This is a genomic window from Acidisphaera sp. L21, from assembly GCF_009765685.1.
In the GTDB taxonomy this organism is placed as follows: Bacteria; Pseudomonadota; Alphaproteobacteria; order Acetobacterales; family Acetobacteraceae; genus LMUY01.
Genome location: NZ_LMUY01000070.1, coordinates 55,489 through 111,200 on the forward strand (window position 1 = coordinate 55,489; position 55,712 = coordinate 111,200).

Here is a 55,712-nt window from a genome sequence, read left to right on the forward strand (position 1 = left end):
GAGGGTTCGCCAGATCTGGATGGCCGCCCGGGGGAGCCGACCCGCTCCACCCTTCGACGCTGGCTGCAAATCTGCCCCGGCTGTGGCGTGTGCGCCCCGGATCTTGCCGCCCTGCCCGCGACCATGCGGGAGATTGTGCCGATCGACGGCGATGCAGCGTCCCCCTTTGAGCGTTGGGCGCAGATCGTCGCCGGCACTCCAGAGGAGCCGGAGGCGCTGCTGCAGGCCGCCTGGCTGGTAGAGGATGACGGCGGGGATGGCGCGACATTACGACGCCGTGCACTCGCGGTATGGCGCAAGCCCGCGGATGCCGAGGGCCTGATCCGCCTAGCGGATGTGCAACGTCGGGCCGGGTTGCTGCGGGAGGCAGCGGCGACGCTGTCAACGCTACCACCTGGCATCGACGACGGCGCCATCCGCATTGCCGCATTCGAGCGTGCCCGCATTTCACTCGGCGACACCGGTCGCCATTTGCTGAGCAGCGCGCTGCGGCCGCCAGCGCGCACACCCCATGTCTCGCATGGAAAGGCCCAGACCGGCGGGTTCTGGAGCCGTCTCTTCGGTGGATCGAAACCATGAACTGGGATGACGCGATCACTGCCTTCGGCACGTCGGAGGAATTGCCGGTCGAGGCGATGCAGTGGGTGCTGGACGAGTGGGCCACAACGGGCCCGCAATGCCGCAGCCTCGTTGCGGCCTATGTCGATGGCATCGATTTGTCGGAACGGACGGAGCAGTCGCTCTACGTCGTGACGCATCTGCTGGCGGAACAGCAGGATACCGCCAGCTTCGGCGCCCTATGCCGCTTGGCTGCGGACCGGGAGCGTTGCGACTCGACCCTAGGCGAAGATGGCGTCACGGCGACGATGCCAGCAATCCTGATCAGCACGTTCGATGGCGACCCGGCGCCCCTGCACCGCCTGGCCGAAACGGAAGAGGCCGATGCGGTCATGCGTGGGGAGGCGCTGTTCGTGCTGGCCTATCTCACCCGCACGCGCCAGATCCCCGAGGCCGCGACCTACGAATACCTGGCTGGCCTGCCTGCCAGGTTGCAGCCGCAGGCGCGGGATTTCGTCTGGTTCGCCTGGGCCAGCGCGATCGCCCTGTTGGGTTTTGCCGGGCAATCGGCGCGCGTGGAGCAGGTTTTCCACAACGGATGGATCGATCCGGACTTGCTGAACCCGGCGTTGTTCTGGGATGATTTACGAGGCGCCCAGGCTGACCCGCATGGCATGAATGCCGCTGGGTGGGACGGACTGGGACCGATCGGTAGCGCGATCGAGTGGCTGCAATCTGCCTCCGACGCAGCTGAAGAGATCGAACCTGCCCCTATGGAGCCGATCCGAAACCTTCTCCGCAGCGTTGGTCGAAACGATCCCTGCCCCTGCGGCAGTGGCAAGAAATACAAGAAGTGCTGCCTGGCCGCGTGATGCGACCAGGTCCGTCGTTACGAGATGAGGAAGGCGGCGCGAGCGACTTCCACCTCGCACATCGCCTCCCGCAGGAGCGCATCGGCCTTCGCATAACGGTCAGAGCAGGCGAAGGACACGGTGACCGATACCCGGCCCGTCTCCGCCAGGCTATGTTCCAGGTCCAACCCGGCAACTGCCAGCCGAATCCGCTCCGCCACCGCCGCAGCGCCGCGTAGATCCGTGGATGGCAGCACGACTCCCAGCATCGCGCCCTCCAGACGGCCAGCGGAGTCGCCGGGGCGGCATAACGCTCCCTCGACCGCCGTGGCAATCTCGCGCAGCGCCAGGTCGCCAGCGTCGCGACCATAGGTTTCATTGTAGCCACCAAGATCGTCGAAGCCGATCACGAGGACCGCCGACACAGTCTCCTCACGATGGCCCCGGCGCAGCTCCCGCTCGATCGCGGCGATGAAATGGCCACGATTGGGCAGGCTCGTCACCGGGTCCAGCGTCGCACGGCGGCGCAGCAGGTCGTTGGCCTCCACCAACACCGCCTCTTCCTCCTTGCGCATGCTGATGTCGCGCAAGGACAGCACGGCGCCGACACCATCCGGCAGCAGTCGGGCGCAGGCCTCGATCCACACCCACTCCGTATCGACGGTGTAGAAGCGGAAAGCGGTGGGGACGCCGGGCTCACCCACCGCCAACTGCGTCAGCAGATCATCGAGAAGGTATCGATCGGCGTCGAGTACGAACTCCCGCAGATCGACGCCAACCAGGGTCGTTGCGGCCCGGCCCAAGACCCGCAGGCTGGCGGCAGAGACCTGACCGCAGAGGCCATCAGGGCGAACGTGGACCATGACGTCGGGACCGAACTCGACCATTTGCCGAAACGCATCTTGCGGTGCGGATTGATGAACGTAAGACGCGAATGCTGTGGACAAAATGTTCGGCTCCATGCTGGCCCAACCGGGCTAGCGTAGGATCCTTTAAAGAATAGAATGAAAAGTTATCGCGGTCTCATTATTTAGCCGACGCGTGGATTTACCATTCTACCGGACAGTGCCTCACCACCGAAGAGGTGGACGTGGAAGTGCGGAACTTCCTGCCCACCATGCGCGCCGATGTTGGCGACGGCACGATACCCGGGCTCTTCCAGGCCCAACTCCCGTGCGACGACACCAACGGCACGGAAGAACCCAACGATCTCCTCATTGGACGCGCTGGCGGAGAAATCGGCCAGCGACACGTATCTCCCGCGCGGAATCACCAAAACGTGAACCGGTGCTTGTGGAGCGATGTCGTGGAAAGCGAATGCCCACCCGTCCTCATACACGAGGCGAGAAGGTATCTCCCCACGCAGGATCTTCGCAAAGATGTTGGCGTCGTCATAGGGACCAAGTCCACTCACCGGCATGATGTTTGGCTCCGAATCAGGGGATCTTACGTGTCGCGAGTCCAAGCGAACGCGGCAGCGCACGCGCGGCCTTTTCCGCGATGCCGGACACGCCCTCCCGCCGTTCCAACTCTGCCCACACCGCGCCAGGCTTCACCCCGGATGCGACCCACAGCACGAGCAGATGGTAGAGCACGTCGGCACTTTCGGACACGACGAGTGCCGGATTACCGGCGACGGCCTCTATAAGGCACTCCACTGCCTCCTCACCGAATTTTTGCGCGACCTTCGCCGTGCCACGCGACAGTAGCCGGGCAGAGTGGCTGAGCGCCGGGTCGGCGTTGCGACGATCCAGGATGACGGCCCACAGCCGGTCCAGCACGACCGCGGACGTGTCCGGCGGTTCGGCGGATGCAACGGCTATCGGTGCGAATTTGACCTTACTTTTGGGCAGCGGCTTGACGGCCATCTTCTTGACGACGGCCTGTGCCTTCGCGGGTTTCTTCGCCATTGCGTTCCTTAATTCGGTAAGCGCGCGGGGCGGACTGGCAACCCCGCTGCGCTCAACGTCTGTTTCACCTCTGAGATGCTGAACTTCCCAAAATGGAAAACCGACGCGGCCAGCAACCCCGTCGCCCCCGCCTTGGCGCCCTGGATGAAGTGGTCCAGTTCACCGACGCCGCCACTGGCGACCACGGGAATGCGCACGGCACCGCACACCGCCCGCAGCAGGTCGCCATCGAAGCCCTTGCCCGTGCCATCGCGGTCCATGCTGGTCAGCAGAATCTCTCCAGCGCCCAGGCTGGCTGCCTGCTGGCACCATTCCACCGCATCCAGCCCTGCCGGGTTGCGGCCGCCATGGGTGAACACCTCCCACTTGCCGGGCCCGCTGGCGCGCGCATCCACGGCCACCACGACGCACTGGCTGCCGAACTTTTCCGCGGCTTCCCCAATCAGCGCGGGGCGGACGATCGCGGCGGAGTTCATGCTGCACTTGTCCGCGCCGGCCAGCAGCAATTTGCGCATATCGCCCGTCGAGCGCACGCCACCGCCGACAGTGAGTGGCAGAAACACGCGCGCGGCAGTGCGGCTGACGACGTCGAAAATCGTGTCCCGATTCTCGTGGCTGGCGGTGATGTCCAGGAAGGTCAGTTCGTCTGCGCCGGCGGCATCGTAGACCGCGGCCTGCTCCACCGGGTCCCCGGCGTCGCGAAGCGAGACGAAGTTCACTCCCTTCACAACACGGCCATCTTTGACGTCCAGGCACGGAATGACGCGTAGCTTCAGCATGAAACCGTTCTGGTCACGTTGGACCGAGTCACGCAAGCATCCCCGCGCTATAGCAGGACATCGCCAGCCACAAGGGTGCGCCGGCCAGTGCCGGTTTCCAGTTGCAGGCTGCCATCCTCGCCCAGCCCGGCGAATGACCCGGTGACGATCCCGGTTTCCAGCCGCACCCGCAGCGTGGCACCCAGCACCGGGCCGCGCTCGCGCCACCGGGCCAGTACAGCCGCGAACCCGCTCGCCTGCCACACCGCCCAACCGGCGTGCAGCCGCGCCAGCAAGGCGGTGAGCACGTCCTCCGGCTCGGCCGGGCTGTCGAGCGCACGCAGGCTGGTCACCGGATAGGGCATGCCCTCGGGCTGCAGCGCCACATTCACGCCGATGCCGGCCAGCACCGCGCCATCTGGCAGGCGTTCCAGCAGAATCCCCGCCAGCTTTGCCCCGTTGCGCAGCACGTCGTTCGGCCATTTCAGCCTCGTGCCGGGGCCGGCCAGCCCATCCACCGCCTCGGCTAAAGCAAGGGCACAGACGAAACCGAGTTCCGGCGCGTGCCGGGCATCACCGCCAGGCCGCAATATGATCGTAACGTAGAGATTGCCTGCCGGACTGAGCCATTGCCTGCCGCTTCGGCCGCGACCGCCGGTTTGAATGCGGGCCGACACTGCCGTGCCGTGGAGCGCGCCGGCCTCGGCCAGGGTTCGCGCCGCGTCCATGGTGGAGCCGACTTCTGCCAGCCGGTGGATCAGCGCTTCAGCCATGGTCGGCACAGGCGCCGCAGACTCCCTCCGCCTCGACGGTGGAACCGTGGATCACGAAGCCACTGCCGGTGGCTGCCTGTTCCAGCGACTTGCCGATCTTGGCGTCGTTCAATTCCTCCACCCGCCCGCAACGGGTGCAAATCAGGAATTGAACCGTGTGGTGATGATGGTCGTGCTGCTCGATGCCGTGAACGCAGCCGACGAAGGCGGCCAGCCGCTCCACCTTGTGGATGAGCCCCTGCTCCAACAGGAAGTCCAATGCGCGATAGATAGTGGGCGGCGCCGCACCCTTATGATGCGGCCGAAGCTGGTCCAGCATATCATAGGCGCCGGCCGGTTTTGGCGCGTCCAGCACCAGGCCGAGCACATGACGACGCAGCCCGGTCAGCCGCGCCCCACGGTCCACGCAGATTGCCTCTGCTTGCGCGAGAAGGCCGCTCGTTCGGGGGCTGAAGGTGACGGAGTCCACGGACGCTCCTTAGCGCGACATCTTGGCGCGATAGTTATAGTATAACCCGGGTGCGGCCGCTTTCAAGTTCTCATTTCGTTCTTGACGTCTTCAGGTCTACGGGACAATGTTCATCCGAACAGACGGGGAACGTTGCCATGCTTGCGAAGACCCTGCCAACCAATCCAGACCTGAGCGGTGTCGAGCCAATTGTCATGCCGTCGCTTGCCCGGCATGGCCGAGGGGCGACCGTGAACCCGGGCGTCCGTTACGACCGGCTGCAGGGCGAGGCGTTCGATGACGGCTGGAACACGCTTGATGATACGTTCGCGGAACTGCCGCCTTTGCCGACCACGCTCATCAAGGACTCCAGCCGCTCCGTCATCAGTTGGAACACCAGCCCGGATGTCGGGTTTGACCGTGCCGTGAACCCCTATCGTGGCTGCGAGCATGGTTGCGTCTACTGCTACGCGCGGCCTAGCCATGCTTATCTCGGCTACTCGCCCGGCCTGGATTTCGAAACCAAGCTCATCTTCAAGCCCGACGTGGCCGAGCAGTTGGAACGGGAATTGCGGAAGCCCGGCTACGTGGCGCGCCCCCTCGCCCTCGGCTCCAACACCGACCCCTACCAGCCGGTGGAGCGCACGCTGAAGCTGACGCGTGCGGTGCTGGAAGTGCTGGAGCGGTTTGGCCATCCGCTGTCGATCGTCACCAAGTCGGCTGGCGTAGTACGCGACATCGACATCTTGCAACGCATGGCCAAGCGCGGGCTGGTTCGGGTGTGGCTGTCCGTCACCACGCTGGATGCCTCGCTGGCACGCAAGATGGAGCCGCGTGCCGCCACCCCTGCCCGGCGGCTGGCTGCGGTGACCGCGCTGGCGGAGGCTGGGATCCCTGCCGGGGTGCTGGCCGCACCGATGATCCCGGGACTGAACGACGCGGAGTTGGAGCGCATCGTGGCGGCCGCGAAACAGGCCGGCGCCAATGCCGCAAGCTACGTCCTGCTGCGCCTGCCGCTGGAATTGCGTCAGATGTTCGAGGCGTGGCTGACCCAGCATTTCCCCGATCGCGCCCGGCACGTGCTGAGCCTGATCCGCGAGACACGGGGCGGCGCGCTGAACGACGCGAAATTCCACAGCCGTTTCGGCGGCACCGGCGTATACGCGGAGCTACTGGCCCGGCGGTTCACCCGCGCTGCCCGCCAACACGGGTTGAACGAACGCCAACAACTCGACTGCTCCCAGTTCGCGCCACCGCCGGGCACCGGCAGCTTCGCGCAGTCGCAATTGTCGCTGTTCTGAGGCGATAGTGCAGGCTTCCAAACGACTCCGCCGGGCTGCTATTGCGGCGGTCATGCCGGACTACCTGATCGAGAGCGAACATAGCGGCCGGGTTGCCGGCGTTGACGAGGTCGGGCGCGGGCCGCTCGCCGGGCCCGTTGTCGCCGCGGCTGTCGTGTTCCCCAACGGCCTGCCGAACGGCCTTGCTGAGTTGCTGGATGATTCCAAGAAGCTGACGGTGGAGCAGCGCAACAGGGCCTATGTGGCCCTGCTCGCGTGCGGAAGCGCGGAAATCGGGGTCGGCGCGGCATCGGTGGCGGAGATTTCGCGGATCAACATCCTCCAGGCCTCGATGCTGGCGATGTGCCGGGCTGTAGGGCGGCTGCCGGTATTGCCCGACATGGTACTGGTGGATGGCAACAAGGCGCCGCTACTGCCCTGCCCGGTGCGCTGCGTCATTGGCGGGGACGCGCTGTGCTTGTCGATCGCCGCTGCCTCCATCGTGGCCAAGGTCGTGCGGGACCGGGCCATGGCACGGCTGTCGATCCGCCTGCCGCTATATGGTTGGCACGCCAATGCTGGGTACGGCACGGCTGCGCACCGGGCCGCTATCGCGCTGCACGGCATATCCCGCCATCACCGGCCCACATTTGGTGCCGTTCGGTTACACCTCGCAGCCGCGGAGCTTGCTGCCGGCGACGACTGAAGGTGCGGCGATTGACGCGGCTTCCGCGGCTTCGCCACATTGCCCGCGCAACTCCGAAAGGTGTCGAACGCGTGGAAGTCGTCCGCGAACTGCCGCTGGATCAGGTTCTGCTGGGTGACTGCGTGCGCATGATGGGCATGCTGCCACCGGCATCGGTGCACTGCATCTTCGCGGATCCCCCGTATAACCTGCAATTGCGGGGAGAGTTGCGTCGCCCGAATGACAGCCTCGTCGACGGCGTCGATGATGACTGGGATCAGTTCACCGACTTTGCCGCCTACGATGCATTCACCCGCGCTTGGTTGGAGGAATGCCGCCGGCTGCTGCGCAAGGATGGCACGATTTGGGTGATCGGCGCCTACCACAACATCTTCCGCGTCGGCGCCATTTTGCAGGATCTGGGATTCTGGATCCTAAATGACGTGGTATGGCGAAAATCCAACCCGATGCCCAATTTCCGCGGCCGGCGCTTCACCAACGCGCATGAAACCATGATCTGGGCGGCGCGTGGCCAGGATAGCCGATACAAATTCAACTACCACGCCATGAAATCGCTGAATGACGACCTACAAATGCGCAGCGATTGGCTGCTGCCGCTGTGCACCGGGCCGGAGCGACTGCGTAACCAGCACGGGCTGAAACTGCACCCGACCCAGAAGCCGGAGGCGCTGCTGCACCGGGTGCTGCTCGCCTCCACAGCGCCGGATGACATCGTGCTGGACCCGTTTCTCGGCACCGGCACCACCGCGGCCGTCGCTAAGCGATTGGGCCGCCACTTCATCGGGATCGAGCGGCATCCCGCTTATGCGGAGGCCGCGATCGGCCGGGTTCGCGCCGAAAAGCCGCTGCCGCTCGCTGGGCTCGCGACCAGCCCGTCCCGTCGGGATGCGCCACGTATTCCATTCGGCAGCTTCGTTGAGTCGGGCGAGTTGACCGCCGGGACCGAGTTACGGGACCGGACGCGCAAAGTGCGGGCGACTGTCTCGGCGGATGGTTCCATCATCAGCGGTGCGCATCAGGGCTCGATCCACAAGGTGGGCGCCGCCGTGCAGAACGCGCCGTCCTGCAACGGATGGACGTTCTGGTATTTCGAAAAAGACGGTGCCTGGCTGCCGCTGGACTCGCTTCGGCAGCCAGCCTAACCACCGCTAGATCATCATTCCGGCCAAGTCGCCGGGCTGCTTCACCTCGATCTCGACGAAGGCAATCGGGTGGGATGAGCCGTTCATCACATCGTGCTTGATACCGGCCGCTCGCATGTAGGATTGGCCCTTGTCCAACGGCACGTCCGTCACCTCGGCGCCGTTATGGATGCGCAGCGTGCCTGCCACCAGCATCACGACGAAATAGGGCCAGCCATGCTCGTGCCAGCCGGTCACGGCGCCGGGTTCGAAATCCCATTGGGTAATACGAACCGTGCCATCATCCTGCTGCACGGTGGGAACGGCCGGGATGGTGCATTCAAATGCCATAAGGCGTGTCCTTCGTTCGATAAAACCTACTGGTCCGGGTAGCTATGCGTTTCCGCCGCACCACCTGGGTTCGTCACCGCACCCAGATGCGCCGGGCCGACCAACTGCGCATATTTCCAGATGGCGCCGCTGTTATAATCCGTTTTCCGCGGCTTCCATGCAGCCCGGCGTGCCGCGAGTTCGGTGTCGCTCAGCAGAACATCCATGGTGCCGGCCACTGCGTCGAGGACGATCTTGTCGCCATTCTGTAGCAACGCGATCGGGCCGCCCAACGCTGCCTCCGGCCCTACATGGCCGACGCAGAAGCCGCGTGTGGCGCCGGAAAAGCGGCCATCGGTGATCAACGCCACGTCCTCGCCCATGCCCTGGCCGTAGATGGCGCTGGTGGTGGACAGCATTTCCCGCATGCCAGGTCCGCCGCGAGGGCCTTCGTAGCGAATGACGATGACATCGCCGGTTTTGTAGGCGCGGGCTTGCACGGCGGCGAATGCGTCCTCCTCGCAATCGAAGCACAGGGCGGTGCCTTCGAACCGCTGCTTCGCCATGCCTGCCACTTTCACGATGGCGCCGTCCGGCGCCAGATTGCCGCGCAGCCCCACCACGCCGCCGGTCGGCGATATCGGGCGGGACACCGGGTAGATCACGTCCTGGTTGGTCGGGAACACCACGTCCTTCAAATTCTCCGCCATGGTCTTGCCGGTGACGGTGATGCAGTCACCGTTCAGCAAGCCGCCATCCAGCAGTCCCTTCAAAATCACGGGGATGCCGCCAATCTTGTGCACGTCGAACGCCACGTATTTCCCGCCGGGTTTAAGGTCGGCGATATAGGGCGTGCGACGAAAGATGTTCACCACGTCGTCCATGGTGAACTCGATCCCTGCCTCGTGCGCCATGGCGGGCAAGTGCAGCCCGGCATTCGTGCTGCCACCGGTTGCCGCCACCACGACGGCCGCATTTACGAACGCCTCACGCGTGCAGATGTCGCGCGGGCGCAGGCCGGATTCCAACAGCGCCATCACCGCCCGGCCGCTCTCCACCGCCCAACGGTCGCGATCCTCATACGGCGCCGGTGCACCAGCCGAACCCGGCAACGCCAGGCCGATCGCCTCACTCACCGTGGCCATGGTGTTCGCGGTGAACTGGCCACCGCACGCCCCTGCGGAGGGGCAGGCCACGCATTCCAACTCGTGCAGATCCTCGTCGGACATGGTGCCGGCGGCGTGGCGACCCACGGCCTCGAACACATCCACCACCGTCACGTCCTGCCCGCGGAAATTGCCCGGCAGGATCGAGCCGCCATACATGAAGACCGAAGGCACGTTCAGCCGCAGCATCGACATCATCATGCCCGGCAACGATTTGTCGCACCCGGCCAGGCCCACCAGCGCGTCGTAACAATGGCCGCGCACCGTTAACTCAACCGAGTCCGCAATGCACTCACGCGACACGAGGGAGGATTTCATGCCCTGGTGGCCCATCGCGATGCCATCGGTCACCGTAATGGTGGTGAACTCGCGCGGGGTGCCGCCCGCCTCGATCACACCCTTCTTCACCGACTGCGCCTGGCGTGACAGGGCGATGTTGCAGGGCGCGGCCTCGTTCCAGCAGGTGGCGACGCCGACGAAGGGTGCATTGATCGCATCCTCGTCCAGGCCCATGGCGTAATAGTAGGACCGATGCGGCGCTCGGCCCGGCCCCACGGTGACGTGGCGGGACGGCAGGCGGGATTTATCCCATTGTTTCGTTGGCACGATGGCGCGCTTCCTTTGGCAATACCGCGACCCTACGGACGGGCCGCTGGGTTGGCAAAGAACGCTTAGCCGCGGCGGTGCCGGTTATCGTCTTCACGCTCGCTGCTGACGGCGACGGTGCGCATCAGGGCCGGGTGAAGCACGTAGCTGTCCAACCGCTCCGGCCGCCCAACCAAGCCATGCAGCCGGTGCAGCAGGCCCCGGGCAAAGCTTTCGGACGGCAGCGCGGCGCACTCCGCCTCGCTGATGCTGTAGGCCAGCACGCGCCAATCCACGTCGGCGGCGAACCCGTCCGCGGCCACCCAGTCCAGCAGCTTGCGCGCACCGGCGGCACTCAGGAGATAGGCATCGGTGCCGGGTGCGTTCTCGTTCACGGGAAAACTGGCGAATGCCTCGATGAGCGGGATGGCCTCGAACCCGGCGGCGGCGGACACGCGTGCGGCTGGCCACCGCGGCTGCATGCCGCGGTTGATGAAGCAGACGTCGAACGCCGCCGGCAGCGAGAAAGCGCCCAGATGGGCAGGCAATCGCACCTGCGGCACGACGTCGTCCTCAATCACCATGCAATAGGACACGCCCCGCGCCAGCATCGTCTCCCACGCCGATACATGGCTGAGGAAGCAGCCCAACGTCCCACGCAGCACTTCATCCGATCCGACCAAGCGCCGTACCGCCGGTTCGGGCAGCATGCGGCCCTCGACGGCTGGCACTCGCCGAAGCGTCACCGGGCTGTCGGCAAATTCGCGGACGACATCGGCCCGGCGGTCGGCACTGCGGTCCAGGTTGATGTAGGCAATTTCGTACGGCGGCCCTGTTCCATCGGCTGGCGCACTCAGCCGAAGGTATAGGCGAACCAGGGCCAACTTGGCGGCGCTCTCCTCCGTCTGCTCGGCCAGCGCCAGATGGTGCTCGGCGGCAGGCCATTGCCGATGCTGCATCAGCAGGTCGCCCAATAGGCGGTGCACGTCCCGATTGCCGGGGCGGCGGCCGAGGATCGCTTCGGCACGCGCGATCAGCGCTGGCAGATCGGGCGAGTGGAAGGTGAACAGCGACCCGTAATGTGCCAGCCATTCCGCATCCGGGAAGGACTGGGCGGCACGGCGGAATGCCGGGTCAGCCTCCGAGTATCGGTAGTCGCAGGTGAGGTCAGCCTTCAACTCCAGTGCAATCCGCCAATCGTCCGGTGATTCCTGCAGCACCTGGCGCCACAGGGCGACCGCCTGCGTCGGCTGGCCAGCCTCGCGGGCCGCCAGCGCACGCCACTTCAGATCCCGCACGGTGTCTATTCGATGCGCTTCATCGCCGCGTCCAGCCGGGTCATGTCGGCGGTGAAGGCGGCGAGCCGCTCGCGGTTCTCCTCCACGACCTCCGGCTTGGCGCGGGCGATGAAGTCGGCTTGGCTGAGCTTGGTTTGCACCTTCTTCAGTTCGGCCTCGGCCTTCGCACGCTCTCTCGTCAACCGCACTCGCTCGGCCGCCAGGTCGATCAGACCCTCCAGCGGCAGCACGATGGTCGCCTCGTCCAGGCCCATCTGGGCGCTGTTTCGTGGCGGCTCGCCCGATAGCGGGCTGACTTCGCTAGCACGGGCCATGCGGCCGATCACTTCGGACCAGCGTCCTGCGCGGGCCATCGTCTCAGCCGTGGCATCCTTCAATAGCAACGGCGCGAGGATGGAGGGCGGCACGTTCATCTCGGACCGCACGGTGCGAACCTCGCCGATCAGGCGCACCACCCATTCCAGTTCGGCTCGCGCCTCGGCCGCGCCGGTGACGGGGGCGGCGTCCGGCCAGGGGGCGCGGATCAGCCCCTCCGCTTCGCCAAAGCCGAAATCCTGCCACAGCGTGGCGGATACGAACGGCATCACCGGGTGCAGCAACCGCAGCAGCATGCCCAGCACGTGCGCCGTGGCCGCCCGCAACTCCGCATCGTCGGCGAAGGACGGCTTGGCGAACTCCAGGAACCAGTCGCAGAACGTCTTCCAGGTGAAGCGGTAGCAGGCGGCGGCATAGTCGTCGAAGCGATACGCTTCCAACGCCGCTGTCGCCTCCGCCAGGGCAGTGTTCGCCGCATCCAGCATCCAGCGGGCGAGTGGGCCTTGCGCGGCGGCCGGATCGAACGCCGGATCGGGACGAACGGCGTTCATCTCGCACAGCCGGGCAGCGTTCCACAGCTTGGTGACGAAGCGGCGGTATTCCTCCACCCGCGCCGCACCCAGCTTCACGTCGCGGCCCGGGCCAGTCAGCGCGCAGATGGTGAAGCGCAGCGCGTCGGCGCCGAACTGGTCCACCATCGCCAGCGGGTCGATGACGTTGCCCTTCGACTTGCTCATCTTCTGGCCACGCTCGTCGCGCACCAGCCCGTGAATGTAGACGGTGCGGAACGGCACGTCGCCCATGAAGTGCAGGCCCATCATCATCATCCTGGCCACCCAGAAGAAGATGATATCGAACCCGGTGACCAGCACGTCGCCGGGGTAATAACGGGCAAGATCCGCCGTCTTCTCCGGCCAGCCCAGGGTGGAGAACGGCCATAGCGCGGAGGAGAACCAGGTGTCGAGCACGTCCTCGTCCTGGGTCAACGGCTCGTCGTGCCCGTAATGCGCCAGGGCTGCCGCCTTCGCATCATCCTCGGTATGGCCGACGAACACCTCGCCGTCCGGGCCATACCAGGCTGGAATGCGGTGGCCCCACCAAAGCTGGCGGCTGATGCACCAGGGTTGAATGTCGCGCATCCAAGCGAAGAACGTGTTCTCCCACTGCTTCGGCATGAACACGGTCTTGCCGGTCTCCACCGCCTCAATCGCGGGGGCGGCCAGCGTCTTGGCGTCAGCATACCATTGCGTGGTGAGCAACGGCTCGATCGGCACTTCCGAGCGATCGCCGTGTGGCACCTGATGAGTGTGCGGCTCCACCTTCACCAGCAGTTCCAGTCTCTCCAACTCCGCAACAATGGCCTTTCGGGCGGCGAAGCGATCCTGCCCGCCGAGCGTCCGTGTCCAGTCCGGGTCGGCGATGCCGGGCACCGCGGCCAGATTGATCTCTGACAGCGTCACCTTCGCCTCGCGATCCAGCACGGACGGCATCGGCAGATCGTGGCGGCGGCCGACGTTGAAGTCGTTGAAATCATGCGCCGGGGTGATCTTGACCGCTCCCGTGCCCTTTTCCGGATCGGAATATTCATCGGCCAGGATGGGTACGCGGCGCCCGGTCAGCGGCACGATGGCAAATTTTCCCAGCAGGGCGGCGTACCGCGCATCCGCCGGGTGAACCGCAATGGCCGTGTCGCCAAGCATCGTCTCCGGCCTGGTCGTGGCAACGGTGATCCACTCCTCCGTGCCCTCCACCGGGTAGCGGATGTGCCACAGGCTGCCCTTAATCTCCCGGCTTTCGACTTCCAGGTCCGAGATGGCGCTTTGGAACTTCGGATCCCAGTTCACCAGGCGGCGGTCGCGATAGATCAGGCCCTGGCGATACAGGGTGACGAACACCTCCCGCACCGCGTCCGACAGCCCGGCATCCATGGTGAAGCGCTCGCGCTCCCAATCCAAGGACGAGCCGAGGCGGCGGAGCTGCTGTGTGATGGTGCCGCCGGATTGCGCCTTCCACTCCCACACCTTGTCCACGAAGGCTGGGCGGCCGATCTCCTTGCGGGACACGCCCTCGGCTGCAAGTTGGCGCTCGACCACCATCTGCGCGGCGATGCCGGCGTGGTCGGTACCAGGTTGCCACAGCGCGTCCCGCCCCTGCATGCGGCGCCAGCGGATCAATATATCTTGGATGGTGTTGGTCAGCGCATGGCCAACATGCAGGCTGCCGGTGACGTTCGGCGGCGGGATCATGATGGTGTAGGGCTGCGCGTTGCTGCCGGGCTGGGCTGCGAAGGCTCCGGATCGCTCCCAGGCCTCGTACAGCTTGGTCTCGACGTCGGCAGGCGAAAATGACTTTTCCAACATGGTGTTGGTTCTAGCCGGTGCGCTCTGCGTGACAAGCCATAGCGGGCGCAATACACCTGTTACGGCGTCGCCGGGTTAGGCTGCCCTACAGCGCTGCCCGTCCGGCCACCCGCTCGATCTCCTGGCGAACAAGGCGTTCGACCAGCGGCGGAAGGTGGTTGTCCAGCCATTCCTTCAGCAGCGGCCGGACCTCTTCGCGCACGAGATCCTCGATGGTTGGGCCGCCGCGATGCACCTGGGTGGTGCGTTCCTGCGACAGGCTGCGCAACAGCGACCCGACCGCCGCAGACGCGGCAGCGGAACTGGCAGCGCCCATCAGGCCATTCGGCGCAGGCTCATCCAGGGGCAGTGGCACGGCTTCTGCCACCGGCACGGCAACCGGCATGGGCGCGTCCACCGGCTCCGGCGGGATAACGCCAAGCTCCTTCTGCACCACGGCGAGCGAGGGAGGCGGCTCCGGCGCGGGCGGTTCACCCACCAGCATCGCCTCGTCCAGCACGAGCACGCCGTCATCCGGTTCGTCTTCGTGCGGCAATTCGACCGGCTTCGGAAACACTGGCGTTTCGTGCTGGTCCGGCGCGGCAACGGCGGCGGGGGTCTCGTCTTCGTTCAAGATCCGCCGGATGGAGGCAAGGATGTCCTCCATCGAGGGATCGGCGCCGGGTTCTCCTCCCTCCCCGCCCGGGAGCGCCGGTGTGCCGCTCACAACATCACCGGCCCGGCTGGCTGAGCGCGTAATCGCCTGTGCCGAACAGACGGTCATGCACAGCCTTGTAGTAGGCGGTGTCGTCATACAGCGGGACGTTCAGGTTCAGGTCCCGCGCGGTCAACCGGCCGAGCGCGGCGGCGACGTTGTAGGAAGACGTCACCAGGCTCGCCAGGTTTTGCACCAGCGTCACGCGGGATTGCAGCAGCGCCTGCTCGGCATTCAGCACGTCCAGCGTGGTCCGGCTACCGACGATGGCCTCTCGCTGCGTGCCTTCCAACGCGATCTCGTTCGCGCGAATGGCGGAACGCGTGCTCTCGATCGTGGAGCGAGCGGCCACCAGCGTCTCCCACGAGGAGAGTGCCGACTGGATGACCTGGCGGCGGGTGTCGTCGACCGTCTTGCGCGATTGCTGCTCGGTCTGCCGGGCCTGGCGCACGCCGGAGTATTCAGCGCCGCCCTGATAGATGGGCACGCTGAGGTTCAGCAGCGCCTGCGCACCAATCGTGCGGCTGTTATTGAACGTCGTGTTGTCCTGGCGGAAGGCCGAGGCCTGGGCGCTCAATGTCGGCAATATGGCCGAATACGCGACGTCGACGGCGTCTTTGGACGCTGCAGCATCGAACATCGTGTAGATCAGGGTCGGGTTGTTGGCAGCGGCGATGCGCGACGCCTCGGCCGCGGTCTTAATCGGCAGGGCCAGCGGCTGCGGCACGACCAGGTTGCTCGGCAAGAAGCCGACGTCGCGCTGGAAGGCGGCCCGGGCGGTCTGCACGTTGCCTTCCGCCGTCTGCCGCGTGGCGCGGGCGCCAGCCAGCGCCGCCTCCGCCTGGGCGACATCGGTACGGGTGATTTCACCCACGCGGAACCGGTCGTTGGTCGCCTGGAGCTGGCGGTTCAGCACCTGCTCGTTATTCAGGTCCAGCTGAAGCAGTTGCTCGGTCTGGATGACGTTGACGTAGTCGGTGATGACGTTGGTGAAGACCAACTGCTCGGTCGCGATCAAGCGACCGCGCTGGCTCAGCACCCGGTTTTCGGCAGAATGCGTCTGCGCTTCCGTCTTGCCTCCATTATAGATCGGCTGGCTGAGCGTTGCTTGACCCGACAGCGACTCGCGCGCCGTCTGAACTTTTGGCCCGGATTGCTGCAACGTGCCGGCGCCGCCGCCGTAGGAGGCACTTACCACGATTTGCGGCCGCCACCCGGACAATGCCTGGGGCACGCCTTCATCCACGGCCCGCAGCGCCGCGCGCGCAGCCAGCAGGGTGGGGTTGGTGCTATAGGCCGCCGCCAACGCTTCCTGGAGGGTGTGTGGCTGGGTCTGTGCCGACGCGGCAGTGGCAAACCACGCCATACCCAAGCCGAAAACCGTCGCTATCCGCTTTTGCATTCGCAGTATCCCAAAGCCCGTCGGGGCCAATCTGCCATAGCGTAGGTTCAACCGCCAAGACATCCGCGCCACGCCGGGCATATACACCCGGGTGGTGTGGCTGCCGCGCCGCTAGAAGACGAAAGCTGGCGCCGGCCGCAGGCTCGGCAACATCGGCGTCGTGCAGTCATACATCTCGCGGAACCGCAGCGTCGTGGCCCCGGGCACAGGCTCGCCCAGCACGATTCGGCCGCCCGAACTCCCGGTCGCGGCAAGCACGCCGACGAGCCGGCCACCGGGCGACAATTGCATCGCATACACGTCCGGCACCTTGGTCACTGCGCCTTCGATAATAATGGCGTCCCATGGACCGTCATTGGGCAGGCCTGCGGCCAGGCGTCCTTGCACCAGACGCACCGCCGGCGCGATGCGCGGCAGCGTGGTCAGAGCGATCGCCATCAAGGCGTCGTCTTCCTCCAGCGCCGTCACATGCGCCTCGCAGGCGGCGGCGACGGCGGCGCCGTAGCCGGTACCGGCACCTACGATCAGAACCTTGTCCCCTGCCCGTAGCCGGGCAAGCTGCACCAGGCGCGCGATCACCAGCGGCTCGATCAGCACGCGGCCGCGGCCAAGCGGCAGATCCTCGTCCACGTAGGCCATCTCGGCTAGGCTGGGCGGGGCAAACTGCTCCCGCGGGAGGCTGCGCATGGCGTCCAGCACCCGCGGGTCGGTGACCCGGTTGGGGCGCACCTGGCAATCCACCATGTTGTTGCGGGCGGCAGTGAAGTCTGTCTGAAGCTGGTCCATGGAGCGTCCGGAATTCACCGCCCGGTTATAGGGTGCAGCCGGTCGCTCCGGCAACTGCGCCGGTTACCCGCGCCAAACCGCCTGCAACCCGGCCTCGATCGCGTCCACGTCGGCGGTCCCGTTGTAGCCGTGGAAGCTGAACCGGATGCGGCCGCGACCATTCCAGGCAAACACGCCCCGCTCCTGCAAGCGAGTTACGACCTCCGCCGCCTGAGGTCCCTCGATGCAGACGCTGGCGCCGTGCTCGGCCGGGTTGGGCGGGGTGGTGCTGGCGATGCCCTGCCGGGCGAGCCGGGCCAGCAGGTCCGTCGTCAGCCCCTGCACAGGCGCCTGGACGTCGCCGGGGGCGAAGCCGGCCAGGTAGCCGAGTGCCGAGGCCAGCACATAGACCGAGGCGTGCGAGGGATTGCCGCGGGTAAACCGCATCGCATCCGGCCGCAAAGCGGGGCGGCTGGCGTAGTCTGGCCTGTCGCCCGTGGCGATGGAGTGCCATCCCGCAGTGTTGGGCCGCCAGGCAGGGTGACGCTGGCGGTTCCAATAGGCAATGGCCGTCCCGGTCATGCCCAGCGCCCATTTATAGGTGGCGGCGAAGGCGAAATCTGCCGGCCCGGCCTCGATCGGCAGGTAACCCGCAGCCTGGGTATGGTCCACCACCAGCATTGCCCCCACCGCATCGGTTGCCCGGCGCAACCCCGCCAGGTCGTGCCGTGCGCCGTTGAGGTAGGAAACGTGGCTGACGGCGAGCAGCCGGGTGCGATCGTCCAACTGCCGGGCCAGGCTTTGCAGCTCACGCATCTTGACGAAGCGGATCTCCACGTTCGGCGGCAGCGCGAACTGAAGCGGGGCCACCAGGGAGGGGTATTCGTCGGGATCGAGGCAGACATTGTCGCCGTCCTGCCAATCGAGGCTTTCCACCAGCATGGACATGCCCTCCGCCACGCTGGATACGAAGCCGATCGTGTCCTGGGTGACGCTAAACAGGCTGGCGCTGAGGTGGCGTGCCCGGTCGACCTCCGCCTCCTGCGCGACGCGGCCACGGGGGGCGTTGCTTTTGTCGACGGCATATTGCTCGAATGCGGCTGCGTGCCGGCGTAGAAAAGCGGCTTCTCCCCCGGCGCACACATGCGCCACGCCCAAGGGAATTCGGAAGGCGGCGGGATCAAACAAGGGCGACCGGGTCATCGGCTGGCATCCTCGCGCAGTGTTTTGACAGCGTGTATCCGCTCTTTAAGCGCTGGGCGGCCGCTTTGCAGCCATCAGGTTTTGCATCATGGCAAAATCGGCCTGGTTCGATCGGCCCATTTGCCGGAGCAATGCGATACGCTCCGCCACCCATTTCTCCGGCTGGGTGGCGTGCCGCACTGCTTGGTCGAGCGCTTCGAGTGCCTCTCGATAACGTTGTGTCTTCTGCAACACGCACGACATCTCGTGCCAAACGCGATCGGCACCTGATTCGATGGCGAGGTACTCGCGATATAGGGCGGCCGATCGATCCCACTGCCCCGTGTCCCGGGCCGCCTGCGCCTCCAACAGGATCGTCCACCGGTCTCGCACGAATATCGCAGACAGTGAACGACCGGCCCCACCGTCACTGGCTGACAAACCTAGACTGAATACGCCCATCCGCTCCATTTCCGCCGCAGCCTCGCTCGGCCCGGCGTCACGCAACGCGAGGGCGTCGCTTTTGCGATAAGCAGCGATTGCACCGCCCCGGGCGCCGCTCAGCTTCAGCAAATGGCCTAGCTGCAAATAACTATCGGCGGCGGTGTCATCCAGGCTGATCGCGCGAAGATAGGCCGCCTCCGCGTCCGGGTAGTTGCCAGCCTCCTTCAGCGTGTTGCCAAGCTGCACCCAGATGGCGCCATCCATCGGATAGACGTCGAGATGCGCACGGTACAACCGGGCTGCAGCAAACCATTGCTGCGCAAGCCGGGCCTGGTCGCCGGCTGTCCGATCCGTCGAGTTGCCAGACGTCCCGCCTGGCATGGCCATTTCCGTCAACCGCGCGAGTTCCACCGCAGCGTCATCACTGGGGCGGATCGCTGCGCTGCGCTGCAGGGCCTCACGCGCTTCGTCCAATCGTCCATTCAACCGGAGGATACGACCAAGCTGAAGCTGGGCGTCCGGGTCCTGTGGATCTCCAGCGACCGCATGGCGATAGGACGCTTCGGCAGCGGTGATATCACCGGCTTCTTTATACGCATGGCCAAGCTGGACCCATATCGGCCACATCTGCGGTCGCGACTGCAGGTAGCGTTGATAATGGACAACCGCCCCGCGCCAATTCTTGGCATCGCGTGCGGCGTCTGCCGCAATTCGGTACGTCCGGACACGCTTGCGCGTGAGCCCGATGGCGTAGAGCAAGGGTGCCAACCTGCTATGACTATGCGGCATCGGTCTGCGACTTCCGACCCATCACCAGATGCCCAAGATCGTCTAGAATCGTCTCGACCGAGCGCGTCCGGTTGTAGTGCTGGGCGCGGCTCAAGCCCTGCCCCGACAATGTGTCCCGCAGCGGCTCATCAGTCGCGAGTTCGTACATCGACGCGGCTATAGCCTGCACGTCATATGGATCGGCGAGCAGTGCGGCGCCCCCAGCGATTTCTGCGATGCCCGCACGATCGGACGCGAGCGTGGGACAGCCACAGGCCATCGCCTCCAGCACAGGCAGCCCGAAGCCTTCATAAACGCTCAAATACACGGAAAACAGGGCACCCGAGTAAAGGCTTGCCAGGCCGTCATCGGCGCAGTCGGTCAGGATTTTGGTATACGGCTCTAGGCCGATGGAAGATCGATAGGCCAGGACTGGGTCGACGTCCCAGCCGTGCTTGCCCACGATGACCAATTCTGGGCAGTTTGAAAGGCGTCTCCTAAGGTGGTCATAGGCTTGCAAAATCCGAATTGGGTTTTTGCGGAGTTCGATCGTCCCGACCACCAAAATGTAGCGTTTGAAAGTGAGACCCAGCGGCTCCAAAGTGGCATGTGCCAACTTTCCCGGGCTTGGTCCCAAGGCAGTCTTACTCGCCATGCGCGCCGTGATGACGCGAGCGCCCTGAATACCCGCGTGATTGATGAGGTCGTTGCGCGTTGCCTCGGACACGGCGTAAATCCGCGCGGCGGAGTGGAACACCCCGAGGTTTTGTTGAAAATTGAACTGAGCGTCAGTGGAAAAGTATTGTGGCAATAAATCAGCCGCAAGGTCGTAGGCCCAGGCTACGTTCACCATGTTGGGCAGTATCTGAGGCATGAAGTGGTTGGTGAAATAGACCGTCGCGCCCGCTGCCCGAAGGGATGCCGACAGCGCGCGTGTCGCGAGCTGGAATTCCATATCACGCCGGGCACGCCGGGCGTTTCGCACCGCGTCTGCGCCCGCGCCGGACAGCATGGGATAGATATTCTGTGCCGTGTAGGCGACTTCGACCGTGATTGCCCCAGACTGACTCTGGAAGAACTCCAACGGTATGAAGCCCGCGCCGTCGGTCCACCGCTCCGCCTCGGCAGTGGTGGTGAAGCCCGAGCCGAGCCTACGATCGCTCCCAGCAATCCGGACGTCATCGTCAATCGTTATCGCGCGGATGAGAATCCCGCGTCGCTGGATGTATCCCCGGCTGTCATGTATCGGCGCGGTCCGGCTCAAGATGGCGAAGGCGCGCCTCGGCACTGCGCCATGATAGCGGGCGACTCCATCCGCCAGCTCGGCGGGCACAATCGCACCGTCAACGAAGAAGCGTATGTTGGGGTCGGTTACCGCAGGCCATGTCTCGGGCGCCTCACAGGCCTTCGCAACAGCGGCATAGATGACGGGTGGCTTCCAGTTGAGGCCTGCAAGCGCCTCCGGACGAGCCTGCCCCCGCCGCGGATCGCAGACGAGCGTCACAACAAGATCGGGTTGCAGCAGTTTGGCAGCGTTGAGAAAACCGCAGGCGACGTGATGAACTTCTTCAAGGATGTCTTGCTGGAAACAGCCGCCGTCAAATGCGATGTGCATGGACACTCAACGGTTCCTCGAGCAACTCCTGCAGAGCGGCGTTCCATTTGGCCATCGTCCGATACTCGGCAAAATCGGCCGCACGCGCAGTTTGCCGGCGGATCAAATCATACCGAAAATCACGATCCTGCTGCGTGATGATGATGCGCGCGGCCATTTCCTCCGGGTCCGCATCATGCACCAGCAACGCCGCGGGCCCGCATGTCTCCGTCACCGCGGTGGAGGCGAGGGCGACCACCGGACATCCCGCCGAGAACGCCTCCACGAGGGGCACCATAAATCCCTCATGTTCGCTTGCCGAGACGAATGCGTCGGCTGAGGCAAGTGATGTCCGCAGGGCCTCGACTGGCTGGTTCAAGGCAAAGGTCACCTCGTGCTCCACCCCAACATCTTCGGCGAGCCGACGCAGGCCGATGACGAAGTCGCGGTTCCAGACCTTCCCGTGCAGCCGCAGTCGTACCTGCCGTTTGAACAAATGCTTGATCGCCGCAGTCACCCGAATCAGGGTGTCCAAGCGCTTGTTTGGAACGTAGCGGCCGATGAAGACAAGGCTTATCTCACCCGCGATCCGTCGCCGCAGGAACGCGTTGTTCTCCGACTTTCCACTGGCAAAAAACGCGTCATTGTAGAACACAGGAATAATCTCGGGAGCGGGATAGCCGAGCGCGGTAAGCTCGTGCGCATTGAATGCGGAGTCGGCGATAACGGCCGAAAAGCAATCCTTCATGGTGCCAAGAAAGTCCCGGCCGACATCGCAATGCTTTGCAAGCTCATACTGCCCGACAGAGCGAAAGAATCGGCCTGGCGTGATATTGTGATAGACCATGATCTTGCGGCACGGCAGTTCCATCATGCCGGCAGCATTTCGATCGGCGAACGAGTAGTGGAAGAACACGAGGTCGCCGGCGGTCGGCTTCAGCAGGACCAGGTCGCTGAAGCCCATGGTCGATTGCGGTGCGCGGACAACCGCCTCATCATCACAGACCAGATGCGATGACAGCCCGCGGCGCAGCATGGCCCGATGCAGGGCGGTCAGAGAATAGCCGATGGCATCGTGGCGCGTGATTGCGGCGGAATAGTGAAAGATACGAGCCATTAGGGCGTGAAAGTTTTCTCATCAGGATCACCAGGGGTCTTCATGTCCTGGGAATGGATCTGGATGGTCTCGTCCAACAAGGACCGGCCCATTTCCATCATCCGTCCAAACTCCTGCAACATAGAATTTGCCGCCACCCGCTGCTGGTCAACGATTGCGTCGATATCGATAATTGGCTGGCTTTGAAGCTGGACCATATCCTGCATCAGCGCATCGATCCGCCCGGCCAATTTTGCGACGTTGCGCTCAATGCGTTCCATAGCGCCGATCAGCACAGCTTCCCGGCTGACTTGCTGGCGTTGGATCTCCTCAATCGCGACCGCCATATTGTCGATCGCGAGCCTCAGACTACGTGGGTCGTCCGGCGGCAGGTTTGGTTGAGCGCTGGAAGCCGGAATTTCCCTGGCCTCTTGACTGGTGCTTTGTTCGCGCCGGTAACGCAGAATGAGTTGCTGGGCAGCCGCTGCAATGCTGTCGTCATCCATGCTCATCGAATTCGAATTATCCATGAATGCTCGTCCACGATCAAAAGCCTCCCCCGAGCAATGACTTTGCTATGCAATAGGCGTGACGGTGCGTCAACTTGACGATGATACCACCTGGGTATCCGACAGTATCGGTGGGTCTTGGCGCCTTCTACTCGGGCCGTGTATTACCATCGTGGCGCGAGGTACCCGACGATACCTGCTACTGCGGCGGCCTGGGCCGTGGGTTGGCAGACGTGGCCGTAGGGCTGTCTGCATCTGGCTAAACCCAGACAACTCGGTTATAGGACGCGCCGGGGCTGCAAACGGCGGAAATTCGCGGTTTTCTCCCTGAGTGTAGCACCGTTGGTCCGGTGGCAGAGTGGTGATGTAGCGGACTGCAAATCCGCAGCACTCCGTCGGAAGGCTAAACGATAACAGTGACTTAGATACGACATCGTGGAAGATGGGACAAATGTGGGACAGTGAGCGGTCAAATGACCACGGTTTTGGCGGTATCCCCGTCACTCACGACCGTCCCATGCTCAGCCAGAGCATCCTCAAGAGGCCTTGGGGACTGACAACATGGCGACGATCACGAAGCGGAAGAACGGCAGCGGCGAGTTCTCCTACCAGGTAAAGGTCCGGCAGGACGGCAAGCCGACCGCCACACGCACTTTCACCAAGCTCGCGCCAGGCAAGGCGTGGGGCGCTGCGACGGAAGCGGCGATGCGCGACGGCACCTACGCCGTCGGTAGCGGGCGAACCCTGGCTGCGGCCATCGACACCTATACAGCGGTGAAGCTGCCGGGGATGAAAGACGCCCGGATGAAGGCGGTTCACCTGGCTTGGTGGCGCGGCCGGCTGGGCAAGACCCGGCTACGCGACTTGAACCGACATCGGGTCGCGCTCGCACTCGATGATCTGGCAACCGAGCCACGGGCACCGAAGAAAGAGAACGGCGCCCCCCTCCCCCGCGCGGGCGCGACCGTCAACCGATACAAAGCGAACCTATCCGCGGTCCTGAGCTTCGCCGTCGCCAATGACTGGCTGACGGCTAACCCTGTGCGCGGCATGGAGAACCGCCTTGAGAGCAAAGGGCGGGAGCGGTTCCTGACACCCGACGAACGGGCGCGGCTACTTGCCGAGGCGAAGGCCAGCCTGAGTGCAGACCTCTATCTTGCTGTCGCCGTGAGTTTGTCGACAGGCGGCCGGCAGGGTGAGGTTCTTGGGCTGCGCTGGCCACATGTGGATTTGATCAAAGGTGTGGTCACCTTCATGGACACCAAGAACGGCAGCAATAGGAGCGTGCCCCTGGTGCCCGCTGTGGTGGAGTTGTTGCGGGAGCGCCGTCGCGTCGTGCGGCTGGACACTGACCTGGTGTTTCCGGGAAAGAAAAACCCCAAAGAGCCGATTGACCTCCGCGTGGGCTTCCGGGCCGCGTGCGCCCGTGCAGCGATCACCGGGTTCCGTTGGCATGACCAACGCCATTCCGCCGCGAGCGCCATGGCGGACATGGGGGCGTCGCTCTTGGACATCGGGACCGTGCTTGGTCATCGATCGCAACAGACCACCAAGCGCTACGCCCACCTGACCGATAGCCGGCTCCGGGACCTGGTCGAGCGGGCAGCAGCACAGCACCGGGTGTCCTGACCGATGGGACGGCAGCGAAAGACTGAGCAAGCCCCCCGGTTCCTGACTATCGCCGGGGGCAATTTGAGCGACGGTGGCGCTACGCAGCAGCAGGCTTTAATCCGGCTTTGGACTGCCATCCAGAGCAACAATGCCGTCGGGACAGACGGCAAGAAAAAGCCTGGCAGGAAGATGGCCTGGCGCCCGATTAGGTCAGCGATATACCTGGCTTTGAGACTGCCCCTTGGAGACGGGCCCGCCAGTTCCCGCAGAATGGGTGTCCGCGGTAGTCCTATCGTTCCACAGCGAGAGCGACGAGCCGTAGCCGCATTGCAGGAGACAATGAAATTCGAGGCCATGAAGGCGGACGGCAGAGCGCTATCAGGGTCATGCGACCTGACCCCAGATAATGCCACTCGGATCATTGAGCAGGCGCGGGCGCTGTTGGCAGACGATGAGACGCAGCCTGTTCAGCGGTGCATTAAATTCAGGTCATAGCTGCGAACCCTGATTAATAGGGTGTCCACCGAAAGGATGGACACCAATGAACCTACAAACCGCAGACACGCACCAGCCAACCCGCCAGCGAGACTGGCAGGGTATAAATTCAATCGCTGAACAGTCGGGGGGTGCGTTTACGCCGGCTGCCGTGCGCGCCTACGCCAACCGGGCGAAGCCGCATTACGACAGCGATGGCAGCTGGGTCGCGGGCAACGGCCTAGCCCCGCACATCTGCCAGCCCGGCGGCAAGGGCGGCAAGCTTCTAATCGACAAGCACGGCTGGAATGAATGGCTTGAAGGATGGCGGCTGAGCGAGGCCGCGCCGGCTCGAAGCCCTGCACCCGACGCGCGCGCAGCAGTGCGGGTGCCAGTGACCGCTCCCCGGCAGAGCCGTAAGACCCGGCGCGCCGCGTAACCCCCACGCGTTTGCGACGGAGGGTCGCCAGAACCTCCGTCGCCGCGATAACCGCCAACACTTGGAGCCGGCATAATGCCAGATACCACAGTCTCGCCCTTTTGGGCGACAGGATTAGCGTCGTGGATCGAGGCGCGAGACGACATCCGCGCGGGGCTACAGTTGGTGCTCGACGGAGTTGGCCCCACTACCGTAGTGGCGCTCCGCGCTCATGGTGGTGCGGATCGAGATCATGGCTTCTACCTCGACGCAGATACTATTGACGCGACAACCGAGTGGGCCATCGGCAAAAGTCGAAGCGAGTGCAACCTATATTTCCAACTCAATCAACCTAAAGGCCGCCTCAAAAAGAAAGCCGGGAAGCAGGACATCGCTGCAATTCGGGCCGGTGCGTTTGTTGACTACGACGCGAAGGCAGGGCGCTCGCTCGATCACATGCAGGCATCGCTTCTACGTCTTCCGCTACGCCCCTCAATAGTCATCGCAAGCGGCGGGGGCTTTCAACCGATCTGGCTGTTTCCTGCTCCGATGCCGGCCACCGACGAACTGGTGCGTCGTGTAGAGGCTTTGACGGAACAGATGATACGCTCTGCGGAGAAAGCTTGCGGTGGCAAGCTCGACAATGTTTTCAACATTGACCGCATCCTGCGACTGCCGTTCTCCACTAATTTTCCCGGCAAAACGAAAATAGCGGAGGGGCGCACAGTATGTCTCTCCGGCATTTTGCACATGGCGGTGGCACCATGATGAAATACCCGCTCGATGATATAGAGCAGGCGGTCATTGGCGTAGCCGCCGGCGCGCCGGCAGATAGTTCTACACTCCGGTCAGCGGCAAGCCAACCGGGGAAGCCGAGCGCCTTGTCGAGCGGCAAAATGTCGCCCGCCCTAGCGAACAAATCACTACCAGACCTAACTGCCGCCGCCCGAGCCGGAGGGCGGGCGCGCTTTGATTTTAGCAAGCTTACTAGCGACCAACAGAACAACCTGCTTGCAGCACTGTTTCATTGGCCTGGCATTTCAGCTCTTGCGGACGCAGACCGGGATTTATGGCGCAACCTCGTCTTTTCAGGAGCCCATGCCGGATACTTAGGAGCTACCAACGCCTATACTATAGCCCTCGCATGGTCCATGAGCGGCACCAAGTTCGTAAGCGAAGCCGACTTCGCTTCGGACTGGAATTCGTTTGGCCCTGCCAAGGGGATCACAGTTGGAACCGTGATAAAGACCGCGATCAGCACCGGGTTCGACCTGGGGCCGTATTTAACCGCTCAGCAAATTAGCGCTGCTACCGGGGGGACCGGACCAACGGCGGCCAGGCCAGCTAGCGCTAGCGCTAGCTCGATCGCGGTCGCCACTACCGTAGTGATGCCGCCAGCCTGGAACACCTTGCCAACCATTATGAACGAAGGTGTCGCGGGGGCGCTACTGAATAGGTTTGTTGGTTTCGCCCGGGACTTCGGATCGGGGCCTTCCTATTTTCGGCGTGCCCCGGACGGATCGCCGCATCCGATGACGCGGACGGATGGAGCTGACCTGCTGGCACCTTACCGGGTGAAGGTGGGGTCAGGTGACACCGCGAAGTTGGTGCCAGCTTGGAATTACTGGTCGAACTGGGATGGCCGGTATACCGTGGACGTGGTAGCCTATGACCCAGAAAATAAGCTCCACGCACGGGGGCAAGTGGTCGAGAATACCTGGCGCGGCTTTGCTATTATGGCTAGGCCTGGGAACTGGCCGCTCATTGAGCAGCACCTGCATGACGTGCTTTGCCGTGGAAATGCAGCACATTACAACTACTTGGTTCGTTGGTTGGCTTCCATAGTTCAACGCCCGGGGACGTCACCCCAAGTCGTTGTAGTTGCGCGGTCCATAAAAGAAGGCACCGGCAAGTCTACAGCGGCAGGCTTACTCTTGCGCATGTTTGGCCGGCACGGACACTCAGCAACCACGATCGATGAAATCATCGGCGAGTTCAACGGCGTCCTCCAAGACAAAAGCTTCGTTTCACTTGACGAGGCAGCTTTCCCAGGGGACCACAAAGCCGCCGCCCGGTTTCGGGCCGCGGTCACCAGCAACACGATTGCGATCAACCGCAAAGGAAAAGATCGGTTCGTTGTTTCTAACTCAGTTGCTTACTTCATCACCAGCAATTCTCAGTGGGTCGTCCCGGCTGGCGCTGACGCGCGCCGCTTCTTTGTGTTGGATGTGACGGAGCTACGCGACCGGGCCTACTTCGACGCGCTGTATGCGGAGATCGAAGGCGGCGGGATAGAGGCATTCCTGCATGCGCTGCTTTCGCTAGACCTGAGCGCCTTCAACGTTCGCGACGTTCCAGTCACCAAGGGACTGCAACAGCAGCAGCGGCTATCAGCCGACGACATCACGCGTTGGATTGAAGACGCTGTTGCCGGCCGTGTGCTTGTCGTTGGTATGAACGGGGGCGGTTTTGGTCAAACCATCTCGGGGCCGGCTCTACACACGGCGTTCCTGGAATGGGCGAAAGCGCAGAACGTCCGGAAGCCTGCCGGCGCGAGCGTTTTTGGGCGCGCGCTGGCGACACTTGGATGCGTGCGCGGCAGCGGCAACAACCCGCCCATGTGGACGGTCCCGGACGGTCTCACCCTACTACAAGCGTCGCATGCTCGCGCCGGCATCCGGCAGATCACGCCATGAGCCTCGCAGGGGAGGACGGGAAGATGAGGGGAGCGGCACTGCCAGCGTCTTCCCCCGATGAAAATCTAGGTATCACTGGTGTTTTCACTCTTATTTTCATTTAGGGGAAGATAGGAAGATAAATATAATAAACCACAGCAGCAGCAGCAGCAGCACGGCAAACCTGCCGCTGATCTTCCCCTTCCCCTCATGCGCAAAAACTGCAGAAGACAGCCATTTTTCCCGGGGAAGATGCATCTTCCCCTTTTCCAAGGCACCGAGTGTTGGCGGGGGGCCTTACCGTCGGGCCGGCATGCTGCGGGGTTCACTACCGTAGTGCCTGCCAAATCAACGCCAGCCCGAAAGCTCTGCACGCATATCCACCCCCGACGTCTACGATAAGGAACTGCTCAATGACCGCCTTCGATATGAATTCGATCCGCCAGCAGCTTAACGGTGTTCCGCCCGGCGAGTGGAAACGGATCCGCCAAATACCGAAGACCTACGCCCGCTTGGTTCGCATTCCGGAGAAAGTGCTACCGGGCTTTTTGTTCGGGCCCGCAGACGGTGCGCTCGTCCTACAGGTTGACGCCAAGACGGACGCCTTCAACGCGCTGCTGCTGCTACCGAACGGAAGCGCCTTTGTGCTGCACCAAAAAGCGGAAAAGCGTGGATGGCGTGGATGGCGTGGCCCTATCATGGAATGGGAGGGCGACGACCCAGAGTTCCCGATGCTCAATCTGGGCGTGTTCCCGAAAATGCCACGCATAGGCGGCAAGTTCGAGTGGGCCATGTGGCCACGCGAGATGCAGGAGCGCTTTCTCGCGGATTGGAGCGCCCGCCGCGACAAGGAACAGAACGCCGAGCAAGTGCACCCGCGACCAGGGCCAACGCTGGCGCAGGCGGGCTGGCCAGTCATGCGTGCTCACAGCCTGGGCGATCTTGTCGAGGGCATGGCGTGGGCGCTCGTGGTGGAGTTGATAGACGAGCCCCGCAGCGTCAGCCGCATACAAGACACACTCACGCTGCTGGTGAAGGCGTGTATCGAATATCAGGCCGTCTTCGGAAACACACCGGCTGCCCCAGAAAGCATCGTGCAGTCCTTCTTGAAGACGATCGAATGCGGCGCGTTGATCTCGGGCATCGTGATGAAGATGCTGGACGAGATGGGCGCCCTGATCGTCTCATCGGTTGCGGAACTGACACTGCAACCACCTTTGGATGCCACGCCCGAGCAGCAAAAAGATTTCCGCGCTACAGCGTCACGATACATGTTCCGCAATCCGGACCTCCTGCACCTCGAAGACGCCCTCGTGCAGGCAGAGGACGAGCCGGGCAGCGGCGATGGCGCGATCATGGAGGCCGTGCGGAACCTCTTGGGTCGTGAGGGGCTGCCGAAAGGGACGGTGCAGACGGCGCTTGACGTGTGGGCTGGCCAAGCCCGGTGCGTCATCGTCGGGGTTGTGTAGTCGGTCCTCTAAGGATCCGAGCTTTAATAACCGCTTCAACATCGCTTCCGGCGTGGCGCGATGGTGTAGTTCCATTCGCCATGAAAGTTGGACGGCGTGATATTTAGTGTGGCCATATCGGCATCAGAAACTTTGACACCTTTTTCATAGTCGTTCTCATCGAGGCGACACTGGACGGTGAGCCCCGTCGTGGTCCTGGTGTTGGCGATCAACTGAATGATCACTTCGTGTGTGATCAGAGGTTTGCCCCGCCAGTTCTGCGTGATGAATGCAAACAGGCGATGCTCGATGCGGTTCCATTTGCTGGTGCCGGGCGGTAGATGTGCCACGGTAATGGACAACCTCGTTTGGTCTGCAAGTTTTTGCAGTTCGCTTTTCCAAAGGCGTACGCGGGCACCGTTGCTACCTCCGCAGTCAGCCGTGATCAGGATCTGACGAGCCCTCTTGTAACGTGCCTGTCCAAGTTCGAACCACCAGCGGCGGATACTTTCGACGGCGAATGCTGCCGTGTCACTTGTAACGCCGAGATTGATCCAGCCGGTATTGGCGGCAATGTCATACACGCCATAGGGCGACACCTTGCCAAGTTCTGGAATAGCGAAATCATGCACCCGCACCGGCTCCGGTTGCCCCCGAGGGCGCAACTCACGCCCGTTATTCTTGAAGTCTCCGACAAGCTCCTTCTTTTTCGTGTCGACGGATATGGCAGGTTGTCCCGCTGCCTGGAAAGCGTTGACGAGCATATTGATGTGCTCGAATTGTGCATTGCGATCCGGGTGGCTCATGCCCTCGCTGGTTTTGCGGTTGGCTTGCAGGCTGAAACCCAGGCGCCGCAGCAAACGTCCAACCAGCTTTTGACTTGCGGTGAAGCCCTGTTCCGATAAGGCCGCGGCGAGGTGTCGCTGACTCTTGCTCACCCATAGGAGGGCCGCCTCCGGATCGCCGCGGATCGCTGACTCCACCAGCTTGGACAAAGCGTCGAGTAGCCCAGGCTCTGTGTCCACCTTCTGCTTGCGTCCACCACCAGGGCGACGGACCCGATCAGAGGGCGGGTTCTCCTCACGCCGGAGTTCAGCCAAGCCACGCCCGATCGTACTGCGCGCTACGCCAGTGGCAGTGGACACCGCACTCACCCCACCCAGACCTGCCAGACGAGCCTCGGTTGCAGCAAAAAGCCGACGAGCTCGCTCATTGAGAAAAGGGGCAAGCGCCTCGAAACGGGCTTTGATTGCAAGAGTGTCGATCACATTCTCAGGCTAGTACACCTTGCAACCCGATTCCTAGCCCCCGATTCGTTTATTCTGGCCCGGGCCCTAAGTCACATAGAGGCCGGCTGCTTGGCCAGGGAGCCGCCGGCCTCCTGAATCAGATGATGATGGGTTCGAGTTCGTCGGCTCGGTGCTCGATCACGCCGGGCCGACGAACGGTAGCAATCGTCTCTATCATGTCGCCGATATGAATGTTGACGCTGAAGCTTCCCCCCACACCTTCGCCAGCACCCCGGCCAGCACCGTAGCCGCCGTGCTGCCCCAGCTTCGCCCGCGTCTCGCCCATGCGGATCTGTTGCCCGGCCAGCGCGGCAACCGTCGTGCCCTGCCCGGCTGTCTCTGCCGCGTCGGCGGAGCGTTCAAGACGGTCACGGACTTTGCGGAGATCGTTCACAAGCGACGCCAGCGCCAGGAACGCCGCCGGGTCGCCCGCCTCTGCCGCCGCCATTGTAGTCGCCCGCTGGGCCGCCGCATCCGCGCCCTTGTTCGCCATGGTCGCGAGGGCCTTGGCAGGAGCCTCCACGTGAAGCTTGCGGTGTCGCTGGATCGACATACGACCAACACCGCCCCCGACCAGGTTGGAAATCGCCTGATCGCTGACGCCTTCCGCGATCAACACGGCTACGGACTTTGCAGTCTTGGGGTTCGAACAAACTTTGCAGGGTGTGGGCATGACGGTATTCCTAATGCGGTATTCCATTACCGCACGGTTCGCACGGCTCACGCTATAGCAAAGCTGTCATGGGCTATTTCAACTGCCGAGACTCATCTTCCTGGGTCGCCCTATCTAGCCGGCGCCAAAGTTTCGCCTTAAATGGAAGAACGATGCCTGACACGCGCAGCCTTGATGGTCGAACAGCAGAAGCCGTTTTTGCGGCGGATGAGGCGGTGCGTCTTGCTGAACAAGCATGCCGCGAGGCAGCGTCGCTTTTAACAACGATTGACCGCCTGGAGGCAGCAGCCCGCACATTGAGCGGCGGCAAACGCGAGGTCCCCGCGCGGTAGTGCCCCAGTTTAGTGGCGACAACGCCGCAGGTGTTACAGCGGACGAGTTGATAGAGGAAGTGGATAGCTGCGATGAGCGGCTACCTGGTCGTGCAGGATACATTCCGCCCGGCAGTCGTGCAGTCAGTGGTGACAGCCCGCGGGGGCGGTGTGATGACAATGCGCGGGGTGACAGCTTGGTCGATTTGGTTGTTCACGCGCTCCTGCTGCGCGTTCTGCCGCAGACGGTCAGCGGCGCCTGCGTCAATCTCTCCCGGGTCGATGCATCGAAACTCCAATTCGGCGCTGGCGCAGCGAGCACCTATGATGCCGTCCTGGCTGCTGGAAGACATGGTCGAGACTTGCTGATGGCGAGCCGAACAGTATTGGTTCGCCTCCCGATAGATGTCGGCCTTTGTGCCCGCCGCTGACCTGAAGCCGCAGGCTGGGCTAGTCTTGCTGATCATGAAGGTATCTCGGTCCATCGGGACTACACCCGTGCTGGCACAGCCGGAGAGCGACGTTGCTGCGGCGAAGCACAGCATGCGCAGAATTTGCATATGGTCCCTTCAAGGCCCGTCGGTTCTAAGCTGACGGAGAGACCCCGGCGAGTGCCGAAGCCTCAATCTGGAGGTGATATGTCTGGCACCGATGTGGCGTGCCGACCAGCCTCAAATTGCGCCAAGTCCAGTCATCCACGAGTGCACTGAGTGACACCCTCAGATGAGTGGCTCAATGGAGCCACGGGGTGCCGTCAATCCCATGGCCAGGTGGAGGGGGCCACCACTCTCCGGCTCACGTCATCACACCGGCCTGTCGTCAGGCCCCCCACTAGCACAAGCAGTTGCGCCACGGTCGATTGACTCAACGGCCAGTTACGACGAGGCTCCGTTCCGGGTTGGCGACGAACCAAGGAACCGAAAATGAAGATCTCCCACACGGCTGCCATCTTGGCGCTGCTGCTGGCGCTGTCATCCCCTGCCGGAGCCCGAGGTGGCGGTGGCCATTCAAGCTCAAGTGGCACAGGCTCAAGCTCTTCATCTCATTCGGTCGAAGGCTACACAACCAACCGAGGCACCTATGTGGCGCCCTACCATGCCACCAACCCTAATGCTACGCAGCGCGACAACTACAGTGCGACGGGCAACGTCAACCCATACACTGGCGCGGTCGGGAGCAGGGCGCCCCAGCATTAGCGGTGCGCTGTGATGAGCCGGCAAAGTGGACGAGACGCGACAAGTTTATGGCTCATTGTCGTGAGGCGCGCCGCATGCTCCGTGTCAGCCTTGCCGTGGCCATCTCCCTCGGCCTCGCGGCATGCGTCCAGTCCGAGATGATCGTGCTGAAGAACCCGCAGACGAGCGAGATCAAGGAATGCTCCAAGAACAGCGGCGCGTCGTTCTTCCCGATCGCACAGACGATGATGGACAACAGCGCCGCCCGGAGTTGCGCGAGCGGGTATCAGGCGGCGGGTATCAGGCAGCGGGTTTCGTGCGGATGAACTAGCCCTATTGAGTGCGACTAGGATGCTGATGTCTTGCGTGATCAGGCATCGGCATCGGCTGGTCTATCACGGGTGAAGGCAGGACTTCCCCGGTGTGCCGTGTATCTGTTCGTGGGTCTAACCGAGCTCGGCCTCAAACGCGCTGACAGTCCCGATCATGCGTTCAAACTCGAACGGAAAGTGACCGTAAGCTTCCGCCCAAATTTCTCCGGCCAGCAGCACCAACAATTTCGCCTTTTCCTGTCCGATCCTTTCGCCAGGTGTAGCCACCGCACCATCAACATAGTCAATATAGAGGCAGGCCTGTCGGAGCGTCTCCAACCTGCCGCTTTCCGCGTCCTGGATTACCTGCCGCACAGCGTTTAGACCGACAATTCGATCCAATCTCGCATTAATCAAAGCGCCTGCCATCACGCCCATAAAGGCTTTCTGGCGGTGATTTCGACCGACATCCCTTAACTCCGTCGCCGCTGAGCGTGGACTATCGTATGCGAGTAGCTCGTGCCAGATTAGACCGACCTTACCCATCTCCTCTAACAGGAGGATCGATGTGAAGGTAGCGAGAGGGAAATGCCCGCCGCGATACAAATCCCGGCTGTCGGTCCAGAGCTGTTCCAGATGACCTAATACCTTAAGATATTGTTGAAGACACTCTTCGAAGGTCGAGCCGGTGAGTAGCGAGGGGCTGTTGTCGGCCATTTCGACATGCAGCTTTGTAATTTTTAAGAGCCGCCGCAGGCCGTCCTTGCTGGCGACGGAAGCATTGAGGTCAGCCGAATGCTTGCCGGCCGATATCCGGTCGATCGACGCACCGATTTCGATGGCAAGCCGCTTGAGGATGCGCTCGTCCCGCAATAGCATCATCGACACTCTTGAGCTTTGGACATGCCCGAAATAGTCTCCGGGTTCCGAGCGGTTAGCCTTCATCACCTCCATTATCGATACATGTCCGTCGGCGACGGCCTCGACAAATGCCAGCCACTGTTCCGCTGTTGCGGCAGCCCAATCATCATCCGCCATGCCGCATCCCCTTCGTTTTGCTTTGTCCGACTAGGTCGGCCACCCTGTGCAAGCCAGTCGACCCGATGGGGCGCAACCAATGACGTAGTCGATCTCTGTAGGCTGTGCCACTACTGCAGCGATTGCTCGAAACAGCGAGCCCCCTCTAGAGCGCCTTTGCAGTCGCCGAGATACTGGACGCAACCGTATTCTCGCTCGATAGTAGGAAACAAACCTCCGCGCAATCAGCGGAGAAAGGAAAGCTAACCGCGCAGATGAAGAACTTCGACAGTCGAGTTTACAATATTGGAGATTTCAGGGAGTGGTTTGAACGCAATCAGCTCGAGCTCTCCCCTCAATTTCAGCGGAGGAGTGTCTGGACACCAAAAGCCAAATCTTATCTTATAGATAGCATCGTTCGGGGGAAGCCCATACCCAAACTTCTGCTTACACAAGAGACGCGGGACAAGCGCAATATCCGCACGGTCGTTGATGGTCAACAACGCCTACGGGCAATTATGGATTTTATGGATTGCAATTTTACCCTTTCGAGAGCGCACAATAAGGATCTGTCGGGAATTAAATACGATAACCTACCCTCAGAAGTGCAGTCTGACTTTTTAAAGTATGAAGTAGGTGTCGATCTTCTCTACGACATTCCCTACAAGGATATTCTCGATATATTTGCCAGACTGAACACCTATAATATGCGGCTAAATAGTCAGGAGCTATTGAACGCCCAATACGTGGGCTATTTCAAACAAATTGCTTATAATCTTGGATATGAATACGTCGAATATTTTGTCAAAGGTGGCGTCCTATCGGAAGCAAACGTGAGTAGAATGGCGGAAGCGAACCTGACATCTGATTTACTGATATCTCTCTGCGACGGAGTGCAGAGCAGCAAAGCCCTAGAGGGCTTTTATAGAAAATTTGACGATGAATTTCCAAACGTTGACAAGTATGAGGAGCAATTTAACGAAGTGATGTCAGTGATAGGAGATTGCTATAGGCCGGATGAATTGACCCGCACCAATTGGTCTAGGGTGCACTTATTTTACACGATGTTTTCATCAATCGCCCATATTATGTTTGGCCTAAACGGGCTTGAGCCTGTTAGGCGAAACCGCCGCATTCATGATGCCATTGGGCGGCTTAAGATCACCTTAGACGATATATCCGCGCGGTTTGACGAATACTCGCAAGCGCAGGGGCTTGAAGGCGTTCCTCCGGACTATGCCCTTTTTATTGATAACTCTCGGAGAGGAACTACAGACACTGGAAACCGTCAATACCGATCTAATTTTGTTTGCGCCAAGATAATCGAGGGGCTCTGAATGGCGTCTAGGCGAAAAGTCTCCGCAGCTCATAAAGTATTCAATGGAGCAATCGACAAATTAATTATCTTAGACGGACATAACCAATCACGCTTTCGAGCAGGGCCTGGCAGGCCAACTCCGAAGATTTTAACTGTCACGCAATTGCACGTTATTACTGAGGGGATATTCACTAGGGCATTTCGGACTTTTGAAACGTTCGTTGAAGAAGTCTTTGTTCTCTACGCTATGAAAAAGCCATCTCGCAGCGGCCGGGTCGGCACGCCATACTTATTGCCTAAGTCGCCTGAGCACACTATGGAACTACTCCAGTCTAACATGGTGTTTCTTGAGTGGAATAGCCCTGATGTTATCGTAAAGAGATCGGAGCTGTACTTCCAAGATGGCTATCCTGTGAAAGCAGCCTTTACAATGAACCTCCAGCTTTTGCAGGATGCAAGATGGGTGCGAAACCACATTGCGCACAATTCGCGACAGTCTGTGTCAAAATATAACGGGGTCCTGCGTCGAGCTTATGGCACCCTGCCTATAAAAGCGATTTCGCCTGGCGAATTCTTGCAATCTACAAACACAAGCAGCCCAGGAACCCACTACCTGCTTTCCTTTCTAAGCGGCTTTAAGAAGGTCGCTGATGATCTAACCGCCTGATATGCGGGCCTGCGAAATCACCGCGCTCCGTCACGCGCTCATCTGCAGTCCGACACGATTGGATGCTACAGCAAGCATGGTAGCTCCAATCTGGTGAGCCAATTGCTGCAATGGTCCGGGCGGTGCTAAAGCCGTTTCCAGGTGAAGGGGCGGAGGTGACACTGACCGAGAGACGCTACGTGGTCGAAGGAATATAGCGGGTCGACTTTTTCCAATTCTCCATGGCCCAAAGCGGGCGCAAATTTGCAAGACCGAAACACGCAAGCTGCTGCTTAACGTCTACAAGATCGTATGAGCAGCATGGTCGGATGTGGTCGATATGCCAACCGCTGTGCGTATGATTGCGCCAGTGCATGCCGGGCAGAAACATTGCCTCTAAGTGATCGACAAGTTGCACCGGACTAAAGTCAAGACCCTTTATAATGCGGTTTAGGTGTTTGCTGTTACTGGTTTGCAGAACGATATCAAGAGACTGATTTAGCCTGTATTGTAGGGTGTTTCGCACATACCAATGTTCTTTGCTTCGACCTACCCTCATGAACACGCCTCATTCGTATGGCTGTCGCATTGTCCGCACTTGATTCGACGCGGAGTTATTGCAGTGTTACACCGTGCTCGGGCTGTATTTAGTCGAGGGATTGACGCTGGAAGACAGCCCGGCAATCCCAGCAGCATCGCTGCACGGTTGTCTGAAACATATCCTCGTATGAGCGTCTCAATAGACCGGGTGCGGGGGTCGAGAACCCGTGTCCAGCACCCCTCCCCGGTTCGCCATGTATGTCGAGGCAGCGCAACTAATACGCGAGGGGCTGAGTGAGGCGTCCTGCCTCGATAGGGACCGCTCCATGAACATCTTCCGTCGCCTCCCCTGAATATCAGCACCCGCCGCGTCGGCGGCCTGCGGTTCTTGAAGATCGGACGGCTAACGGTGTCGTGGAGCGTCAGCCGCCACTATCGCCCGATGAATGGAACTACACATTGAACATTCCCGCAGACCACACCCCCGTCACCCTGCCCTTTGGCGTGAGCCTGGACGCCGTCATGGACCTAGGGGCGGTGTTGGGTCGCCAAGCCGCCGCGTCCTTGCTGGCAGACACTATGGAGGGCCTGACGATGGGGCAGCAGCGCCGTGCCGAGGCGCTGACGTTCGAGGGGGTGGAGGAGTTGGAGGCGGCGGTAGCCGCGATCGAGCGCGAGGCGGTGGGGGCCGGTGACTTTATAGCCGGCGCGCTGCATCAGGCGATGGTCCAGTATGTCAACCCTTCGACCGCGCTACGGGGGTAGCCGGCTCGCAACACGATCGGGTGGCCATCGGGGGCCGCTCGCTCCAACCCCATGGGACAGCTATGGGACAATGAACTCGGATATCTCCGAGCATCTGGCCAAATCCTGACAACTCCGATATAGACGCGCCCTGGGGTGCAAACGGCTGATTTCCGCGGTTTTCTCTCTAAGTTAAGCACCGTTGGTCCGGTGGCAGAGTGGTGATGTAGCGGACTGCAAATCCGCGTATGCCGGTTCGATTCCGGCCCGGACCTCCAAATGCGTCACCGCCCCACGCCCGGGCCGCCATGGCACCTAACCAGAGGGATTGCTGGCACCCCAAATGCACCAACCCTCCGCCAGACGGCTCGCGCAGCCCGGCGCCGCATCGGAATGACCCACCGGTATCACAACGCGCCGGCCAGGGCGGTGCTCGTGACGCTCGTCGGGTTGCTGGCGGTGGCGTGCTTTTTCCGGTTTCAAATCGGCAATGGCTTCAGCCTGCTGTTCAGCGATGTCTGGGACGGCCGGATCGAAATAACGATCCTAGAGCATTGGTGGAACGTGTTCCACGGGGTGGAGCCCTGGGATCGCGTGGCCTACTTCTACCCGACGCCGCATACGCTTGGGTACAATGACGGGTATTTTCTGTACGGTGTCCTCTACTCTGCCTATCGCGGGCTTGGGCTAGACCCGTTTCTCGCCGGCGAAATGGTGAACGTCGCAATGCGGTTCGCCGGGTTCGTCGGGTTCTACCTGTTTGCCCGGTGCGCTCTGTCAATCACGACCCGCTACGCCCTGCTGGGCGCAGCAATATTTACCGTCGCAAACAACATGTTCATGCAAGCGGTGCATGCCCAACTCCACACGGTCGGGCTAGCGCCCATCGTCCTTTGGCTGGTCTGGCAAGCCGCCGCCGCCTTGGCAGGCGAGCGGCCGGGGCGCGCCGCCCTATGGGGCGTGGCTGCGGCGCTGGTGTATGACGCGTGGTTGCTGACGGCGTTCTACACCGCTTGGTTCCTGGCGCTGTTCGGCGTGCTGGTGGTGCTCGCCTGGGCGCCACTGGCGTGGTGGGGCGGCCAGCTTGGCTGGGCGGCGATGCGGCGCTGGGTGCGGTGGCCGGTCGGGGTGGCGCTTGCGGCCGGCGCGGTGGGCGCCATCCCGTTCCTGGCACTGTATCTGCCGCGGGCACAGGCAGCAGGCATGCATCCATTTTCGGAGATCCTGTCGTTCGCCACGACGCCGCTGGACCTGCTGCATGTCGGGTCGGGCAATTGGCTATTCGGTTGGCTGGACGCGCTGACCACTCGCACCCTACGGCCCGGTGCGGCGGATTTCGGCGAGCGACTGGTCGGCATCCCGCCGATCCTGCTGATCTGCGCTATAGCCGGTGCGGCGCTGACCTGGCGGCGCGGTCGCGGCGGCAATGGGTTGTGGCGCGCCGTCACCGTGGCGCTGCTCATTTCCGTTTTGCTAATGGTGCGGTTTGGCGACGTAATGGGCTGGCAGCTCGTCTACGCCCTGGTGCCGGGCGCGCCGGCAGTCCGTGTCGTGCCGCGCTTCATGCTGTTCCTGACGCTGCCGATCATCCTGCTGGCGATACGGTTCGTCGCTGCCCAGTCGCGCCACTGGTCCGCCCTCGGGGTCGGCGCGCTGGCCGCGCTTCTGCTACTGGAGGAGGGAAACAGCTTCGCCTACATCCGCCTCGACCGCGCGGAGGAGCTAGCGTTTCTGGCCGCGGTCCCGCCAACGCCCTCCACCTGCCGGAGCTTCTTCGTGGAAGGGCAGCGTGGCTCGCAAAGTCCATCCTTCAGCCGGGAGGATGCGATGTTTCTGGCCGAAATGCGACGAGTGCCGACGCTGAACGGCCAATCCTCGGTCATCCCGGCCGGGATGGAGCCATTATTGCCGGGTCAACCGGAATATCTGGCTAGGATGCGCCAATACGCAGCGGCTCAACGCATCAGCATCGGGGTATGCGCCCTGGACCTGGGCGGGCGCAGTTGGAATGTCGCCCCGTTTGCCGGAATGCTCGCTAGATTGCCCGTGAATACCGTCCTGCGGGCCGGACTGGGCGGTGAGCTAGCACCGTTTCTGCTCGGCGGCTGGAGCAGCCCCGAGCAAAGCGGCCGCTGGACGACCGGCCCGACGGCGGAACTGCAATTCGCCGCACCGGCCGGCAACGGGCATGGGATGGTCCTGGAAGTTCGCGGCAACGGCCTGGTGCCACCGGGGCGGCAAACGCAAACAGTCTACGTCTCCGTCGACGATACCCGGCTGGCGCACTGGGAGATCGGCCCTACCCCGGCAATCTACCGAATGGAGATCCCGGCGGCCGAACTAGCCCGGGGGGACGCGGTCACGTTGCGCTTGGATATTGCCAACCCGGTGAGTCCCAAACTGCTTGGGCTATCGAACGACACGAGGCGGCTCGGCGTCTGGCTGCAGGATATCCGGCTGGTGCCAGGCGCCCCCTAGCCCAGTCGGCGCCGGGTAGATGACCCGGCGCCCAGTCTCAGAAATCTACTTTGAAGAGGCCGGTATCAGTTGATGCCTAGCAACTCGACGTCGAAGATCAGCGTCGCGTTCGGCGGGATAACGCCGCCGGCGCCGCGGCTGCCATAACCCTGGTCCGCCGGGATGATCAGCGTGCGCTTGCCGCCGACATGCATGGTGGAAACACCCTGGTCCCACCCGGCAATCACCTGGCCTACCCCCAGCTTGAACTGAAACGGCTGGCCGCGGTCGCGTGAGCTGTCGAATTTGCGGCCTGGCTTGCCGTTATCGTCCAACCATCCGGTGTAATGGACCGACACGGTCTGGCCTGGTTGGGGCTGTGCCCCGGTGCCCACGACTTCGTCGCGGTATTGCACGCCAGACGTCATCGTCACGAGGTCGGCAGCAGGGGCGGCATTGGTCATGGCTAACAACATGGCTCCGATAAGGGGCAGAAATGTGCGGGAGAGGACTGGGAAGACCAACACGGCGCTCCTCTTGCAAACGCTACCGGTTGGCGGCGCGGCCCCGTTCTAGTGCGGCTTGGCCGCCGTGCAAACCGGGTGACATGTCACACAGCCGTGGTCGACGCACGGCCAGCCCGGGGTTGATGTGTTTGGTGCGAGAGGGGGGATTCGAACCCCCACGCCTTGCGGCGCACGATTTTGAGTCGCGTGCGTCTACCGTTCCGCCACTCTCGCAGTGGCGCGCACCATACTCATTTACGTTCGCGTGGCAACGCGTCGATGAGGAATTGCGTCCCGGCGACAACGCGGCTATAGACCCCGCCGCACGCTGTTCCCGAATAGCTCAGTTGGTAGAGCAAGCGACTGTTAATCGCTCGGTCGTAGGTTCGAGTCCTACTTCGGGAGCCAGCGTGCGTTTCCGTGGTGCGTCGCACTCCATCGTAAGCCGCTGATTTGGCTTATGATTTGGCGGATTAGACCATCACGGTGGCCCACACCCCATTGCAACAGTTCACGCCAAACCGGATACAAAGCCGGGACTCTATATCCGGCCGGTATCCATGCTCACAGACGCCAAGCTCCGAAACGCAAAGGCGGCCGACAAACCTTACCGGCTCTTGGACGCCGAAGGGCTGCATCTCTTCGTCCCCGCGGCCGGCGGGAAGTCATGGCGCTGGCGCCATCAGCGCGCCGGCGTGGAGCGGCTCGTCACTCTCGGGCGCTATGCTGCTAATCACGCGCAATATCGGCTGTCTGCCATGCACCCGCGTTGGTGGGCTGGTATCTTTAGATTGCCATAACTCGCGCACATGCCGCGTGCGCACCGGGCCGTCAGCGCATAAGGCACCACAGGGCAAGCAAGCCGGCCCATAGTAAGCATCCCAGCAACAAGCCGAGCGCCAACCCGCGAGCGGCGCAATGCTGCGGATATTCGACGTCCAATCCCCGCATGACTTCACGGCATGCGGCGGTTTCGCTTTGGTGCTGAACATTTGGCTCTGCCAGAATTCGGTGCAACATATGAACGTTTCCTCTTGTTCTTTTGCAGTCAACATGAACCGGTCCGTCTATATGAACAAGTATTTTCCACTTTATACTTTGCATCGCAGCCGACGTTGAGTTCTATGCTGCATCTGCGAAATAGACGACCGAGCCGGCTCGGCGCTCAGGCCCGGACGGGTTTGCCGCAGCGGCGTTGCGAAGTATGCTCACTCCAGGCGGCATGGTAGCCACCGCTGTCACCGTAGCTTCATGCCCTTGGCCGGGCTGCGCGTGGCAGATACCGTGGTTTTCCGCCCCGCCCTCGATCCAGCCAGGAATCTGCATGATCTGCCTCACCAATGCCCGCATCGTCCTCCTCGACCGGGTTATCCACGGCACGATCGTGATGGAGGGCGGGCGCATCGCCTCGGTCGAGACCGGCCTATCGCAGTTATCCACCGCGATCGATGTAGATGGCGACACGGTGATCGCCGGCGTGGTGGATCTGCATACCGATAATCTCGAGCGCCAGGTGCAGCCGCGCAGCAACGCGCGCTGGCCGTCCCGCTCCGCCATGGTGGCGCACGACTCACAATGCGCCGCCGCCGGGGTGACGACCGTGCTGGACGCGCTGTGCCTGGGCGATCTGGGCTTCGACAAGGACCGGATCCGCACGTTCCGGGAGGGTGTGATCGACGGCGACGCACTGGCCGAGAGCGGGTTACTGAAGAGCGACCACTATTTACACCTGCGCTGCGAAATGCCCGCTGCGGATGTCATTGCCCTACTTGATCCGGTGGCCGACCACCCCCGCGTGCGCATGATCAGCCTGATGGACCATTCGCCCGGCGTCGGCCAATACGCCAATATGGAGCGCTATCGCGCGCTACGGGCCAAAGAAGGCATCGACTCCGCCACGGTGGAGCGACGGATCGTGGAGTTGCAGGACCAGCGCGCCCGGCTGAGGGACCCGAACCGCCGCGCCTTGCTGGACCGGGTGCGCCACAGCGGGACGGTGCTGGCCAGCCATGATGACCGCACGGCAGAAGAAGTGGACGAGAACCACCGCGACGGCATCCGCATCAGCGAGTTCCCCGTCACCATGGAGGCCGCGAAGGCCGCCCGGGCGCATGACATGCAGGTGATTGCCGGAGCGCCAAACATCGTCCGCGGCGGCAGCCATAGCGGCAACGTCGCTGCGTCGGATCTGGTGCGGGCGCGGGCGGTGGATGCCTTCGCGTCCGACTACGTGCCCGCCAGCCTGGTGGAGGCGGCGTTCGGCTGCGTCCGCGACACCGACATCACACTTCCGGACGCCGTGGCGTTGGTAACGGACAGCCCAGCCCGCATGGCCGGCCTCGGCGACCGCGGCCGGATTGCGACTGGATATCGCGCCGACCTCGTTCGTATCCGCGTGCATGACGGGCTGCCGATCGTGCGTCAGGTCTGGCTCGCGGGCGAGCGGGTGATCTGAGCGCCGACCCGATGAGCGCCCGCGTCGGCGTCTACTACGCCCCCGTCTTCGACGACCCGCTTTGGATCGCTGGCTGCGCCTGGCTCGGTCGCGATCCGCAAACGGGGCGCAGCTTCGACTCGGGGCGGGAGGAAATGACGGCGGATGCCCGGCTCTACGGCTTCCACGCGACTCTGAAGCCACCCATGCGCATGGCGCATTCCTGGACGGCGTTGATGGAGGATGCCGAGCGGGTGGCCGCCAGCATCGCACCGTTCGACCTGCCGCGGCTGGAGGTCGCCAGTATCGGGACCTTCTTGGCCTTGCGCGAGTCGGTCCCCTGCCCACCGCTGAATGCGCTGGCCGATGCCTGCGTCACCGAGCTGGACAGCCATCGTGTCCCGGCTGACGCGGCGGAGATCGCCCGGCGCCGCAAGTCGAAGCTGTCGCCCGAACAGGACGCAATGCTGCTGAACTGGGGCTACCCCCACGTGCTATCGACCTGGCGGTTTCACATGACACTGACCCGGCGGCTGTCGCCTGAGGAGTGGGACGTCGTGCAGCCCGAAGCCATGGCGCATTTCGCCGCATCCCTGGCCCAGCCACGCCGAGTGGCGGACATCTGCCTGTTCACCCAGGCAGCGCCGGGCGCGCCGTTTATGCTTGCAGAGCGTGTTCCGCTGCACGGTTGAGCACGGCGACCAACTGGGCCGCCCCCTCCGCCACCGTCCCCGTGTTCACGATCGTATCGCGCTCCACCGGCAGCGGTAGCAGGATCGCGCGGGCAAGGCGGCGGGCCAGATCGTCCGCATCCTCCCGCCCGCGCTCGGAAATGCGGCGGGCCCGGACTTCGGTGGGGGCCGTCACCTCCACCACGTGGACACGAAACCGGCTGGAAAGCTGCGGCACGGTGGCGCGGGAGACGTTGGCCACCACCACGCGGCCCGCATCCAGGTCGCGGGCGATACTGCCGGGAAGGCCATACCGCAAGCCGTGGGCACGCCATTGCAGCGCCAAATGCCCGGCCTCGGCCCGGCGATCGAACTCCTCATCCGTCACGCTCTCGTGCTTCTCGCCGCCTTCGATCACCGGGCGCGTGACGACACGACGCACGAACCGGAACCGGCCGTCCCCGTCCAGCGTCGTTTGCGCCGCCTCGATCAGCGTATCTTTGCCCGCGCCCGAAGCGCCGACGACCAGCACAAGCATTCTGTTCGACCAACCCGTCTTGTCCGGCGCGACCTTGGCGCTAGGTTGCGGTTAGCGCAACGGAGCACGCCGCATGTTCACCACTCGACCCGAGATCGCCGGCACATTCGGCGTGGTTGCAACGACGCACTGGCTCGCCAGCGGAGTCGGGCAGGCCGTGCTGGAGCGGGGCGGCAATGCGTTCGACGCCGCCTGCGCCGCCGCCTTCACCTTGCAGATTGCCGAGCCGCACCTGAACGGACCCGGCGGCGACGCGCCGATCATCATCCACGACGCCAAAACCGGGAAGCAGTCCGTGGTGTGCGGCCAGGGCCCTTCCCCCGCCGCCGCTACGCTGGAGGCGTTCAGCGCGATGGGGGTGGATCTGATCCCCGCTACCGGCGTGCTGCCGGCCGTAGTACCCGGCGCGTTCGGCGCCTGGTGCAAACTGCTACGGGATTGGGGCACCTGGGAACTGGGCGACGTGCTGGAATATGCCATTGGCTATGCCCAGAACGGCGTGCCGCTGGTCCCGCGCGTAGCCGCCACGATCGAAAGCGTGCGGCCGCTGTTCAAGGAAGAATGGACCTCCAGCGCCGAAATCTGGCTACCGGGCGGCAACGTCCCGGGGTTGGACAAGCCATTCGCCAATCCAACTCTGGCCGCCACCTACCGCCGGGTCGTGACGGAGGCCGTGGGTGCCACGCGAGAAGCGCGGATCGATGCCGCGCACCGCGCCTGGTACCAAGGCTTCGTCGCCGAGGCGATCGGCAATTTCGTCGCCGAGACGGACGTGCTGGATGTGTCCGGCCGTCACCATCGCGGCCTGCTGACCGCGCAGGACATGGCGGAGTGGCTGCCGACGGTCGAAGCGCCGCTGGCCTACGACTACGCCGGGCACACGATCCTGAAATGCGGCCCGTGGAGCCAGGGTCCGGTCATGCTGCAGCAATTGGCGATCCTGGCCGGGTTCGATATCGGCGCGATGGACCCGCTCGGCCCCGATTTCGTCCATACGATCATCGAGTCGATGAAGCTGGCCTATGCCGACCGGGAGGCGTTCTACGGCGACCCGAATTTCTCCGACATCCCGATGCAGCACCTGCTCTCCCCGGAATACAATGCGGAGCGACGCAAGCTGATCACCGGCGAGGCGTCGTTCGACCTGCGACCCGGCGTCGTGGGCAACCATTCCCCATGGGTGGATCGTGAGGCTGCTTCGCGCGCCGATATGCTAACCCGGGCACCCGGCGCCGGCGAGCCGACTGTGGCACGAATGGGAGTCATCGGGGCCGACACGGTCCACATCGACGTGATCGACAAATGGGGCAACATGGTCAGCGCCACGCCCTCTGGTGGGTGGCTGCAATCTTCCCCGGCGATCCCGGGGTTGGGCTTCTGCCTGGGCACGCGTGGCCAGATGTTCTGGTTGCGGCCGGACCTACCGAACAGCCTGCTGCCGAAGAAGCGGCCGCGCACAACGCTGTCCCCATCGATGGCGTTGCGCGATGGGAAGGCCTGGATGGCATTCGGCACGCCGGGTGGGGAGCAGCAGGACCAGTGGCAGACGATCTTCCTGCTGCGCCGCATCCACCACAAGCTAGGTATCCAGGCGGCGATCGACATGCCGTCCTTCCATACCGAGCACTGGCCCAGCAGCTTCTGGCCGCGCGTTGCCCGGCCAGGGAAGGTGGTGCTCGAGGGCCGCTTCGCCAATTCCGTGCTGGACGAACTGGTGCGTCGCGGCCACTCGGCCACCAAGGGGGATGATTGGTCGGAGGGTCGGCTGTCCGCGGCCGACACGGTCGATGGCTTCCTGCACACCGGCGCCAACCCGCGCGGCATGCAGGGCTACGCGGTCGGGCGCTGAGCTACTCGACCGTTACCGACTTCGCCAGGTTGCGGGGCTGATCGACATCGGTCCCCTTCAGCACCGCGACCTGGTAGGCGAGCATCTGGACGGGGATAGCGTACAGGATGGGCGCCACGAACTGATGCACCGTCGGCAGCACGATGGTTGCGGCGGCGATGCCCTTCAGCTTCGCCGCCCCCTCTGCATCGCTGAACACGATCAGCTTGCCGCCACGGGCCGCGGCCTCTTGGAGGTTGGAGGCGGTTTTTTCGAATAGCGGCCCGCTGGGGGCGGCGGCGACGATGGGCACGTCTCGGTCGATCAGGGCGATCGGACCGTGCTTCATCTCCCCGGCGGCATAGCCCTCGGCATGAATGTAGCTGATCTCCTTCAGCTTAAGCGCTCCCTCCATGGCAATCGGGAAGCAGGAGCCGCGGCCGAGGAACAGAACGTCGCGCGCCTGCGCCACCATGCCGGCGATGTAAGTGAGGTCGAGCGCCAATGCGTCTGCGGCGCGGCTGGGCAGTTCCATCAGCGCCTCGACCAGTTCGATCTCGCGGGCTGCGTTCATCACACCGCGGGCGCGGGCGGTCGCAATGGCGAAACATGCCAGGGTGGTGAGTTGGGCTGTGAACGCCTTGGTGCTGGCAACGCCGATCTCCTGCCCGGCAAGCGTTTCCAGCACGGCATCGCTTTCCCGCGCCATGGTGCTTTCGGGCACGTTCAGGATCGACAGCACGTGCTGCCCGCCACGCCGCAGCGAGCGCAGGGCCGCCAACGTGTCGGCGGTCTCGCCGGATTGGCTGACCATCAGCGCCAACCCGCCGGGTTGCAGCGGCGGCTCTCGATAGCGAAGCTCACTGGCGACATCGACGTCGGTCGGCAGCCGCGCCTCGGCCTCCAGCCAGTAGCGGGCCAGCAACGCGGCGTAATAGGCGCTGCCGCAGGCCGTCACCGTGGCACGCGGAATGGTGGCGAGGTCGAACGGCAGGTCCGGCATGGCGATCGTGCGGGACGCCGGGTCGATCATGCGCTGCAGCACCTGGCCGATGACGCTTGGGTGCTCGTGCAGCTCCTTTTCCATGAAGTGGCGGAAGCCATCCTTGCCGATGGCGATACCGGTATGGGCGGTGCGACGGATCTCTCGCTCCACCTTCTGCCCGGTGCCGTCGAAGAATTCGGCGCCGCTGCGGGACAGGACCGCCCAATCGCCGTCACGCAGGAAGGCGATGCGCTGGGTCAGCGGGGCCAGGGCCAGGCTGTCGGAACCGAGGAACATCTCGTCCTCGCCGAAACCAACGGCCAGCGGGGCGCCATGCTGCGCGCCGATCATCAGCCCGTCATGCCCAGCGAACACCATTGCCAGTGCGTAGGCGCCCTCCAAGCGGGAGAAGGTGGCGCGAGCGGCCTCGATCGGGGCCATGCCGCGGCGTAGGTGCAGATCGACCATTTGCACGACGGTCTCGGTGTCGGTCTCGGTTTCGAACACTTGGCCGGCGGCTTCCAACTCGGTCCGCAGGCTGGCGTGGTTTTCGATGATGCCGTTGTGCACGACGGACACGCGGGCGGTGCCGTGCGGGTGGGCGTTGGTCTCGGTGGGGGCGCCGTGGGTGGCCCAACGTGTGTGGCCCACGCCCGTCGTGCCGGGCAACGGCCCGCGTTCCAGCACGGCGGCCAGGTTGGCCAGCTTACCGGGAGCGCGACGGCGATCGATATGGCCATTGGCCAAGGTGGCGATACCGGCGCTGTCGTAGCCGCGGTATTCCAAGCGCTGCAGTGCCTCCAGCAGCAGGGGCGCCGCCGGACGCAAACCAAGAACGCCCACGATACCGCACATCAGCCCTGCTCCTTCTTTGCCCGGAACGCGGCCGCGCGTCCCGGCTTGGTCACCTGTCGCGCGCGGCCGAAGGCCATCGCGTCTGCCGGCACGTCCTCGGTGACGGTGCTGCCCGCCACCACCAACGCGCCATCGCCGATCTGCACCGGCGCGATCAACGAGGTGTTGGACCCGATGAATGCGCGCGCACCGATCTGGGTTCGGTACTTGCCGTAGCCGTCATAGTTCACGGTGATCGTGCCGGCGCCGATGTTCGTGCGGGCGCCGATCGTGGCGTCGCCGATATATGAAAGATGGTTCGCCTTCGCACCTTCGCCCAGAATAGCGGCCTTCAGCTCGACGAAATTGCCGACATGGGCGCCGGCGCCCACGGTTGTGCCGGGGCGCAGCCGGGCGAACGGACCGATGATGCCGCCGGGGCCGACCCGGCAGCCCTCCAGATGCGAGAACGCGCGGATTTCGGCGCCGGACTCAACGATCACGCCAGGGCCGAACACGACATTGGGGCCGACCGTCACATCGGGGGCCAGGACGGTGTCGGTGGAAAAGAACACGGTGCCGGGCGCCGTCAGCGTGGCGCCGCCCGCCATCGCAGCGTCGCGCAACCAATCCTGCACCGTCGCCTCGGCAACGGCCAATTCTCCGCGAGAATTCACCCCACGCAACTCGTCCTCCGGCGCCTCGACTGCGGAGACGCGGACGCCCTCGGCCCGGGCCAGGGCGATGACGTCGGTGAGGTAATACTCGCCCTTGCTGTTGTCGTTGCGGACGGCGCGCAGCCAGCGGTGCAGATCCGGCGCGGCGGCGCAGATGACGCCGGCGTTGCACAGGCCCACTGCCCGTTCTGCCGGGGTCGCGTCGGCATATTCGACGATGCGTTCGACATCCGCGCCGGTGGTGATGACGCGGCCGTAGCGGCCTGGATCGGCCGGGCGCATGGCCAACAGGACCAGCCCTGCCTCCGCCCGGGCCGCACGCAGGCGGCGCAGCGTGTCCGGCCGGATCAGCGGGTTGTCGGCGTAGAGGATGGCAACGTCACCCTCCCCGAACAAATCCGCGGCCTGCAGGGCGGCGTGGGCAGTGCCCAGCCTGTCGTGCTGCACGACGACCGGGTGCGGCGCGGCGACGGTGGCGAGCGCCTCCATACCTGGGCCGGCGACGATGACGGCGTGCTCGAACACGCCCTCGCAGGACGCTAGCAAATGGCGCAACATCGGTCGCCCGGCGATCGGGTGCAGCGCCTTGGGCAGCGACGACTTCATGCGGGTGCCGAGACCCGCAGCAAGCAAGATGGCGGTGGCTTCCATGGCCCTCCGGTAGCGTCCGGAACGCCGCCGTGTCAAAGCTTTGACCAACAATTCTAATTTCGGATCGTGACATGACCCGCACCCTTATCCTGGACCTGGACGGCACGCTGATCGACTCGGCGGCCGATCTGCGGGCGGCGCTCAATCGGCTGATGGCCGGCCGCGGCCTGGCGCCGTTCACGAGGCCGGAGGTCGTGGCCATGATCGGCGATGGCGTAGCCGCCTTGGTCACCCGCGGACTGGCCGCCCGCGGACTGCCGCCCGACCCGGCAGCGGTCGAGACGTTCCACGCGGATTACAGCCAACACGCCGCGGACGAGACGCTACCGTATCCCGGTACCGCCATCACGCTACGCCGCCTGGCCGAGCAGGGTTGGCGCCTGGGGGTCTGCACCAACAAGCCGGAGGCGCCGGCCCGCAGTATCCTACGCGCATTGGGGCTGGAGGATCTGGTCGGTAGCGTTACAGGGGGAGATGGTCCCCGCAAGCCGAACCCTCGGCATATGCTGGCTGCCGTCGCGGCCGCAGGCGGCACGCCGGACCGCGCGCTCGCCCTGGGCGACCATGCGAACGACATCCTGGCTGCACGTGCAGCGGGGATGCAGGGCATATTTGCGGAATGGGGCTACGGCCCCGCGGCGATGGCGACTGGCGCGATCGCAACCGCGGCAAGCATCGAGGATGTCCCGCTGCTCGCCAATCGGTTGCTGGACTAGAAGCGCAACCGCGTTATGCGGCGGCCTTCTTAGCCTGGCAGCGCAGGATACGACGCTTCAGCGCCTGCGCCTCTTCGGGCAGGTTACGGTTCGGAGTGGTCAACAGGAACGCGTCCAACCCGCCATTATGCTCGATCGTGCGCAGGCCATTCGTGGTCAGGCGAACCCGAACCGCCGTGCCCAGCACGTCCGAAAGCAGCGACTGCTCCTGCAGGTTCGGCAGGAAGCGGCGGCGGCTCTTGTTATTGGCGTGGCTGACGTTGTTACCGCTCAGCACACCCTTGCCGGAGATCATGCAACGGCGGGACATAGTTCGTAATCCTCGAGTCTTGGTCGAAAGAGCGCGGGTTATGACGAAACCACCCCGTGGCGTCAACCCAAGCGGGCATCGTGCTCCACGCCTGAGACTGGCAAATCCGGATAGTCGCGCCGCATGAGCGTGACGGACCGCTTGGCCGGGCGGTCGATCGTTTCCACCAACTGCCACCCTGCCCGGAGATAAACCCGCTCGGCCGTGTTGGTATAGAGCCAAGCCGTCGGGATCGAGGCCCGGCGGCAGGCCTCGTCGAACGCTTCCAACAGGTGGCGGACATAGCCCCGCCCGCGCCGCTCGGGGATGACGAAGACGCCGGCGAGCCACGGCGTTAGGTTCGGTCGCTCGTCGAGGTCTTTGCGGGCGAGAGTCACGGTCCCGATCGGCGTGTCATCGGCGACCAAGATGAACGTCTGGGGCGCTCCGATCTCGGCGCGACAGGCCGCGTACATCGCCTGGGTTTCCTCGAGCGACCGTCCCCACCGCTTCCACCACTCGTTCCACAGCCATTCCGCGATGACGGGCAACAGATCGGGCCGTTTCGCCACGGTTGTGGTGTGCAACCGCTCGTCCCCTTCATGCTCCACCATGCTGCGTCGATCCCGCTCCGCCCGCCGCGCCCAGTGCCGCCGAATGGCTAACCGCCTCAATTTTAAACTAAGATACGACCCAGCGTTTGCCGCGACACCACCCGTTGCGCTAGACCCAGCGTTATTGCCGGAGTGCGACCCCAATGCCAGTCATGGCCGATAAATGGATACGCCGCATGGCGCTGGACCATGGCATGATCGAGCCCTTCACCGAAGCGCAAAAGCGGGAAGGCGTGATCAGCTACGGCCTGTCTTCGTACGGGTACGACGCCCGCGTGGCGGATGAATTCAAGATCTTCACCAACGTCGACAGTGCCATCGTCGACCCGAAGAATTTCAACCCGGACAGCTTCGTCGACCGGCGCGGGCCGGTGGCGATCATCCCACCCAACAGCTTCGCCCTGGCGCATACGATGGAATATTTTCGCATTCCGCGAGACATCCTGGTCGTCTGCCTGGGCAAATCCACCTATGCACGCTGCGGCATCATCGTGAACGTGACCCCGCTGGAGCCGGAGTGGGAGGGGCAGGTCACGATCGAGATCAGCAACACCACGCCCCTGCCCGCCCGCATCTACGCTGGTGAGGGCATCTGCCAGTTCCTGTTCCTCCAAGGCTCCGAGCCTTGCGAGGTGAGCTACGCCGACCGCGCGGGCAAATATATGCGCCAGCGCGGCACTTCCCTGCCCCGAATGTAAGGACGCCAAGATGGACAAGATTCGCATCCGCGGGGGCCGCCCGCTCCATGGCGAGATCATGATTGGCGGCGCGAAGAATGCCAGCCTGCCGCTGATGGCCGCCGGGTTGCTGACCGAGGAACGGCTGGTGCTGGGCAACGTGCCGCGCTTGGCCGACATCGACACCATGACCAGCCTGCTGGCCCAGCACGGCATCGCGGTCGACCCGGTCGGCAATGACGGCCGCACCCTGTCGCTCGGCGGCGCCATCACCTCGACCGAGGCGCCGTATGACATCGTGCGCAAAATGCGCGCCTCGATCCTCGTGCTCGGCCCGTTGCTGGCCCGCTGCCGGGAGGCCCGCGTCTCCCTGCCCGGCGGTTGTGCCATCGGCACCCGCCCTGTCGACCTGCATCTGAAGGGGCTGGAGGCGATGGGCGCACAGATCGAACTCGAAGCCGGCTATATCAACGCGACCGCGCCGGGTGGCCTGCGCGGCGCCATGATCGTGCTGCCCTTTGCATCCGTCGGTGCCACCGAGAACCTGATGATGGCCGCCGCCCTGGCCGATGGGCAAACCATCATCGCCAACGCGGCACGCGAGCCGGAAATCGACGACCTGGCGCGTTGCCTGATCGCGATGGGTGCACGCATTGAGGGTCTAGGCACGGGCACGCTGACCATCGAGGGCGTGAAGGCCCTGCATGCCGCCAAGCACAATGTCATCCCTGACCGGATTGAAACCGGCACCTATGCATGCGCCGCCGCCATCACCGGCGGGACGGTGCTGCTGCGCGGCGCCGATCTGTCCCACCTGGCCGCCGTCCGCTCCGTGATGGACTCGGCCGGCGTGGAACTGACGGCGGAGCCGGACGGCGTGCGGGTGACCCGGCGCAACGGCCTGCACGGCACCGACGCGATGACCGAGCCGTATCCTGGCTTCCCGACCGACATGCAGGCCCAGTTCCTGGTGTTGATGAGCGTCGCCCAAGGGGCAGCGATGGTGACGGAGACGATCTTCGAAAACCGCTTCATGCACGTGAGCGAACTGACGCGAATGGGCGCCAGCATCAACGTGCACGGTGCATCCGCCATCGTGCGCGGCGTGCCGTCGCTGTCCGGTGCCCCGGTGATGGCCACGGATCTGCGGGCCAGCGCGTCCCTGGTGATCGCCGGGCTGGCAGCGCATGGCGAGACGATCGTCAACCGCGTCTACCACCTGGACCGCGGCTACGAGGCGCTGGAGCAGAAGCTGGCGGCTTGCGGGGCCGATGTGGAGCGTATCGCCGGGTAGCGCCGTCGCAAGCCACCGCCTAGGCTCCCGCTAATCATCTTGGGGGATCACGGCATGACTCGCACCGCACTCGTCACCGGCGCCAGCGGCGGCATCGGCAGGGCATCTGCCCTCGCCCTGGCGCGCGATGGGTTTGCCGTCGCCCTGGCCGGCCGTCGGCGGGAACAGTTGGAAGAAACGGCTTCGATGGCCGGCAGCGCCACCACTCTGGTAGTGCCGACGGACGTGTCCGACCCGGCGGCGATCGAAGCATTGTACGCCGCCATCGCCAAGGCATGGGGCAGACTGGATGTGCTGTTCAACAATGCTGGCGGCAACGTCCCTTCCACCAACTTTGGCGACCTGACGGACGAGCAGTGGGACAGCGTGGTCGCCGTGAACTTCTCCGGCGTGTTTCGCGTCGCCCGCGGCGCGTTCCGCATGATGCGGGACCAGACGCCCCAGGGCGGCCGTATCATCAACAATGGCTCGATCTCCGCCCACGCGCCACGGCCGGGTTCCGCCCCCTACACCGCGACCAAGCACGGGGTAAGCGGGCTGACCAAAACGATCTCCCTGGATGGCCGGAAGTTCAACATTGCCTGCGGACAGATCGACGTCGGCAATGCAGCGACCGATATGACCGCCCGAATGGCCCGCGGCGTGCCGCAAGCGAACGGCACCACCAATGTAGAGCCGACGATGGATGTCGAGAACGTGGCGAAGTCGATCGCCCTGATGGCGTCCCTGCCGCTGGACGCAAACATCCTGACGCTGACCGTCATGGCGACGCCGATGCCGTTCGTCGGCCGGGGATAACTGCCTTTGCCGATGGATCCGGAGGCCCAGCGGCTGATGGACATGATCGCCCTCATCAATCGCCCGCCGCTCGAGACGATGACGCCGCAAGCTGCCCGGGACCTGTATCGCGACTCACGCCGGGCCATGCAACGCGCGCCGGTGGAGGTGGCGGAGGTGCGGGATTTTTCGGCCGGCGGCGTGCCGGCCCGGTTCTACCGCGGCATTGATGCGGCGGATGGGCGTTGCCTGTTGCTTCTACACGGCGGGGGCTGGGTGATTGGCAGCCTCGACTCGCACGATGCGATGTGCCGAACCCTGGCCAATGCAGGGCGATGTCGGGTGGTAGCGCTGGACTATCGGTTGGCGCCGGAGCACCCATTCCCAGCCGCGATCGACGACAGCATGGCGGCGTGGGCCTACCTTGCTGCGAATGCCGCGGCCTTCGGGATCGACCCGGCGCAAATGGCGGTGGGCGGTGACAGCGCCGGGGGCAATCTGGCGGCATTGCTCGCGATCCGCAGCCGCGACAGCGACCTGCCGATGCCCTGCTACCAAATGCTGCTCTACCCGGCGACCGACCTGACATTCCGGCATCCGTCAGCCACCCTGTTCGAGAACGGTGTGGCGCTCACCGGTCCGTCCATGCGCTGGTTCTGCAAGCTGTATCTCGCATCGACCGACCCGGCAGACCCGGCCGTGAGCCCATTCTACGCCAATCTTCGCGGCCTGCCGCCTGCCTTCGTGCTGACGGTCGGCTACGATCCGCTGCGCGATGACGGGATCGCCTATGCTCAGGCGCTGGAGCATGCAGGGTGCGCCGTCACCCATCTGCACATGGCAACGCAGATTCATGGCTTTCTCACCATGAACCGCGTCATCCGTGCGGCCGATACTGGGCTGGCCATGGCAGCCGCTGCATTACGCCACGGCTGGGGTAGCGCTTAGCCCCCGGTGGAAACCTGGCGGCGCATGGCGGCCAGCAGGGCATCCAGATTATTGCTATTATGGCTGAGGAAGGAGGCGTAGTCGCTCCGCTGCGTCAGCCGCAGGCTGGTGCCTTCGGCCACCACATCGACGATCTTCGGCGATCCGGTCGCGCTGCTGACAACCCAGCGCACGTTGGTCGGCGCGTTGTTCGGGCGCTGCACCACGGTGCCGACATACGCCTCGCTGCCGCGCATCGACGTATCGGTCATGCGGAACGTCACGCCGCGATATTCACCAATCTTGCTGGTGATATTGTTGACCAGCACGCCGTGGAACAGCCGAGTAAACTCGGACATTTGGGCCGGCGTTGCGGTGTTGACAAACCGGCCGAGGCAGAACTTGGCAATCGCATCCACGTCCACCGCCTGGTCGATCAGCGGACGCAACTGCTGTTCCTTGGCGGGCATGGCAGAATCGGCGTTCACCACGGCGACCAGCTTGTTGCCGAACCCTTGAACAAAGCCGCTGGCGCCGGAATCTTGCGCGTTCGCGGCTGGCGAGAGTGCAGCGAACGACAGGGAAGCAACGGCAAACACGGCAGATGCCAGCATACGCCGGCGGGTCGATGTCATCGTTATGTTGTCCTCAAAGCGCATTACTTCGCATACCAGTTCGGCACCGTTGCACGGTCCTCGGTTCGAACCTTGTCGATCGTACTCTCCCGGTTCTGCCGGTACAGGCTGCGGAACGTAGCGTAGGGGTCCAGCGCGGTCTTCTTCACGGAGTCGACCTCGTCCAGCACCTGGGATCGGGCATCCACTGCCGCCACGCCGGTGCGAACCGCAGCGAAAGTCCGCAGGCCATGGCCGCTGGGCACATAGGTCAACGGATCGAACGCAACGTCCACGCCGTAGCCGACGGCATCACGCGGGTTCGATGGTCCGAACACCGGCAGGAACAGGAACGGCCCTTCCGGCACGCCCCACAGCGCCATGGTCTCGCCGAAATCCGCGTCGTGATACGGGTAACCAACCTTGGCGGCAACATCGAACAGGCCGCCCACGCCAGCGGTGGTGTTGATGACGAAGCGCATGAAGGTGTCGCCGGCACGGCGCGGCTTGGTTTGCACCACATCGTTGATGAGGATCACCGGCGTGGTCATGTTCAGCAACGCATTATGGATCGGCTGGCGCACCACATCCGGCAGCGCCCAGCGATACGCCCGCGCTACCGGGGCCAGCACGTAGGTGTCGAGCCCGTCGTTGAAGGCA

54 protein-coding genes, 3 tRNA genes and 2 pseudogenes (2 of these 59 only partly in view) are annotated in these 55,712 nt (G+C 63.6%); 28 read left to right on the top strand and 31 right to left on the bottom strand.

Going from position 1 to position 55,712, the window contains the following annotated elements; genetic code table 11:
• The 3 genes and pseudogenes from GSQ76_RS12960 to GSQ76_RS32655 form a co-directional block, all read left to right on the top strand.
• Window positions 1–579 carry the 3' portion of a hypothetical protein gene (locus GSQ76_RS12960; RefSeq protein WP_158744329.1) on the top strand. The gene continues 60 nt to the left of window position 1, outside the view, so 579 of the gene's 639 nt are visible here — the last part of the coding sequence; its start codon lies off the left edge, out of view; the stop codon is at window positions 577–579.
• 56 nt (window positions 580–635) lie between these two features.
• A pseudogene (locus tag GSQ76_RS32650) lies at window positions 636–1,157 on the top strand (DUF1186 domain-containing protein); the annotation flags it as partial.
• Window positions 1,158–1,325: 168 nt separating this feature from the next.
• Window positions 1,326–1,430: pseudogene (locus GSQ76_RS32655) on the top strand (SEC-C metal-binding domain-containing protein); the annotation flags it as partial.
• Between the two features lie 17 nt (window positions 1,431–1,447).
• Here the strand turns inward: GSQ76_RS32655 and GSQ76_RS12970 are convergent.
• The 6 genes from GSQ76_RS12970 to GSQ76_RS12995 form a co-directional block, all read right to left on the bottom strand.
• Window positions 1,448–2,356, bottom strand: coding sequence for a GGDEF domain-containing protein (locus GSQ76_RS12970; protein ID WP_158744331.1), 909 nt, complete (start codon window positions 2,354–2,356; stop codon window positions 1,448–1,450).
• Between the two features lie 83 nt (window positions 2,357–2,439).
• Window positions 2,440–2,829, bottom strand: a complete 390-nt coding sequence (locus GSQ76_RS12975; protein WP_158744332.1) for a histidine triad nucleotide-binding protein — start codon at window positions 2,827–2,829, stop codon at window positions 2,440–2,442.
• 16 nt (window positions 2,830–2,845) lie between these two features.
• Complete coding sequence (locus tag GSQ76_RS12980) at window positions 2,846–3,319, bottom strand: phosphoribosyl-ATP diphosphatase (RefSeq protein WP_158744333.1); 474 nt, start codon at window positions 3,317–3,319, stop codon at window positions 2,846–2,848.
• Window positions 3,320–3,327: 8 nt separating this feature from the next.
• Complete coding sequence (hisF, locus tag GSQ76_RS12985; RefSeq protein WP_158744334.1) at window positions 3,328–4,098, bottom strand: imidazole glycerol phosphate synthase subunit HisF; 771 nt, start codon at window positions 4,096–4,098, stop codon at window positions 3,328–3,330.
• 47 nt (window positions 4,099–4,145) lie between these two features.
• Window positions 4,146–4,850 (bottom strand): biotin--[acetyl-CoA-carboxylase] ligase, encoded by a 705-nt coding sequence (locus GSQ76_RS12990; RefSeq protein WP_158744335.1) that lies wholly within the window; start codon window positions 4,848–4,850, stop codon window positions 4,146–4,148.
• Window positions 4,843–5,319: a transcriptional repressor gene (locus tag GSQ76_RS12995; protein WP_158744336.1), complete on the bottom strand. Its 477-nt coding sequence runs from the start codon at window positions 5,317–5,319 to the stop codon at window positions 4,843–4,845. Before GSQ76_RS12995 ends, GSQ76_RS12990 begins: the two co-directional genes overlap by 8 nt.
• A 194-nt stretch (window positions 5,320–5,513) precedes the next feature.
• Here GSQ76_RS12995 and GSQ76_RS13000 point away from each other — a divergent pair, with 194 nt between their 5' ends.
• From GSQ76_RS13000 to GSQ76_RS13010, 3 genes are all read left to right on the top strand, one after another.
• Window positions 5,514–6,599, top strand: a complete 1,086-nt coding sequence (locus tag GSQ76_RS13000; RefSeq protein WP_158744405.1) for a PA0069 family radical SAM protein — start codon at window positions 5,514–5,516, stop codon at window positions 6,597–6,599.
• Window positions 6,600–6,651: 52 nt separating this feature from the next.
• Complete coding sequence (locus GSQ76_RS13005; RefSeq protein WP_158744337.1) at window positions 6,652–7,284, top strand: ribonuclease HII; 633 nt, start codon at window positions 6,652–6,654, stop codon at window positions 7,282–7,284.
• A gap of 128 nt (window positions 7,285–7,412) precedes the next feature.
• A complete protein-coding gene (locus GSQ76_RS13010) occupies window positions 7,413–8,426 on the top strand; it encodes a site-specific DNA-methyltransferase (protein ID WP_158744406.1) in 1,014 nt (337 codons plus the stop codon).
• A gap of 6 nt (window positions 8,427–8,432) precedes the next feature.
• Here GSQ76_RS13010 and GSQ76_RS13015 read toward each other — a convergent pair whose 3' ends face one another.
• From GSQ76_RS13015 to GSQ76_RS13070, 12 genes are all read right to left on the bottom strand, one after another.
• On the bottom strand, window positions 8,433–8,756 hold the full coding sequence (locus GSQ76_RS13015) for a cupin domain-containing protein (protein WP_158744338.1): 324 nt from the start codon (window positions 8,754–8,756) through the stop codon (window positions 8,433–8,435).
• 26 nt (window positions 8,757–8,782) lie between these two features.
• Window positions 8,783–10,507: a dihydroxy-acid dehydratase gene (gene ilvD / locus GSQ76_RS13020; protein WP_158744339.1), complete on the bottom strand. Its 1,725-nt coding sequence runs from the start codon at window positions 10,505–10,507 to the stop codon at window positions 8,783–8,785.
• 65 nt (window positions 10,508–10,572) lie between these two features.
• On the bottom strand, window positions 10,573–11,784 hold the full coding sequence (locus GSQ76_RS13025) for a glycosyltransferase family 25 protein (RefSeq protein ID WP_158744340.1): 1,212 nt from the start codon (window positions 11,782–11,784) through the stop codon (window positions 10,573–10,575).
• Between the two features lie 5 nt (window positions 11,785–11,789).
• The gene (locus tag GSQ76_RS13030) at window positions 11,790–14,459 is read right to left on the bottom strand and encodes a valine--tRNA ligase (RefSeq protein ID WP_158744341.1); all 2,670 of its coding nucleotides are present in this window, start codon (window positions 14,457–14,459) and stop codon (window positions 11,790–11,792) included.
• Window positions 14,460–14,544: 85 nt separating this feature from the next.
• Window positions 14,545–15,165 carry a DUF2497 domain-containing protein gene (locus GSQ76_RS13035; RefSeq protein WP_158744342.1) on the bottom strand — a complete coding sequence of 207 codons (621 nt, stop codon included), beginning with the start codon at window positions 15,163–15,165 and terminating at the stop codon, window positions 14,545–14,547.
• 4 nt (window positions 15,166–15,169) lie between these two features.
• A complete protein-coding gene (locus tag GSQ76_RS13040) occupies window positions 15,170–16,555 on the bottom strand; it encodes a TolC family outer membrane protein (RefSeq protein ID WP_158744343.1) in 1,386 nt (461 codons plus the stop codon).
• Window positions 16,556–16,666: 111 nt separating this feature from the next.
• Window positions 16,667–17,341: a protein-L-isoaspartate O-methyltransferase gene (locus GSQ76_RS13045; RefSeq protein ID WP_158744344.1), complete on the bottom strand. Its 675-nt coding sequence runs from the start codon at window positions 17,339–17,341 to the stop codon at window positions 16,667–16,669.
• A gap of 63 nt (window positions 17,342–17,404) precedes the next feature.
• Window positions 17,405–18,523, bottom strand: coding sequence for an aminotransferase class V-fold PLP-dependent enzyme (locus GSQ76_RS13050; protein ID WP_158744345.1), 1,119 nt, complete (start codon window positions 18,521–18,523; stop codon window positions 17,405–17,407).
• A 45-nt stretch (window positions 18,524–18,568) separates the two neighbouring features.
• The gene (locus GSQ76_RS13055) at window positions 18,569–19,573 is read right to left on the bottom strand and encodes a tetratricopeptide repeat protein (RefSeq protein WP_158744346.1); all 1,005 of its coding nucleotides are present in this window, start codon (window positions 19,571–19,573) and stop codon (window positions 18,569–18,571) included.
• Between the two features lie 151 nt (window positions 19,574–19,724).
• Window positions 19,725–21,329, bottom strand: a complete 1,605-nt coding sequence (locus GSQ76_RS13060; RefSeq protein ID WP_254070391.1) for a glycosyltransferase family 1 protein — start codon at window positions 21,327–21,329, stop codon at window positions 19,725–19,727.
• Entirely contained in the window at window positions 21,313–22,425 is a 1,113-nt protein-coding gene (locus tag GSQ76_RS13065; RefSeq protein WP_158744348.1) for a glycosyltransferase, read from the bottom strand. Before GSQ76_RS13065 ends, GSQ76_RS13060 begins: the two co-directional genes overlap by 17 nt.
• The gene (locus tag GSQ76_RS13070; protein ID WP_158744349.1) at window positions 22,425–22,934 is read right to left on the bottom strand and encodes a hypothetical protein; all 510 of its coding nucleotides are present in this window, start codon (window positions 22,932–22,934) and stop codon (window positions 22,425–22,427) included. The genes GSQ76_RS13065 and GSQ76_RS13070 overlap by 1 nt, the downstream gene beginning before the upstream one ends.
• Before the next feature lie 540 nt (window positions 22,935–23,474).
• On the opposite strand from GSQ76_RS13070, the gene GSQ76_RS13075 reads away from it, so the two are divergent.
• The 4 genes from GSQ76_RS13075 (at window position 23,475) to GSQ76_RS13090 (ending at window position 28,112) form a co-directional block, all read left to right on the top strand.
• Window positions 23,475–24,542 carry a site-specific integrase gene (locus GSQ76_RS13075; protein ID WP_158744350.1) on the top strand — a complete coding sequence of 356 codons (1,068 nt, stop codon included), beginning with the start codon at window positions 23,475–23,477 and terminating at the stop codon, window positions 24,540–24,542.
• A 523-nt stretch (window positions 24,543–25,065) separates the two neighbouring features.
• Complete coding sequence (locus GSQ76_RS13080; RefSeq protein ID WP_158744351.1) at window positions 25,066–25,437, top strand: hypothetical protein; 372 nt, start codon at window positions 25,066–25,068, stop codon at window positions 25,435–25,437.
• A 75-nt stretch (window positions 25,438–25,512) separates the two neighbouring features.
• Window positions 25,513–26,184 carry a hypothetical protein gene (locus GSQ76_RS13085; protein WP_158744352.1) on the top strand — a complete coding sequence of 224 codons (672 nt, stop codon included), beginning with the start codon at window positions 25,513–25,515 and terminating at the stop codon, window positions 26,182–26,184.
• On the top strand, window positions 26,181–28,112 hold the full coding sequence (locus GSQ76_RS13090) for a DUF5906 domain-containing protein (protein ID WP_158744353.1): 1,932 nt from the start codon (window positions 26,181–26,183) through the stop codon (window positions 28,110–28,112). Before GSQ76_RS13085 ends, GSQ76_RS13090 begins: the two co-directional genes overlap by 4 nt.
• 96 nt (window positions 28,113–28,208) lie before the next feature.
• Here the strand turns inward: GSQ76_RS13090 and GSQ76_RS13095 are convergent, their stop codons facing one another.
• Window positions 28,209–28,349 (bottom strand): hypothetical protein, encoded by a 141-nt coding sequence (locus GSQ76_RS13095; RefSeq protein WP_158744354.1) that lies wholly within the window; start codon window positions 28,347–28,349, stop codon window positions 28,209–28,211.
• A 155-nt stretch (window positions 28,350–28,504) separates the two neighbouring features.
• On the opposite strand from GSQ76_RS13095, the gene GSQ76_RS13100 reads away from it, so the two are divergent.
• On the top strand, window positions 28,505–29,560 hold the full coding sequence (locus GSQ76_RS13100; RefSeq protein WP_158744355.1) for a hypothetical protein: 1,056 nt from the start codon (window positions 28,505–28,507) through the stop codon (window positions 29,558–29,560).
• Between the two features lie 35 nt (window positions 29,561–29,595).
• Here GSQ76_RS13100 and GSQ76_RS13105 read toward each other — a convergent pair whose 3' ends face one another.
• On the bottom strand, window positions 29,596–30,807 hold the full coding sequence (locus GSQ76_RS13105; protein ID WP_158744356.1) for an ISAzo13 family transposase: 1,212 nt from the start codon (window positions 30,805–30,807) through the stop codon (window positions 29,596–29,598).
• Window positions 30,808–30,925: 118 nt separating this feature from the next.
• Window positions 30,926–31,501, bottom strand: coding sequence for a hypothetical protein (locus tag GSQ76_RS13110; protein ID WP_158744357.1), 576 nt, complete (start codon window positions 31,499–31,501; stop codon window positions 30,926–30,928).
• Between the two features lie 152 nt (window positions 31,502–31,653).
• On the opposite strand from GSQ76_RS13110, the gene GSQ76_RS13115 reads away from it, so the two are divergent.
• Together GSQ76_RS13115 and GSQ76_RS13120 are read left to right on the top strand one after the other, a co-directional pair.
• Window positions 31,654–31,833: a hypothetical protein gene (locus GSQ76_RS13115; RefSeq protein WP_158744358.1), complete on the top strand. Its 180-nt coding sequence runs from the start codon at window positions 31,654–31,656 to the stop codon at window positions 31,831–31,833.
• A gap of 1,249 nt (window positions 31,834–33,082) precedes the next feature.
• Window positions 33,083–33,313: a hypothetical protein gene (locus tag GSQ76_RS13120; protein WP_158744359.1), complete on the top strand. Its 231-nt coding sequence runs from the start codon at window positions 33,083–33,085 to the stop codon at window positions 33,311–33,313.
• Window positions 33,314–33,433: 120 nt separating this feature from the next.
• Here the strand turns inward: GSQ76_RS13120 and GSQ76_RS13125 are convergent, their stop codons facing one another.
• The gene (locus GSQ76_RS13125) at window positions 33,434–34,336 is read right to left on the bottom strand and encodes an AbiV family abortive infection protein (protein WP_158744360.1); all 903 of its coding nucleotides are present in this window, start codon (window positions 34,334–34,336) and stop codon (window positions 33,434–33,436) included.
• 254 nt (window positions 34,337–34,590) lie between these two features.
• On the opposite strand from GSQ76_RS13125, the gene GSQ76_RS13130 reads away from it, so the two are divergent.
• The 5 genes from GSQ76_RS13130 (at window position 34,591) to GSQ76_RS13150 (ending at window position 40,041) form a co-directional block, all read left to right on the top strand.
• Window positions 34,591–35,652: a DUF262 domain-containing protein gene (locus GSQ76_RS13130; protein WP_158744361.1), complete on the top strand. Its 1,062-nt coding sequence runs from the start codon at window positions 34,591–34,593 to the stop codon at window positions 35,650–35,652.
• Complete coding sequence (locus GSQ76_RS13135) at window positions 35,653–36,300, top strand: hypothetical protein (RefSeq protein ID WP_158744362.1); 648 nt, start codon at window positions 35,653–35,655, stop codon at window positions 36,298–36,300.
• A 978-nt stretch (window positions 36,301–37,278) separates the two neighbouring features.
• Window positions 37,279–37,584: a hypothetical protein gene (locus tag GSQ76_RS13140; RefSeq protein ID WP_158744363.1), complete on the top strand. Its 306-nt coding sequence runs from the start codon at window positions 37,279–37,281 to the stop codon at window positions 37,582–37,584.
• 183 nt (window positions 37,585–37,767) lie between these two features.
• Window positions 37,768–37,841, top strand: a tRNA-Cys gene (locus tag GSQ76_RS13145).
• Window positions 37,842–37,956: 115 nt separating this feature from the next.
• On the top strand, window positions 37,957–40,041 hold the full coding sequence (locus GSQ76_RS13150; protein WP_158744364.1) for a hypothetical protein: 2,085 nt from the start codon (window positions 37,957–37,959) through the stop codon (window positions 40,039–40,041).
• Between the two features lie 65 nt (window positions 40,042–40,106).
• Here the strand turns inward: GSQ76_RS13150 and GSQ76_RS13155 are convergent, their stop codons facing one another.
• The gene (locus tag GSQ76_RS13155; protein ID WP_254070387.1) at window positions 40,107–40,496 is read right to left on the bottom strand and encodes an FKBP-type peptidyl-prolyl cis-trans isomerase; all 390 of its coding nucleotides are present in this window, start codon (window positions 40,494–40,496) and stop codon (window positions 40,107–40,109) included.
• 180 nt (window positions 40,497–40,676) lie between these two features.
• Window positions 40,677–40,760 (bottom strand) — tRNA-Leu (locus GSQ76_RS13160).
• 98 nt (window positions 40,761–40,858) lie between these two features.
• On the opposite strand from GSQ76_RS13160, the gene GSQ76_RS13165 reads away from it, so the two are divergent.
• The 4 genes from GSQ76_RS13165 (at window position 40,859) to GSQ76_RS13175 (ending at window position 43,652) form a co-directional block, all read left to right on the top strand.
• Window positions 40,859–40,934 (top strand) — tRNA-Asn (locus GSQ76_RS13165).
• Between the two features lie 152 nt (window positions 40,935–41,086).
• On the top strand, window positions 41,087–41,326 hold the full coding sequence (locus GSQ76_RS32660; protein WP_408836574.1) for an Arm DNA-binding domain-containing protein: 240 nt from the start codon (window positions 41,087–41,089) through the stop codon (window positions 41,324–41,326).
• A gap of 524 nt (window positions 41,327–41,850) precedes the next feature.
• On the top strand, window positions 41,851–42,981 hold the full coding sequence (locus tag GSQ76_RS13170; protein ID WP_158744366.1) for an alpha-D-ribose 1-methylphosphonate 5-triphosphate diphosphatase: 1,131 nt from the start codon (window positions 41,851–41,853) through the stop codon (window positions 42,979–42,981).
• Between the two features lie 11 nt (window positions 42,982–42,992).
• Window positions 42,993–43,652 carry a DUF1045 domain-containing protein gene (locus GSQ76_RS13175; protein WP_158744367.1) on the top strand — a complete coding sequence of 220 codons (660 nt, stop codon included), beginning with the start codon at window positions 42,993–42,995 and terminating at the stop codon, window positions 43,650–43,652.
• On the opposite strand, the gene phnN is transcribed toward GSQ76_RS13175, so the two are convergent.
• Window positions 43,618–44,169, bottom strand: a complete 552-nt coding sequence (gene phnN, locus GSQ76_RS13180) for a phosphonate metabolism protein/1,5-bisphosphokinase (PRPP-forming) PhnN (RefSeq protein WP_158744368.1) — start codon at window positions 44,167–44,169, stop codon at window positions 43,618–43,620. The genes GSQ76_RS13175 and phnN overlap by 35 nt on opposite strands.
• A gap of 73 nt (window positions 44,170–44,242) precedes the next feature.
• On the opposite strand from phnN, the gene GSQ76_RS13185 reads away from it, so the two are divergent.
• Window positions 44,243–46,018 (top strand): gamma-glutamyltransferase family protein, encoded by a 1,776-nt coding sequence (locus GSQ76_RS13185; protein WP_158744369.1) that lies wholly within the window; start codon window positions 44,243–44,245, stop codon window positions 46,016–46,018.
• Window position 46,019: 1 nt separating this feature from the next.
• On the opposite strand, the gene glmS is transcribed toward GSQ76_RS13185, so the two are convergent.
• The gene (glmS, locus tag GSQ76_RS13190; protein ID WP_158744370.1) at window positions 46,020–47,837 is read right to left on the bottom strand and encodes a glutamine--fructose-6-phosphate transaminase (isomerizing); all 1,818 of its coding nucleotides are present in this window, start codon (window positions 47,835–47,837) and stop codon (window positions 46,020–46,022) included.
• Window positions 47,837–49,144: a bifunctional UDP-N-acetylglucosamine diphosphorylase/glucosamine-1-phosphate N-acetyltransferase GlmU gene (glmU, locus tag GSQ76_RS13195; RefSeq protein ID WP_158744371.1), complete on the bottom strand. Its 1,308-nt coding sequence runs from the start codon at window positions 49,142–49,144 to the stop codon at window positions 47,837–47,839. Before glmU ends, glmS begins: the two co-directional genes overlap by 1 nt.
• A gap of 71 nt (window positions 49,145–49,215) precedes the next feature.
• Here glmU and GSQ76_RS13200 point away from each other — a divergent pair, with 71 nt between their 5' ends.
• Window positions 49,216–49,860, top strand: a complete 645-nt coding sequence (locus GSQ76_RS13200; RefSeq protein ID WP_158744372.1) for an HAD family hydrolase — start codon at window positions 49,216–49,218, stop codon at window positions 49,858–49,860.
• 13 nt (window positions 49,861–49,873) lie between these two features.
• On the opposite strand, the gene rpmB is transcribed toward GSQ76_RS13200, so the two are convergent.
• Both rpmB and GSQ76_RS13210 read right to left on the bottom strand, forming a co-directional pair.
• A complete protein-coding gene (rpmB, locus tag GSQ76_RS13205) occupies window positions 49,874–50,170 on the bottom strand; it encodes a 50S ribosomal protein L28 (RefSeq protein WP_158744373.1) in 297 nt (98 codons plus the stop codon).
• 62 nt (window positions 50,171–50,232) lie between these two features.
• Entirely contained in the window at window positions 50,233–50,763 is a 531-nt protein-coding gene (locus GSQ76_RS13210) for a GNAT family N-acetyltransferase (RefSeq protein WP_158744374.1), read from the bottom strand.
• 143 nt (window positions 50,764–50,906) lie between these two features.
• Between GSQ76_RS13210 and dcd the strand changes: the two genes are divergently transcribed.
• From dcd to GSQ76_RS13230, 4 genes are read left to right on the top strand one after another with little or no spacing between them, the layout of a single operon-like run.
• Window positions 50,907–51,461, top strand: coding sequence for a dCTP deaminase (dcd, locus tag GSQ76_RS13215; protein ID WP_158744375.1), 555 nt, complete (start codon window positions 50,907–50,909; stop codon window positions 51,459–51,461).
• Window positions 51,462–51,471: 10 nt separating this feature from the next.
• A complete protein-coding gene (murA, locus tag GSQ76_RS13220; RefSeq protein ID WP_158744376.1) occupies window positions 51,472–52,734 on the top strand; it encodes a UDP-N-acetylglucosamine 1-carboxyvinyltransferase in 1,263 nt (420 codons plus the stop codon).
• Between the two features lie 54 nt (window positions 52,735–52,788).
• Window positions 52,789–53,532, top strand: a complete 744-nt coding sequence (locus GSQ76_RS13225; protein ID WP_158744377.1) for an SDR family oxidoreductase — start codon at window positions 52,789–52,791, stop codon at window positions 53,530–53,532.
• 12 nt (window positions 53,533–53,544) lie between these two features.
• Window positions 53,545–54,459 carry an alpha/beta hydrolase gene (locus GSQ76_RS13230; protein ID WP_158744407.1) on the top strand — a complete coding sequence of 305 codons (915 nt, stop codon included), beginning with the start codon at window positions 53,545–53,547 and terminating at the stop codon, window positions 54,457–54,459.
• Here GSQ76_RS13230 and GSQ76_RS13235 read toward each other — a convergent pair.
• Both GSQ76_RS13235 and GSQ76_RS13240 read right to left on the bottom strand, forming a co-directional pair.
• Window positions 54,456–55,073, bottom strand: a complete 618-nt coding sequence (locus GSQ76_RS13235) for a phospholipid-binding protein MlaC (protein WP_158744378.1) — start codon at window positions 55,071–55,073, stop codon at window positions 54,456–54,458. The two genes, GSQ76_RS13230 and GSQ76_RS13235, sit on opposite strands and share 4 nt — an antisense overlap.
• A 23-nt stretch (window positions 55,074–55,096) precedes the next feature.
• Window positions 55,097–55,712, bottom strand: partial view of a VacJ family lipoprotein gene (locus GSQ76_RS13240; protein WP_158744379.1) — the 3' portion only. It continues 152 nt past the right edge of the window; 616 of the gene's 768 nt are visible here — the last part of the coding sequence; its start codon lies off the right edge, out of view; its stop codon occupies window positions 55,097–55,099.

Coding starts and splice junctions, on each gene's coding strand:
- GSQ76_RS12975 (WP_158744332.1), bottom strand. CDS start 2,829: ATGCCGGTGAGTGGACTTGGTCCCTATGACGACGCCAACATCTTTGCG.
- GSQ76_RS12980 (WP_158744333.1), bottom strand. CDS start 3,319: ATGGCGAAGAAACCCGCGAAGGCACAGGCCGTCGTCAAGAAGATGGCC.
- hisF (WP_158744334.1), bottom strand. CDS start 4,098: ATGCTGAAGCTACGCGTCATTCCGTGCCTGGACGTCAAAGATGGCCGT.
- GSQ76_RS12990 (WP_158744335.1), bottom strand. CDS start 4,850: ATGGCTGAAGCGCTGATCCACCGGCTGGCAGAAGTCGGCTCCACCATG.
- GSQ76_RS13000 (WP_158744405.1), top strand. CDS start 5,514: ATGCCGTCGCTTGCCCGGCATGGCCGAGGGGCGACCGTGAACCCGGGC.
- GSQ76_RS13005 (WP_158744337.1), top strand. CDS start 6,652: ATGCCGGACTACCTGATCGAGAGCGAACATAGCGGCCGGGTTGCCGGC.
- GSQ76_RS13010 (WP_158744406.1), top strand. CDS start 7,413: ATGATGGGCATGCTGCCACCGGCATCGGTGCACTGCATCTTCGCGGAT.
- GSQ76_RS13015 (WP_158744338.1), bottom strand. CDS start 8,756: ATGGCATTTGAATGCACCATCCCGGCCGTTCCCACCGTGCAGCAGGAT.
- GSQ76_RS13030 (WP_158744341.1), bottom strand. CDS start 14,459: ATGTTGGAAAAGTCATTTTCGCCTGCCGACGTCGAGACCAAGCTGTAC.
- GSQ76_RS13040 (WP_158744343.1), bottom strand. CDS start 16,555: ATGCAAAAGCGGATAGCGACGGTTTTCGGCTTGGGTATGGCGTGGTTT.
- GSQ76_RS13045 (WP_158744344.1), bottom strand. CDS start 17,341: ATGGACCAGCTTCAGACAGACTTCACTGCCGCCCGCAACAACATGGTG.
- GSQ76_RS13050 (WP_158744345.1), bottom strand. CDS start 18,523: ATGACCCGGTCGCCCTTGTTTGATCCCGCCGCCTTCCGAATTCCCTTG.
- GSQ76_RS13055 (WP_158744346.1), bottom strand. CDS start 19,573: ATGTGGCCGATATGGGTCCAGCTTGGCCATGCGTATAAAGAAGCCGGT.
- GSQ76_RS13060 (WP_254070391.1), bottom strand. CDS start 21,329: ATGCACATCGCATTTGACGGCGGCTGTTTCCAGCAAGACATCCTTGAA.
- GSQ76_RS13065 (WP_158744348.1), bottom strand. CDS start 22,425: ATGGCTCGTATCTTTCACTATTCCGCCGCAATCACGCGCCACGATGCC.
- GSQ76_RS13070 (WP_158744349.1), bottom strand. CDS start 22,934: ATGGATAATTCGAATTCGATGAGCATGGATGACGACAGCATTGCAGCG.
- GSQ76_RS13075 (WP_158744350.1), top strand. CDS start 23,475: ATGGCGACGATCACGAAGCGGAAGAACGGCAGCGGCGAGTTCTCCTAC.
- GSQ76_RS13080 (WP_158744351.1), top strand. CDS start 25,066: ATGAACCTACAAACCGCAGACACGCACCAGCCAACCCGCCAGCGAGAC.
- GSQ76_RS13085 (WP_158744352.1), top strand. CDS start 25,513: ATGCCAGATACCACAGTCTCGCCCTTTTGGGCGACAGGATTAGCGTCG.
- GSQ76_RS13090 (WP_158744353.1), top strand. CDS start 26,181: ATGATGAAATACCCGCTCGATGATATAGAGCAGGCGGTCATTGGCGTA.
- GSQ76_RS13095 (WP_158744354.1), bottom strand. CDS start 28,349: ATGCATCTTCCCCGGGAAAAATGGCTGTCTTCTGCAGTTTTTGCGCAT.
- GSQ76_RS13100 (WP_158744355.1), top strand. CDS start 28,505: ATGACCGCCTTCGATATGAATTCGATCCGCCAGCAGCTTAACGGTGTT.
- GSQ76_RS13110 (WP_158744357.1), bottom strand. CDS start 31,501: ATGCCCACACCCTGCAAAGTTTGTTCGAACCCCAAGACTGCAAAGTCC.
- GSQ76_RS13115 (WP_158744358.1), top strand. CDS start 31,654: ATGCCTGACACGCGCAGCCTTGATGGTCGAACAGCAGAAGCCGTTTTT.
- GSQ76_RS13120 (WP_158744359.1), top strand. CDS start 33,083: ATGCTCCGTGTCAGCCTTGCCGTGGCCATCTCCCTCGGCCTCGCGGCA.
- GSQ76_RS13125 (WP_158744360.1), bottom strand. CDS start 34,336: ATGGCGGATGATGATTGGGCTGCCGCAACAGCGGAACAGTGGCTGGCA.
- GSQ76_RS13130 (WP_158744361.1), top strand. CDS start 34,591: ATGAAGAACTTCGACAGTCGAGTTTACAATATTGGAGATTTCAGGGAG.
- GSQ76_RS13135 (WP_158744362.1), top strand. CDS start 35,653: ATGGCGTCTAGGCGAAAAGTCTCCGCAGCTCATAAAGTATTCAATGGA.
- GSQ76_RS13150 (WP_158744364.1), top strand. CDS start 37,957: ATGACCCACCGGTATCACAACGCGCCGGCCAGGGCGGTGCTCGTGACG.
- GSQ76_RS13155 (WP_254070387.1), bottom strand. CDS start 40,496: ATGTTGTTAGCCATGACCAATGCCGCCCCTGCTGCCGACCTCGTGACG.
- GSQ76_RS32660 (WP_408836574.1), top strand. CDS start 41,087: ATGCTCACAGACGCCAAGCTCCGAAACGCAAAGGCGGCCGACAAACCT.
- GSQ76_RS13170 (WP_158744366.1), top strand. CDS start 41,851: ATGATCTGCCTCACCAATGCCCGCATCGTCCTCCTCGACCGGGTTATC.
- GSQ76_RS13175 (WP_158744367.1), top strand. CDS start 42,993: ATGAGCGCCCGCGTCGGCGTCTACTACGCCCCCGTCTTCGACGACCCG.
- phnN (WP_158744368.1), bottom strand. CDS start 44,169: ATGCTTGTGCTGGTCGTCGGCGCTTCGGGCGCGGGCAAAGATACGCTG.
- GSQ76_RS13185 (WP_158744369.1), top strand. CDS start 44,243: ATGTTCACCACTCGACCCGAGATCGCCGGCACATTCGGCGTGGTTGCA.
- glmS (WP_158744370.1), bottom strand. CDS start 47,837: ATGTGCGGTATCGTGGGCGTTCTTGGTTTGCGTCCGGCGGCGCCCCTG.
- glmU (WP_158744371.1), bottom strand. CDS start 49,144: ATGGAAGCCACCGCCATCTTGCTTGCTGCGGGTCTCGGCACCCGCATG.
- GSQ76_RS13200 (WP_158744372.1), top strand. CDS start 49,216: ATGACCCGCACCCTTATCCTGGACCTGGACGGCACGCTGATCGACTCG.
- rpmB (WP_158744373.1), bottom strand. CDS start 50,170: ATGTCCCGCCGTTGCATGATCTCCGGCAAGGGTGTGCTGAGCGGTAAC.
- GSQ76_RS13210 (WP_158744374.1), bottom strand. CDS start 50,763: ATGGTGGAGCATGAAGGGGACGAGCGGTTGCACACCACAACCGTGGCG.
- dcd (WP_158744375.1), top strand. CDS start 50,907: ATGCCAGTCATGGCCGATAAATGGATACGCCGCATGGCGCTGGACCAT.
- murA (WP_158744376.1), top strand. CDS start 51,472: ATGGACAAGATTCGCATCCGCGGGGGCCGCCCGCTCCATGGCGAGATC.
- GSQ76_RS13225 (WP_158744377.1), top strand. CDS start 52,789: ATGACTCGCACCGCACTCGTCACCGGCGCCAGCGGCGGCATCGGCAGG.
- GSQ76_RS13230 (WP_158744407.1), top strand. CDS start 53,545: ATGGATCCGGAGGCCCAGCGGCTGATGGACATGATCGCCCTCATCAAT.
- GSQ76_RS13235 (WP_158744378.1), bottom strand. CDS start 55,073: ATGACATCGACCCGCCGGCGTATGCTGGCATCTGCCGTGTTTGCCGTT.